The 56,989-nt window shown below is 71.5% G+C and carries 48 protein-coding genes (1 of these 48 cut by a window edge); 32 read left to right on the plus strand and 16 right to left on the minus strand.

Annotation, left to right across the window (positions count from 1 at the left end):
* The first annotated feature begins 62 nt into the window (after positions 1-62).
* Genes ABKW26_RS13340 through ABKW26_RS13355 form a run of 4 tightly spaced genes read left to right on the plus strand, consistent with a single transcriptional unit; the run spans position 63 to position 5,194 of the window.
* Positions 63-1,121, plus strand: coding sequence for an ABC transporter permease (locus ABKW26_RS13340; protein WP_348594259.1), 1,059 nt, complete (start codon positions 63-65; stop codon positions 1,119-1,121).
* Positions 1,121-2,128, plus strand: coding sequence for an ABC transporter permease (locus tag ABKW26_RS13345; protein WP_348594260.1), 1,008 nt, complete (start codon positions 1,121-1,123; stop codon positions 2,126-2,128). Before ABKW26_RS13340 ends, ABKW26_RS13345 begins: the two co-directional genes overlap by 1 nt.
* Positions 2,125-3,867, plus strand: coding sequence for an ABC transporter ATP-binding protein (locus ABKW26_RS13350; RefSeq protein WP_348594261.1), 1,743 nt, complete (start codon positions 2,125-2,127; stop codon positions 3,865-3,867). Before ABKW26_RS13345 ends, ABKW26_RS13350 begins: the two co-directional genes overlap by 4 nt.
* Before the next feature lie 40 nt (positions 3,868-3,907).
* Complete coding sequence (locus tag ABKW26_RS13355; protein WP_348594262.1) at positions 3,908-5,194, plus strand: hemolysin family protein; 1,287 nt, start codon at positions 3,908-3,910, stop codon at positions 5,192-5,194.
* Here the strand turns inward: ABKW26_RS13355 and ABKW26_RS13360 are convergent.
* The 3 genes from ABKW26_RS13360 to ABKW26_RS13370 all read right to left on the minus strand — a co-directional run bounded on the left by ABKW26_RS13360 (position 5,127) and on the right by ABKW26_RS13370 (position 10,269).
* Positions 5,127-6,578, minus strand: a complete 1,452-nt coding sequence (locus ABKW26_RS13360; protein WP_348594263.1) for a GGDEF domain-containing protein — start codon at positions 6,576-6,578, stop codon at positions 5,127-5,129. The two genes, ABKW26_RS13355 and ABKW26_RS13360, sit on opposite strands and share 68 nt — an antisense overlap.
* Positions 6,579-6,857: 279 nt before the next feature.
* Positions 6,858-8,528 carry a ribonuclease J gene (locus ABKW26_RS13365; RefSeq protein ID WP_348594314.1) on the minus strand — a complete coding sequence of 557 codons (1,671 nt, stop codon included), beginning with the start codon at positions 8,526-8,528 and terminating at the stop codon, positions 6,858-6,860.
* A 121-nt stretch (positions 8,529-8,649) separates the two neighbouring features.
* The gene (locus ABKW26_RS13370; protein WP_348594315.1) at positions 8,650-10,269 is read right to left on the minus strand and encodes a peptide chain release factor 3; all 1,620 of its coding nucleotides are present in this window, start codon (positions 10,267-10,269) and stop codon (positions 8,650-8,652) included.
* Between the two features lie 320 nt (positions 10,270-10,589).
* Here ABKW26_RS13370 and ABKW26_RS13375 point away from each other — a divergent pair, with 320 nt between their 5' ends.
* Complete coding sequence (locus tag ABKW26_RS13375) at positions 10,590-11,291, plus strand: class II aldolase/adducin family protein (RefSeq protein WP_348594264.1); 702 nt, start codon at positions 10,590-10,592, stop codon at positions 11,289-11,291.
* A 98-nt stretch (positions 11,292-11,389) separates the two neighbouring features.
* Here ABKW26_RS13375 and ABKW26_RS13380 read toward each other — a convergent pair whose 3' ends face one another.
* On the minus strand, positions 11,390-11,716 hold the full coding sequence (locus ABKW26_RS13380) for a DUF6223 family protein (protein ID WP_348594265.1): 327 nt from the start codon (positions 11,714-11,716) through the stop codon (positions 11,390-11,392).
* A gap of 114 nt (positions 11,717-11,830) precedes the next feature.
* Here ABKW26_RS13380 and ABKW26_RS13385 point away from each other — a divergent pair, with 114 nt between their 5' ends.
* Complete coding sequence (locus tag ABKW26_RS13385) at positions 11,831-12,466, plus strand: TetR/AcrR family transcriptional regulator (RefSeq protein WP_348594266.1); 636 nt, start codon at positions 11,831-11,833, stop codon at positions 12,464-12,466.
* Positions 12,467-12,481: 15 nt separating this feature from the next.
* Here ABKW26_RS13385 and ABKW26_RS13390 read toward each other — a convergent pair whose 3' ends face one another.
* The gene (locus ABKW26_RS13390; RefSeq protein ID WP_348594267.1) at positions 12,482-14,026 is read right to left on the minus strand and encodes a SpoIIE family protein phosphatase; all 1,545 of its coding nucleotides are present in this window, start codon (positions 14,024-14,026) and stop codon (positions 12,482-12,484) included.
* Positions 14,023-14,820 carry an alpha/beta hydrolase gene (locus ABKW26_RS13395; RefSeq protein WP_348594268.1) on the minus strand — a complete coding sequence of 266 codons (798 nt, stop codon included), beginning with the start codon at positions 14,818-14,820 and terminating at the stop codon, positions 14,023-14,025. Before ABKW26_RS13395 ends, ABKW26_RS13390 begins: the two co-directional genes overlap by 4 nt.
* Before the next feature lie 148 nt (positions 14,821-14,968).
* Here ABKW26_RS13395 and ABKW26_RS13400 point away from each other — a divergent pair, with 148 nt between their 5' ends.
* Together ABKW26_RS13400 and ABKW26_RS13405 are read left to right on the plus strand one after the other, a co-directional pair.
* Complete coding sequence (locus ABKW26_RS13400; RefSeq protein ID WP_348594316.1) at positions 14,969-15,982, plus strand: aldo/keto reductase; 1,014 nt, start codon at positions 14,969-14,971, stop codon at positions 15,980-15,982.
* A gap of 3 nt (positions 15,983-15,985) precedes the next feature.
* Entirely contained in the window at positions 15,986-16,699 is a 714-nt protein-coding gene (locus ABKW26_RS13405) for a ThuA domain-containing protein (RefSeq protein WP_348594269.1), read from the plus strand.
* Positions 16,700-16,773: 74 nt separating this feature from the next.
* Here ABKW26_RS13405 and ABKW26_RS13410 read toward each other — a convergent pair whose 3' ends face one another.
* Both ABKW26_RS13410 and ABKW26_RS13415 read right to left on the minus strand, forming a co-directional pair.
* Positions 16,774-18,093, minus strand: a complete 1,320-nt coding sequence (locus tag ABKW26_RS13410) for a diguanylate cyclase (protein ID WP_348594270.1) — start codon at positions 18,091-18,093, stop codon at positions 16,774-16,776.
* Between the two features lie 93 nt (positions 18,094-18,186).
* Positions 18,187-18,633: an ATP-binding protein gene (locus ABKW26_RS13415; RefSeq protein ID WP_348594271.1), complete on the minus strand. Its 447-nt coding sequence runs from the start codon at positions 18,631-18,633 to the stop codon at positions 18,187-18,189.
* Between the two features lie 227 nt (positions 18,634-18,860).
* Here ABKW26_RS13415 and ABKW26_RS13420 point away from each other — a divergent pair, with 227 nt between their 5' ends.
* Positions 18,861-19,190 carry an STAS domain-containing protein gene (locus tag ABKW26_RS13420; protein WP_348594272.1) on the plus strand — a complete coding sequence of 110 codons (330 nt, stop codon included), beginning with the start codon at positions 18,861-18,863 and terminating at the stop codon, positions 19,188-19,190.
* Positions 19,191-19,221: 31 nt separating this feature from the next.
* Here ABKW26_RS13420 and ABKW26_RS13425 read toward each other — a convergent pair whose 3' ends face one another.
* Entirely contained in the window at positions 19,222-21,483 is a 2,262-nt protein-coding gene (locus tag ABKW26_RS13425) for a SpoIIE family protein phosphatase (protein WP_348594273.1), read from the minus strand.
* A gap of 45 nt (positions 21,484-21,528) precedes the next feature.
* Positions 21,529-22,752: an ROK family protein gene (locus ABKW26_RS13430; protein WP_348594274.1), complete on the minus strand. Its 1,224-nt coding sequence runs from the start codon at positions 22,750-22,752 to the stop codon at positions 21,529-21,531.
* Between the two features lie 92 nt (positions 22,753-22,844).
* On the opposite strand from ABKW26_RS13430, the gene xylA reads away from it, so the two are divergent.
* Entirely contained in the window at positions 22,845-24,026 is a 1,182-nt protein-coding gene (xylA, locus tag ABKW26_RS13435; RefSeq protein ID WP_348594275.1) for a xylose isomerase, read from the plus strand.
* Positions 24,026-25,483 (plus strand): xylulokinase, encoded by a 1,458-nt coding sequence (gene xylB, locus ABKW26_RS13440; RefSeq protein ID WP_348594276.1) that lies wholly within the window; start codon positions 24,026-24,028, stop codon positions 25,481-25,483. The genes xylA and xylB overlap by 1 nt, the downstream gene beginning before the upstream one ends.
* A gap of 141 nt (positions 25,484-25,624) precedes the next feature.
* Here the strand turns inward: xylB and ABKW26_RS13445 are convergent, their stop codons facing one another.
* Complete coding sequence (locus ABKW26_RS13445) at positions 25,625-26,026, minus strand: helix-turn-helix domain-containing protein (RefSeq protein WP_348594278.1); 402 nt, start codon at positions 26,024-26,026, stop codon at positions 25,625-25,627.
* A 156-nt stretch (positions 26,027-26,182) separates the two neighbouring features.
* On the opposite strand from ABKW26_RS13445, the gene ABKW26_RS13450 reads away from it, so the two are divergent.
* Both ABKW26_RS13450 and ABKW26_RS13455 read left to right on the plus strand, forming a co-directional pair.
* Positions 26,183-27,106, plus strand: coding sequence for a zinc-binding dehydrogenase (locus tag ABKW26_RS13450; protein WP_348594280.1), 924 nt, complete (start codon positions 26,183-26,185; stop codon positions 27,104-27,106).
* Between the two features lie 79 nt (positions 27,107-27,185).
* Complete coding sequence (locus ABKW26_RS13455; RefSeq protein ID WP_348594281.1) at positions 27,186-28,517, plus strand: GNAT family N-acetyltransferase; 1,332 nt, start codon at positions 27,186-27,188, stop codon at positions 28,515-28,517.
* Here ABKW26_RS13455 and ABKW26_RS13460 read toward each other — a convergent pair.
* Together ABKW26_RS13460 and ABKW26_RS13465 are read right to left on the minus strand one after the other, a co-directional pair.
* Positions 28,504-29,715: a substrate-binding domain-containing protein gene (locus ABKW26_RS13460; RefSeq protein WP_348594282.1), complete on the minus strand. Its 1,212-nt coding sequence runs from the start codon at positions 29,713-29,715 to the stop codon at positions 28,504-28,506. The genes ABKW26_RS13455 and ABKW26_RS13460 overlap by 14 nt on opposite strands.
* Positions 29,716-29,728: 13 nt before the next feature.
* The gene (locus ABKW26_RS13465) at positions 29,729-31,711 is read right to left on the minus strand and encodes a heparinase II/III family protein (RefSeq protein WP_348594283.1); all 1,983 of its coding nucleotides are present in this window, start codon (positions 31,709-31,711) and stop codon (positions 29,729-29,731) included.
* Between the two features lie 146 nt (positions 31,712-31,857).
* Here ABKW26_RS13465 and ABKW26_RS13470 point away from each other — a divergent pair, with 146 nt between their 5' ends.
* From ABKW26_RS13470 to ABKW26_RS13555, 18 genes are all read left to right on the plus strand, one after another.
* Positions 31,858-32,949, plus strand: coding sequence for a hydroxyacid dehydrogenase (locus ABKW26_RS13470; protein ID WP_348594284.1), 1,092 nt, complete (start codon positions 31,858-31,860; stop codon positions 32,947-32,949).
* Positions 32,946-35,045: a DUF2264 domain-containing protein gene (locus ABKW26_RS13475; protein ID WP_348594285.1), complete on the plus strand. Its 2,100-nt coding sequence runs from the start codon at positions 32,946-32,948 to the stop codon at positions 35,043-35,045. The genes ABKW26_RS13470 and ABKW26_RS13475 overlap by 4 nt, the downstream gene beginning before the upstream one ends.
* On the plus strand, positions 35,042-36,349 hold the full coding sequence (locus ABKW26_RS13480; RefSeq protein WP_348594286.1) for a sugar ABC transporter substrate-binding protein: 1,308 nt from the start codon (positions 35,042-35,044) through the stop codon (positions 36,347-36,349). Before ABKW26_RS13475 ends, ABKW26_RS13480 begins: the two co-directional genes overlap by 4 nt.
* Positions 36,350-36,417: 68 nt before the next feature.
* On the plus strand, positions 36,418-37,323 hold the full coding sequence (locus tag ABKW26_RS13485; RefSeq protein ID WP_348594287.1) for a sugar ABC transporter permease: 906 nt from the start codon (positions 36,418-36,420) through the stop codon (positions 37,321-37,323).
* Positions 37,323-38,219, plus strand: coding sequence for a carbohydrate ABC transporter permease (locus tag ABKW26_RS13490; RefSeq protein WP_348594288.1), 897 nt, complete (start codon positions 37,323-37,325; stop codon positions 38,217-38,219). Before ABKW26_RS13485 ends, ABKW26_RS13490 begins: the two co-directional genes overlap by 1 nt.
* Positions 38,216-38,893 carry a ferredoxin-NADPH reductase gene (locus tag ABKW26_RS13495; protein ID WP_348594289.1) on the plus strand — a complete coding sequence of 226 codons (678 nt, stop codon included), beginning with the start codon at positions 38,216-38,218 and terminating at the stop codon, positions 38,891-38,893. Before ABKW26_RS13490 ends, ABKW26_RS13495 begins: the two co-directional genes overlap by 4 nt.
* Positions 38,894-38,979: 86 nt before the next feature.
* Positions 38,980-39,981, plus strand: coding sequence for a LacI family DNA-binding transcriptional regulator (locus ABKW26_RS13500; RefSeq protein WP_348594290.1), 1,002 nt, complete (start codon positions 38,980-38,982; stop codon positions 39,979-39,981).
* 238 nt (positions 39,982-40,219) lie between these two features.
* Positions 40,220-41,740 carry an ABC transporter substrate-binding protein gene (locus ABKW26_RS13505; protein ID WP_348594291.1) on the plus strand — a complete coding sequence of 507 codons (1,521 nt, stop codon included), beginning with the start codon at positions 40,220-40,222 and terminating at the stop codon, positions 41,738-41,740.
* 56 nt (positions 41,741-41,796) lie between these two features.
* Entirely contained in the window at positions 41,797-42,738 is a 942-nt protein-coding gene (locus tag ABKW26_RS13510; RefSeq protein WP_348594292.1) for an ABC transporter permease, read from the plus strand.
* Positions 42,735-44,549 (plus strand): dipeptide/oligopeptide/nickel ABC transporter permease/ATP-binding protein, encoded by a 1,815-nt coding sequence (locus tag ABKW26_RS13515; protein WP_348594293.1) that lies wholly within the window; start codon positions 42,735-42,737, stop codon positions 44,547-44,549. Before ABKW26_RS13510 ends, ABKW26_RS13515 begins: the two co-directional genes overlap by 4 nt.
* Positions 44,546-45,409, plus strand: coding sequence for an ATP-binding cassette domain-containing protein (locus ABKW26_RS13520; RefSeq protein ID WP_348594294.1), 864 nt, complete (start codon positions 44,546-44,548; stop codon positions 45,407-45,409). The genes ABKW26_RS13515 and ABKW26_RS13520 overlap by 4 nt, the downstream gene beginning before the upstream one ends.
* A gap of 76 nt (positions 45,410-45,485) precedes the next feature.
* Positions 45,486-47,987, plus strand: coding sequence for a glycoside hydrolase family 3 C-terminal domain-containing protein (locus ABKW26_RS13525; protein WP_348594295.1), 2,502 nt, complete (start codon positions 45,486-45,488; stop codon positions 47,985-47,987).
* A complete protein-coding gene (locus ABKW26_RS13530; protein WP_348594296.1) occupies positions 47,984-49,402 on the plus strand; it encodes a glycoside hydrolase family 30 beta sandwich domain-containing protein in 1,419 nt (472 codons plus the stop codon). The genes ABKW26_RS13525 and ABKW26_RS13530 overlap by 4 nt, the downstream gene beginning before the upstream one ends.
* A gap of 32 nt (positions 49,403-49,434) precedes the next feature.
* Positions 49,435-51,870: a glycoside hydrolase family 2 TIM barrel-domain containing protein gene (locus tag ABKW26_RS13535; protein WP_348594297.1), complete on the plus strand. Its 2,436-nt coding sequence runs from the start codon at positions 49,435-49,437 to the stop codon at positions 51,868-51,870.
* 22 nt (positions 51,871-51,892) lie between these two features.
* Positions 51,893-53,413 (plus strand): alpha-L-arabinofuranosidase C-terminal domain-containing protein, encoded by a 1,521-nt coding sequence (locus ABKW26_RS13540; protein ID WP_348594298.1) that lies wholly within the window; start codon positions 51,893-51,895, stop codon positions 53,411-53,413.
* Between the two features lie 58 nt (positions 53,414-53,471).
* Positions 53,472-54,134, plus strand: a complete 663-nt coding sequence (locus ABKW26_RS13545; RefSeq protein WP_348594299.1) for an SGNH/GDSL hydrolase family protein — start codon at positions 53,472-53,474, stop codon at positions 54,132-54,134.
* Positions 54,135-54,178: 44 nt separating this feature from the next.
* The gene (locus tag ABKW26_RS13550; RefSeq protein WP_348594300.1) at positions 54,179-54,439 is read left to right on the plus strand and encodes a ribbon-helix-helix protein, CopG family; all 261 of its coding nucleotides are present in this window, start codon (positions 54,179-54,181) and stop codon (positions 54,437-54,439) included.
* Complete coding sequence (locus ABKW26_RS13555) at positions 54,436-54,675, plus strand: toxin (protein ID WP_348594301.1); 240 nt, start codon at positions 54,436-54,438, stop codon at positions 54,673-54,675. The genes ABKW26_RS13550 and ABKW26_RS13555 overlap by 4 nt, the downstream gene beginning before the upstream one ends.
* Before the next feature lie 31 nt (positions 54,676-54,706).
* On the opposite strand, the gene ABKW26_RS13560 is transcribed toward ABKW26_RS13555, so the two are convergent.
* The 3 genes from ABKW26_RS13560 to ABKW26_RS13570 all read right to left on the minus strand — a co-directional run bounded on the left by ABKW26_RS13560 (position 54,707) and on the right by ABKW26_RS13570 (position 56,655).
* The gene (locus tag ABKW26_RS13560) at positions 54,707-54,949 is read right to left on the minus strand and encodes a hypothetical protein (RefSeq protein WP_348594302.1); all 243 of its coding nucleotides are present in this window, start codon (positions 54,947-54,949) and stop codon (positions 54,707-54,709) included.
* Positions 54,950-55,018: 69 nt separating this feature from the next.
* A complete protein-coding gene (locus ABKW26_RS13565; RefSeq protein ID WP_348594303.1) occupies positions 55,019-55,705 on the minus strand; it encodes a HEAT repeat domain-containing protein in 687 nt (228 codons plus the stop codon).
* A gap of 53 nt (positions 55,706-55,758) precedes the next feature.
* Positions 55,759-56,655, minus strand: a complete 897-nt coding sequence (locus ABKW26_RS13570) for a sugar phosphate isomerase/epimerase family protein (protein ID WP_348594304.1) — start codon at positions 56,653-56,655, stop codon at positions 55,759-55,761.
* Positions 56,656-56,819: 164 nt separating this feature from the next.
* On the opposite strand from ABKW26_RS13570, the gene ABKW26_RS13575 reads away from it, so the two are divergent.
* A protein-coding gene (locus ABKW26_RS13575) for a ferritin-like domain-containing protein (protein WP_348594305.1) crosses the window boundary here: on the plus strand, positions 56,820-56,989 show its 5' portion. It continues 658 nt past the right edge of the window; only the first 170 of its 828 coding nucleotides appear in the window; the start codon lies at positions 56,820-56,822; its stop codon lies beyond the right edge, outside the window.

Consider the following 56,989-nt stretch of genomic DNA (forward strand, 5'->3'; position numbering starts at 1 on the left):
CCCCCCCCCCCCCCCCCCCCCCCCCCCGCCACACGTCCTCGATCCCCTGACGAACGGACATCATGGCTGTCAGCGCCCTTCCACGCAGCGTCCTCCCACGCAGCCCGCTCGTGAGATACCTCCTCGTGCGGCTGCTCCTCATCATCCCGACCGTCCTCATCCTCGTCACGGTCGTGTTCTTCTTCATGCGGGTCATCGGTGACCCGATCACCGCCGCGCAGGGCGGGCGCCTGACGCCCGAGCAGCTCGACCTCCGCCGCGCCGCCTCCGGCTTCGACCGGCCGATCCTCACGCAGTACCTCGAGTACCTCGGGGGCCTCGTCCGCGGGGACTTCGGGACCGCGCTCACGGACCGCCGCGAGATCAGCGAGGTCCTCATCACGAACGGCGCCGCGACCCTCGAGCTGACCTTCTGGGCTCTGCTCGTCGCGTTCCTCGTCGGTGTGCCGCTCGGTCGCCTCGCAGCTCGCTACCGTGACCGCCTCCCGGACGTGTCGATCCGCCTCTTCGCGATCCTCGTCTACGCGGCACCGGTCTTCTTCATCGGCCTGCTGCTCAAGCTCCTCTTCTCCTCGACCCTCGGCTGGCTGCCGTCGTCGGGGCGTGCCGCGCCTGCCGTGTCGATCGCGCTGAACAACGTGCAGCCGAAGACGAACATCATGATCATCGACGCGATCCTCTACGGGGAGCCCGAGTACATCCTCGACGTGCTCGCGCACGCCGTCCTCCCGGCCGTCGCTCTCGGCCTGCTCACCGCCGGGGTGTTCATCCGTCTCATCCGCATCAACCTCCTCGAGACGATGCGCACCGACTACGTCACGGCCGCCCGTGCCCGCGGCGTCTCGGAGTCCGTCGTCGTGCGCAAGCACGCCTTCCGCAACGCGCTCGTCCCCATCGTCACCGTCATGGGGATGCAGATCGCGATGCTCCTCGGTGGGGCCATCCTCACCGAGACGACGTTCGAGTGGCAGGGCCTCGGGTACATCCTGTCCCGGTACCTGCTCGCCCGTGACTTCGTCGCCGTCCAGGGGATCGTCACCGCCATCGCGGTGGTCGTCGCGATCACGAGCTTCCTCATCGACCTGATCAACGCGCTCGTCGACCCGAGGGTGAGGTACTGATGTCTGCCATCGTCGCCACCGAGACCGACGGTCTCGTCCCACCCGAAGGCGGTCGCCGGGGCTTCCCCGGCGTCGCGCTCCTGCGCTCCACGCACGGCCTCCAACGAGGCATGCTCATCACGGGGCTCGTCATCATCGCGATCTTCGTGCTCGTCGCGATCTTCGCGCCGCTCCTCGCGCCGTACGGCTTCAACGACGACCGCGTCGACGGTGTCCCCTTCGGTACGCAGCAGGCGCCGTCCGCGGCGCACTGGTTCGGCACGACGGTCGGCGGCCAGGACGTGCTCTCACGCGTGCTCTTCGGAGCACGCACTGCACTCCAGGTCATCGTGCTCGCCGTAGCGATCTCGCTCGCCGTCGGCGTCCCGCTCGGTCTCGTCTCCGGCTACGTCGGCGGCAAGCTCGACCGTGCGCTCGTCCTCGTCACCGACGCCCTCTACGCGTTCCCGTCGCTGCTCCTCGCGATCATCGTCGCGATCATGATCACCGGCGGACGCTCCACCCCGGCCGGCGGCATCCTGGCAGCGGCGATCTCCATCACCGTCGTGTTCGTGCCCCAGTACTTCCGGGTGGTCCGCAACGCGACGGTGTCCGTCAAGCACGAGCCCTTCGTCGACGCGGCCCGCATCACCGGGGCCAAGCCGCGCCGGATCATGTTCAAGCACGTGCTGCCGAACGTCTCCCAGACCATCCCGGTCCTCGCGACGCTCAACGCCTCCGAGGCGATCCTCACGCTCGCCGGCCTCGGGTTCCTCGGTTTCGGCATCGAGCCGTCCGCGGCGGCCGAGTGGGGCTACGACCTCAACAAGGCGCTGTCCGACGCGACGAACGACATCTGGTGGACCGGGACCTTCCCTGGCCTCGCGATCGTCCTCGTCGTCACCGGTGTCACGCTCGTGGGCGAGAGCCTCAACGACGTGCTCAACCCGCTCCTGCGCACCCGCGGCAGCGGCGCGACGACGGCCGACGAGGCCGAGGTCGCCCTCCCAGAGAAGGACCTCTCATGACTGCAGAGCCCATCCTCCGGCTCGACCGGCTGAGCGTCGCGTTCGCTGCCGACGCGGGCGCCGTCCAGGCCGTCCGGGAGGCGAGCTTCGACGTCGGGCCCGGCGAGATCGTCGCCGTCGTCGGGGAGTCCGGATCCGGCAAGTCCGTCAGCTCGCGCGCCCTCCTCGGGCTGCTCCCGGGCTACGCCACGGTCACCGGCTCAGCCACGCTCGACGGTGCCGAGCTCACCACGCTCCGTGGGGAGTCGATGCGCAAGGTTCGTGGCCGGCGCATCGCGATGATCTTCCAGGAGCCGTCGACGTCGCTCGACCCCGTGCGGACCGTCGGCTGGCAGATCTGCGAGGCTCTGCGCGCGCACTCCCGGATGAGTCGGCGCGCCGCCACGGCGCGGGCCGTCGAGCTGCTCGAGCTCGTCGGGATCCCGGACCCGGCGCGTCGCGTGAAGTCCTACCCGCACCAGATGTCCGGCGGGCAGAAGCAGCGCGTCATGATCGCCATCGCGATCGCGTGCGACCCCGAGGTGATCATCGCCGACGAACCGACGACCGCCCTCGACGTCACCGTCCAGGCCCAGATCCTCGACCTCCTGCGAGACCTCCGGGACCGTCTCGGCACCGCGATCGTGCTCATCACCCACAACATGGGAGTCGTGGCGGACCTCGCGGACCGCGTCGTCGTCATGTACAAGGGCGAGGTCGTCGAGCAGGCGAGCGTCCACGACCTCTTCGAGGCACCGCAGCACCCGTACACGCAGCGGCTCCTCGCCGCCGTGCCGCACCTCGGCAAGGCGACCCACACCGAGCTCCCGGGGGCCGCGCCGCGCGCGGTCGTCGTCGAGCCCGACCTGCGGGGTGTGCCCACCACGGCCGACCCCGGCAGCACCGTGGAACCGGGCAAGAGCACGCGGGGGGTCTCCGCGCTCGCGGTGGAGAACCTCGTCGTCGACTTCCCCGGTCGGCTCGGGAGCCCGAGCGTCCGGGCCGTCGACGACGTCTCCTTCTCCATCGCACCGGGCGCCGTCCTCGGTCTCGTGGGGGAGTCCGGCTCGGGCAAGACGACGGTCGGCCGGTGCGCGGTGGGCCTCGTGCCGGCCTCGGGCGGGTCCGTCAAGGTGTTCGGCGACGACCTCGCACGGGCGTCCGCGAGGTCGCTGCGGGACCTGCGCCGTCGCTTCGGCTTCGTCTTCCAGGACCCGGCCGCCTCGCTCAACCCGCGGGCGAGCGTCGGTGCCTGCATCTCCGAGCCGCTCGTGGTCCACGACGAGGGCGACCACGCCTCGCGCCGCGCGCGGGTCCGCGAGCTGCTCGAGGCCGTCGAGCTGCCGGCGGCCTTCGCCGCCCGGTACCCCCACGAGCTCTCCGGCGGCCAGCGGCAGCGCGTGAGCCTCGCACGAGCGCTCGTCCTGAGCCCGGACCTCCTCGTGGCCGACGAGCCGACGAGCGCCCTCGACGTCAGCGTCCAGGCGACGGTGCTCGCCCTCTTCCGCACGCTCCAGGCGGAGATGGGCTTCGCGTGCCTGTTCATCAGCCACGACCTCGCGGTCGTCGACATCGTCGCGCACGACGTCGCGGTGATGAGCAACGGCCGGCTCGTCGAGGTCGGTGCGACCTCGGACGTGCTGCGGAACCCGCAGCAGGAGTACACCCGTGCGCTCCTCGCGGCCGTGCCCGTACCCGACCCGCGCGAGCAGGCGGTCCGGCGCCTCGCGCGCGCCGAGCTCCTCGACACCCTGGGGTGACGGTCGTGTTGTAGCGTTGTCGTGAGGAGGCTCACGGCAGATGGACGCGGGAACCGGGCTCAACGTGGCGCTGGTCGTGGTGTTCGTCCTCATCGGAGGAGTCTTCGCCGGGACCGAGCTCGCGCTCGTCGCTCTCCGGGACTCGCAGGTGGCACGGCTCGAGGAGCGCAGCCCGCGAGGTGCGCGCGTCGCAGCCGTGGCGAGGAACCCCAACCGGTTCCTCGCCGCGGTCCAGATCGGTGTCACGTTCGCCGGTTTCTTCTCGGCGGCCTACGGAGCCTCGACGCTCGCCCCGGACTTCGTCCCTGCGCTCGAGCGTGCCGGTCTCGCACCCGCTCTCGCCCCGACCGTCGCACTCGTCCTGCTGACTGTCGTCATCTCCTACCTCTCCCTGGTGCTCGGCGAGCTCGTGCCCAAGCGCCTCGCCCTGCAGCGACCGGAGCGGGTCGCGCTCGTGGTCGCGCCACCGCTCGACCGGTTCGCGAGCGCGATGCGGCCCGTCATCTGGCTGCTGTCCGTCTCGACCGACCTCGTCATCCGCATGGTCGGGGGCAACCCGGCCACCCGTGGTGAACCGATGACGTCCGAGGAGCTGCGCAGGCTCGTCGCAGCCCACGAAGGGTTCCCGGACGACCAGCGGGAGATGCTCGCAGGGGTGCTCGCGGCGGCCGACCGGTCCGTCGCCGAGACGATGCGACCACGCGCCGAGGTCGAGTTCCTCGCAGCCCACCTGCCCCTGGCGCAGGCCGCTGCGATCGCCCACTCCCTGCCGTACTCCCGGTACCCGGTCATCGGTGTCGACTTCGACGACGTCGTCGGCTTCATCCATGTTCGAGACCTGCTCGACCGGCTGGACGACAGCCCGCTCGAGGAGGGCCTGACCGTGCGGGACGTGGCACGGGAGGTCCTCGAGCTCCCCGGGACGAACAGGCTCCTGCCGTCGCTCGCGCTCATGCGCCGGGTCGGAGTCCACCTCGCGGTCGTCGTCGACGAGTACGGCGGGACGGACGGGATCGTCACGCTCGAGGACCTGGTCGAGGAGCTCGTCGGAGACATCCGCGACGAGCACGACCCGGCACCCGAGCCCTTCGCCGAGGGGGACTTCGACGGCGGCCTGACGATCGAGGCCTTCGCCGCAGCGAGCGGGATCGAGCTCGCCGACGGACCGTACGAGACGGTGGCCGGCTACGTCGTCGCGCGGCTCGGACGCCTCGCGGTGGTCGGCGACGCGGTCGACACGGACGGGCATCGCCTCACCGTCACGAGTGTCGAGGACCGTCGGGTTCGTCGGGTCCGCTCGACGACCGCACCAGGCTCACCGGACTGACGGTGCCGACCGGCGCACTGCGCGGGCTGGTGACGCGCTCGCGGCGCTTGTCGAGGTACATGCGCGCGTCGGCGAAGGACAGGAGCCGTTCGACGGTGACACCTTCGCCGCGCGTGACCGCTACGGAGCCGATGCTCACGTCGACGACGATCGTCGCCCCACTGATGTCCATCGGCGCGGAGACGGCGTCGCGCACCCGGTCGACCGTCAGCGTCTCGAGGTCGTCACCGTCGCACGGGAGCACGACGACGAACTCGTCACCGCCGAGCCGCGCCACGAAGTCTTCGTGCCTGACCGCGCCGGCCAGGCGCTCTGCCACCTGGACGAGGACCTGGTCTCCCGTGCCGTGACCGTGCTCGTCGTTGACGAGCTTGAAGTCGTCGAGGTCGAGGAAGCACACCCGTGCGCCGGCCAGGGTGCCGTCGTCGACCCCGCGCACGGTCTCCTCCAGGTGGGCGGTGGCGGCACGGCGGTTCGGCAGACCGGTGAGGTCGTCGTGGCGCGCCTGGCGGACGAGGTCGTCCTGGGCCTTCTCGAAGAGGCCGGCGATCTGCCACACCCGGACGAGGAAGAGCGGGACGACGACGAGCGAGCCGACGATGAGGAGGGCGGGGTCCGATCCTGTCCCGGTGAGCTCGAGGACGCCGGCGAGCAGGAGGTTGGAGCAGACCGCGACACCGAGGACGAGCAGGTGGGGAAGGGTGAGGGTCTGTGCGAGCGGGCGCCCTGGGGTGCGGAGCGCAGCTCGCGACGGGTGCGCTGCGGCGGCTCCGAGGGCGAGGTAGGCGATGATCCAGACGAAGTCCTTCAGGCCGCCGTCGGGGACGCCTGGGGTGGTCTCGGTCGTGGCCGAGACGACTGTGGCGACGAGCATCGCGACCGCCGCGAGCAGCAGGTAGCCGAGCGTGGGACGCGCCTCGCGGGCGGTGATCGCGGCGCGGGCGACCGCACCGGTCGTGCCGCACACGAGCAGCACGATGACGAGCGACAGGGCGCGTGTCCCGGCTCCGGCGCCCTGGGCGTCGAGCGCGGGGGCGAGGACGAGCGACCAGAGGAGACCTGCGACGCTCACGGAGACGATCGAGGAGTCGACGACGGCACCGCCGTCCCCGCGTGCGACGGGTATGACGACGAGGACTGCAGCGACGAGCAGGCCCACGTAGGCGAGCAGGAGCGTCATGGTCGACAGGAGGCCTGTGGACTGCGCCTGGCCCTGGATGGGCACCTGGACGAGCCAGACGATGTTGTGGACCGTCGACGAGAGCAGCGCACCGGTGATGAGGTACCAGGGAGCGGGGTGCGGTGGCCGTCGGACGACGAGCATGGTGGCGACTGCGGCGACCGGGACGAGGTTCGCTGCGAGGAACACGACACCGCTGGTCACTGCGTCTGTCAGGGCGCGGGAGGCCCCGAGCGTGACGAGGGCGAACGCAAAACCCACGTGCGTGGCGCCCGCAGCACGTGATGTGGTTCTCAGGGTGGTGATGGCGGCTCTATCGACCGCGCGGCGGCGATCTGAAGACACCTGGCGGGTGGTCTCACGCCCTGGGCGCCGGGAGGTGCCGTCGGTTCACAGTCGAGGAGAGCCGCGAGGAGCCCGCACGCGTCGCGTGCGGGCTCCTCGGGTGGTGCGGATCGTGCAGGTGCTGCGGTTCCTCAGGCGCTACGCGTCGACGACGATCGCGTTGACGAGCGGCTCGCGACGGTACGTGCGCTGGAGCCAGCGGGCGACCGACTTGGCGATGACGCCCTCGATCTTGTCGATGTCGCCGGCGTCGCGCTTGGGCAGCTGGGCGAGCGCCTTCTCGATCTCGACGACGGCCGCGTCGAACGTGTGCCCGTCGTGGACGAACCCGCGCGTGATGAACTCGGGCTTCTCGGCCATGACGCCGAGGTCGAGGTCGACGAGCGCGAGGACGGTGACGATGCCCTTGGACCCGAGGGCGCGGCGCTCGGCGAGGGTGTCCTCGGTCGCGGAGCCGACGGTCTGGCCGTCGACGTAGACGTACCCTGCCGGTACCTTGCCGACGATCGACAGCTTGCCGCGGACGAGGTCCATGACGACGCCGTCCTGCGCGACGATGACGTTGTTCGACGGCACACCGGTCTTCTCGGCGAGCGCGGCGTTGGCGCGCAGGTGGCGAGCCTCGCCGTGGATCGGGATGACGTTCTTCGGCTTGACGATGTTGTAGCAGTAGACGAGCTCGCCGGCGCTGGCGTGGCCGGAGACGTGCACCTTGGCGTTGCCCTTGTGGACGATGTTGGCGCCGAGGTCGGTGAGCGAGTTGATGACGCGGTAGATGGCGTTCTCGTTGCCCGGGATGAGCGAGCTCGCGAGGAGGACGGTGTCACCCTCTTCGACCTTGATGACGTGCTCGCCGTTGGACATGCGGGAGAGTGCGGCCATCGGCTCGCCTTGCGACCCGGTGCACACGAGGCAGATCTTGTCGGCGGGCATCGACTCGAGCTTCTTGAGGTCGACGACGAGGCCGCGGGGGATCTTGAGGTAGCCGAGCTCCTCGGCGATCCCCATGTTGCGGACCATGGAGCGGCCGACGAACGCGACCTTGCGACCGGACTCGTGGGCGGAGTCGAGGACCTGCTGGATGCGGTGGATGTGGCTGGCGAAGCTCGACACGATGACGCGCTTCGGTGCGGTGCGGAACACCTTCTCGATCGCGGGGGCGAGCTCCTCCTCCGACATCGTGAAGCCGGGGACTTCGGCGTTGGTCGAGTCCGTCATGAAGACGTCGACGCCCTCCGCGCCCAGGCGGGCGAAGTGGTTGAGGTCGGTGATCCGCTTGTCGAGCGGGAACTGGTCCATCTTGAAGTCGCCCGTGTTGAGGACGATGCCGGCACGGGTGCGGATCGCGACGGCCAGGCCGTCGGGGATGGAGTGGTTGACCGCGACGAACTCGAGGTCGAACGGGCCCTGCTTGGAGGTGCCGCCGGCCTCCACCTCGATGGTGCGGGGGCGGATGCGGTGCTCCTTGAGCTTCGCGGTGATGAACGCGAGCGTGAGCTTGGAGCCGATGACGGGGATGTCCGCGCGCTCCTTGAGGAGGTACGGGACACCGCCGATGTGGTCCTCGTGACCGTGGGTGAGCACGATCGCGACGATGTCCTTGAGACGGTCCCGGATGGAGGTGAAGTCGGCGAGGATGACGTCGACGCCGGGCTGGTGCTCCTCGGGGAAGAGCACGCCGCAGTCGACGATGAGGAGCTTGCCCTCGATCTCGTAGACGGTCATGTTGCGGCCGATCTCGCCGAGGCCGCCGAGGGGCGTGATGCGCAGGCCGCCGCGGGGGAGTGCGGGGGGCGCGGAGAGGTTCATCTTCGTGGAGCTGAGCAAGGTGTGACCTTCAGTCGTCAGGGGCCCTGGTGGGGCCGGGTTGACCGGTCCTGCGGAGCGACCGGTTCGCGGGTGTTCTTCGTGCTTCAAAGGTGTGGGCTCGTCAGGTGGCGACGAGCGGGTCGAGCACCGCGTCGGGGAGGCGGTTGCGGACCGAGGTGACACGCCAGCGGTCCGGGAAGAGCGCCAGGTACTCGCCGTCCTCGCGCTGGAGGACCTCGACACCGAGCTGTGCGTTGAGCGCCTCGACCCAGTCCGCCGTGGTGCGCAGCGCGATCTCGTACTGCAGGCGGTCGAGCGTGACCGGCGAGTTGAACTCCGTGCCCATGCGGTGCTGCGCGACCTCGAACTGCATCGGGCCGACAGCAGCCAGCACGGGCGCCTGGTCACCGCGCAGGTCCGAGCGCAGCACCTGCACGACGCCCTCGGCGCCGAGCTGCATCACGCCGCGCTGGAACTGCTTGTAACGGGACACGTCCTTGGCTCGCATGACGGCAAAGTGCTCAGGTGCAAACGTGGGCAACGGCGGGTACTCGACCGGCTTGTCGAGGTACAGCGTATCTCCCACACGGAGGTTTGCCGCATTGACGAGCCCGATGACGTCGCCGGGGTAGGCGGTGTCGACGATGGATCGCTCGCGTCCGAAGACCTGCTGGGCGTACTTCGTGGCGAACGGGCGCCCGGTGCGGCTCGAGGTGACGACCATCCCGCGCTCGAAGACGCCGGAGCAGATGCGGGCGAACGCGAGGCGGTCGCGGTGGGCGGTGTCCATGCCGGCCTGCATCTTGAAGACGAAGGCGGAGAACGGGGCCTCGACCGGTCGGGGTGTCCCGGCGACGGTCGGGCGCGGCGTCGGGGAGGGGGCGACGTCGACGAGGACGTCGAGCAGGGCGTGGACACCGAAGTTCTGGACGGCGGAGCCGAAGAGGACGGGGGTGGTCTCACCGGCGAGGAAGGTCTCGGCGTCGTGGTCGGCACCCGAGGCCTCGAGGAGCTCGGACTCCTCGACGGCGGTGGTCCAGGCGATGCCCTCGCGGGCGGAGGCCGCCTCGGGGTCCATGTGCTCCTCGGGGGCGATCGTCGTGCCGCCTGCCGTGCGCGTGAAGCGCGTGTACTCGCCGGTGCGGCGGTCGAGGACGCCGCGGAAGTCGCCGCCGATGCCGACGGGCCAGGTGAGCGGCGTGGGGACGAGCCCGGTGCGCTCCTCGATCTCGTCCATGAGCTCGAGGGCGTCCTTGCCCGGGCGGTCCCACTTGTTGATGACGGTGATGAGGGGGATGCCGCGGTGCTTGCAGACCGCGAAGAGCTTCATCGTCTGGACCTCGAGGCCCTTGGCGGCGTCGACGAGCATGACGGCGGCGTCGACCGCGGACAGGACGCGGTAGGTGTCCTCGGAGAAGTCGGCGTGGCCGGGGGTGTCGACGAGGTTGATGACGGTGTCGCGGTAGGTGAACTGGAGGGACGCGGAGGTGATGGAGATGCCTCGCGCCTGTTCCATGTCCATCCAGTCGGACACCGTGGTCCGGCCCGACTTGCCGTCGGCGCGGCCTGCCTCGCGGATGGCCTTGGCGTGCAGCGCGAGGGCCTCGGTGAGGGTCGACTTCCCGGCGTCGGGGTGGCTGATGACAGCGAAGGAGCGGCGGCGCGAGGCCTCGGCGAGGACGACGGACGGGTCGGTGCCGGGGGCCGGTGCGGTCGCGGGGGCGGTCTCGCTGTCTGGGATTGCCTGGGGCACTGCACATCCTGCACTGTCGGTGGTCGCTCGCGGGTCGTCCCACGGTCGTGGGCGCGCCGAGGGCGTCGGCCCAGCGTGTCGTGGACGGTTCATTGTCTCGCGGATCCGCAGTGCTGCGGACACCGTCCCCATTATCACCCGAGGTAGGTGCTCCCGGCCACGCGGGCTGCGCAGACCTGTGCGGGTGCCTCCCTGCACAGATGCTCACCCGTGCGGGACGTTCGTCCCTGGGCTCGCGTGGGGCAGACCGGCAGGATGAAGGTGTTGAAACGATTCATTCACGCGCGAGAGGACACATGATGACGACCATGACGCACGACGTGACGCATGACGCGACCCACCACGCCGTGGCCCCCGACAGCCTGGCGAGCCTCGCGCTGCGCGAGGAGATCCTCTACTACTGCCACGAGTCGGTGCGCACGGGCCTGAACTTCAACACCCAGGGCAACATCAGCGTCCGCCTCCCGGGTGTCCTCGACGGCGAGGACGCCATCGTCATCACGCCGTCCGACGTCCGGTACGACGTCATGCGACCGGAGGACATGCTCGTCGTCGCGATGGACGGCACCGTGATCGAGGGTGACCTCTTGCCCTCGACCGAGCTGCCCGTCCACCTCGCCCACTACGCGCGCCGGCCCGACGCCCAGGCCGTGGTCCACACCGAGTCGAGCTTCGTCAACGTCCTCGGCGCGCTCGGCCGACGCATCGACCCCGTGCTCCTCAACATGGTGCTCTACGCCAAGGGCCCGGTCGCGATCATGCCCTTCGAGTTCAGCACCAACGCCGACTTCGGCCGGCGCAGCGCCGAGCTCATGGGCGACGACGTCAATGCCGTCGTCTGGGCCAACCACGGCCTGCTCGCCGTCGGCACGTCCCTCAAGCTCGCGTTCAAGGTCGCCGTCGCCGTCGAGGAGAACGCCAAGGTCCTCCACCTCGCCAGCAGCGCCGGCGAACCGACCGTCCTCGTCTACGGCGACATCGACGTGCCGGAGGGTGCCCGGCTGCCCTGAGGCCGGATTCGGGTCCGAACGTAGCCGTCTTCGCCAGCGGCGTGCACGGTTCGGGTGTCGGCTTCCAGCGGTCAGGGCGGCGTCATGTCGGTCGGCGCTCACTCCGAGCGGCGCACCGCAGCGCGCCTCAGGGGGAGCCCGCCCAGCAGCGCTGCGATGATGCCCAGGATGACGGCGATCACGCCGCCTGCGAGGCCGTTGCCCGTGCCGAGGCCGCCCGCAGCGTTGGCGGCGTGGAGGCCACCCATGAGAACGGCGATGGTTCCCAGAGACAGGGCGAGGACGAGGACGCGGGGGTGAGGCGTGCTGGCGCGCGCCTGGGCCAGCACGCCTGCGACCACGCCGAGCAGCCCGACGACGGCTGCCGTGGTGGGGACGAGGCGTCCGGAGCCGAGCTCGTACGCGAGGATCTGTGAGGAGCTCATGGTCTTCCCTTCGTTGTGACGACGGATGGACGGGACCGGTCTGGCCGTGCGCCCCATCCGTTCATTTGGCGTACCATACATTCAATATATGCTCCGTAAACCGAAGAGGTCAACGTGGTCGAAGGTCAGTCGTCCCCCCGCCCGTACGCGTCGCTGCTCCGGACAGCCCAGGCCGACGAGACTCGCGGCCGAATCGCTGCCGCGGCACGTGCGGCCTTCGTGACGCACGGCTGGTCCGGGACGACGGTCCGGGAGGTCGCGCGTGCCGCCGGCGTGTCCGTCCCGACCGTCTACTCCGTGTACGGCAACAAGGTTGGTCTGGCTGCGGCCCTCATGGACGCGGCCGACCTCTCAGCCGACCCGCACAGGGTGGTCACCGAGCTCGAGGAAGCCTCCGGCGATCCTTCGCGCCAGGTCGCAGCGTCCGTCGCGTTCGACCGGCGCCTCTTCGAGCACTCGGGCGACCTGCTGATGGTCCTCCGCGACGCCGCGAGGACCGAGCCCGAGCTGGCCGCCACTCGCCGCGAGGGCCCCCGGCGAGGGGATGCGGCGCGACTGCGGGTGTTCTCGTCCTGGACACCGGGCACGCTGCGCAGCGGGCTCACTCCTCGGCGCGCCGTGGATGTCTATGCCGCGATCTGCAGCCCCGAGGGCTACCTGGAGCTGACGGCCGAGCGTGGATGGACCGGCGACGATGTCCAGGAGTGCTGGACGAGAGTCGTCACGAGGGAGCTTCTCGCTCCGGGCTGACCGAGCCCCCTCGGTTCAGCCGAGCCACGTGAGCAGGAGCAGGCACACGTCGTCGTGCCCCTCGCCCTCGCGGACGAGCCGCTCCATGAGCGTGGCCGTCGCGTCGCCCGGCGACCGGTTGTGCAGGTCACCTGCTGCCGTGACGAGGTCCTGGAGGCGGTCCGGGAGGGGGCGGTCGCGGCGCTCCACCAGGCCGTCGGTGTAGAGCAGCACCTGGTCCCCGGGCTGCAGCTGGACCTCGGCGTCGGTCCGCGGGCGGCCGGGACGTCCCAGGCCGAGCGGCATCGAGCGGCCCTCCCACAGGAGGCGCGCCGGTCCGTCGGCGGGGACGAGCACGGGAGGCAGGTGACCCGCGCAGGCATACCGCAGGCACCCGGTCCGGAGGTCGATCTCGCCGTAGGCGAGCGTCGTCGACGTCGCACCCGGGACCTGGCCGACGAAGTGGTCGAGCCGGGTCAGCAGGGCGGCCGGCCCCACGCCGGGACCGGCGACGGCCCGCACGGCGCTGCGCAGCTGGCCCATCCGGCTCGCGGCGCCGAGACCTTTGCCCACGACGTCGCCGACGACGACGGACAGGACACCGTCCTGCGGCAGGAACGAGTCGTACCAGTCGCCGCCGACCTCGAGCCCGACGACGCCGGGCCGGTACGTCGTGGTGACGACGAAGTGCTCGCCCTGCGGCGTCTCGGAGGACAGCAGGGACTGCTGGAGCTCGTGCGCGACGTTCGCGTTCCGCTCGTAGAGGGTCGCGCGGTCGAGCGCGAGGCCCGCCTGCTGGGCGACGCCCGAGAGCGCGTCGAGGTCGACCGGTTCCGCGGCGGCGTCCGTCCGGGGCGCGATCGAGAGCATGCCCTGGACGGAAGAGATCCCGTGGAGCGGGACGAGGACGCGACCCTGACGCGTCTGCGGAACGTTGCCCGAGAGGTCGAGGTCGAGGTCGGGCATCGGTGAGGTGGCCAGGTCCTCGGCGACCGAGGCGATCGCCCGCAGCCCGTGCTCGGCGTCGGGGACCCACACGGTGGCCGCGGCGGCGCCCAACGACTCGGTCGCGGCACGGAGCAGGGCGTCGGCGACGCTCCCCACGTCGGCGGCCCCGGACAGTGCGGCGGTCGCGCGCAGGAGCAGCCCGGCGCGGGCGGCCGAGGCGTCTGCGGCCGCCCGCGCGGCGAGCAGCTCGCGCTCGTACCTCGACCGCTCGCGCGCGCTGGAGATCGCGACCTGGACGACGGTGCCGGTGGCGGTCGTCACGACGACCGCGCTGATCAGCACGGGCAGGCGGCCGTCGGGGCCCTTGAGCTCGAGCGCCACCTCGTCGAAGCGTCCCTCGGCGTGCAGGAGGGGCGCCAGGTGCGTCTCCCAGTAGATGCGGCCGCCGACGGAGAAGAGCGACGGCAGGCGTACCCGACCGACGACGTCGGACCGGTCTCGGCCGAGCCAGCGCAGGAACGTGCCGTTCGCCTCGAGGACCGTGCCGTCCGGCTGCAGGCTCACGAGGCCGCTGGGGCTCTGCTCCCACCGCTCGTACGGGGCCGGGGTCGGGGCGGGCGCGGTGTCCGTCACGCGGCGAGGAACGTCGCGATCGCAGCGACGAGCTGGTCGGGGGCGCTGAGGTTGGGACAGTGGCCGACGGTGTCGAGCACGACGAGCCGGCTGTTCTCGAGCCGCTCGTGCACGTAGGCGCCGACCTCGGTCGGGGCGATGGCGTCCTGGCGGCACTGGACGACGAGCGCCGGCGTGGTCACGCCTGCGAGATCGGCGCGGTTGTCGGAGAGGAAGGTGGTGCGGGCGAAGTGCCGGGCGATCGCCGGATCCATGCGGCAGAAGCTCGCCGCGAGCTCCTCGCCCAGCTCCGGCCGATCGGGGCGGCCCATGATGACCGGGGCGATGTGCGCGGACCAGCCGAGGTAGTTGTCGTCCATCGTCTCGAGGAGCTCGTCGATCTCGTCCTGGCTGAAGCCGCCGCGGTAGCCGTCGTCGTCGATGTACCGGGGGCTGGGGCTCACGAGGACCAGCGTCTCCACGAGGTCCGGACGCGCGCGTGCGGCGAGGACCCCGATCATGGCGCTCACCGAGTGGCCGACGAACGTCACGGGGCCGAGGTCGAGGGCCTCGAGGATGTCGACGACGTCAGAGGCGTACCCCTCGAGGCGAGCGTGGTGCACGGGGTCGAACGCCGAGGCGTCGGACCCGCCCGCTCCCACGTGGTCGAACAGCACGATCCGGTGGGTGGCCTCGAACTGAGGGACGACGTAGCGCCACATCCCCTGGTCGCACCCGAAACCGTGCGCGAGGACCATCGGAGGCCCGTCCGGGGTACCGACGACCCGGACGTTGCTCCTCGCCAGCGCATCCATGCGACGAGGCTACTGGACGACGCTCGGTGGAGCACGGGCACCTCAGCGGATCTCGAAACGATTCGAGAAACGCTGTCGCCGCGGACGGCTCTCGTGGAATGATCGAGACGTGAACCACTTCCTCGCAGCCGATGACCGTTACTCGACGATGCCGTACCGCCGCAGCGGACGCAGCGGACTCGACCTCCCCGCACTGTCGCTGGGCCTCTGGCACAACTTCGGCGACACGACCGCGTTCGACACCCAGCGCGACGTGCTGCGCCGCGCGTTCGACCTCGGCATCACGCACTTCGACCTCGCCAACAACTACGGGCCGCCCTACGGCTCCGCCGAGGAGAACTTCGGACGCCACCTGGCCGCGGACTTCCGCCCCTACCGCGACGAGCTCGTCATCTCGAGCAAGGCCGGCTACGACATGTGGCCGGGCCCGTACGGCGACGGCGGCAGCCGCAAGTACCTCCTCGCGTCGCTCGACCAGTCGCTGACGCGCATGGGCCTCGACTACGTCGACATCTTCTACTCCCACCGCCCCGATCCCTCGGTCCCGATCGAGGAGACCATGGGTGCGCTGCACACCGCGGTCACGAGCGGTCGCGCGCTCTACGCGGGCGTCTCGAACTACTCCCCGGCGCAGACCCGCGTGGCGCAGCAGGTGCTCGCCGACCTCGGCACGCCGCTCGTCATCCACCAGCCGAGCTACTCGATGTTCAACCGCCACGTCGAGCTCCCCGACGCGGGCAGGACCGACGACGTCGACGCGACCGGCCAGTCGCTCCTCGACACCGTGGGCGACCTCGGTGTCGGCATGATCGTCTTCTCCCCGCTCGCGCAGGGCATGCTCACGGACCGCTACCTCTCCGGCTCCGTGCCGGCGGACTCCCGCGCCGCGGTCGGGCACTTCCTCAAGGCCGAGACGGCACTCAGCGAGACGTACCTCGAGCGGGCGCGCGGCCTCGACGCGATCGCGAAGGGTCGCGGACAGAGCCTCGCGCAGCTCGCTCTCACGTGGCTGCTGCGCGACGAGCGTGTCACGTCCGCGCTCATCGGCGCGAGCAGCGTCGCCCAGCTCGAGAACAACGTCCAGGCCGCGCACGCCGCGCCGCTGACGGCGGACGAGATCGCGGCCATCGAGGTCTTCGCCATCGACGGCACCAACCGCTGAGTCGTGGCGTCCCACGACGTGAAGAGGGTCCTCGTGCTGTCCGGTCGCGGACGGTACGAGGACCCGTGGCACGACATGGCGGCGATCTCGCACCGGGTCGCGACGATCCTCGCCGGAGGGGCGGGGGAGCGGGACGTCGTCGTGCGTGGCTGCTTCCCGGACGCAGCCCGTGACCTCACCGACGTCGACCTGCTCGTCGTCAACACCGCCTCAGGCCGACCCGATGCCGCGCACGACGGTGACGACGCGCGCTGGGCTCCCTTCCACGAGTCCGTCCGCGCGTGGGCCGATGCGGGGAGACCCGTCCTCGCCCTGCACCAGGCGGCCAACTCCTTCGCGGACAGCCCGCACTGGGAGCGGATCCTCGGCGGCCGGTGGGTCGACGGCACGTCCATGCACCCGGAGATCGGGGACGCGGACTTCGAGCTCCTGGCCGACGAGCACGGGCACCCCCTCGGTGCCACGCTCGCGACCGTGCTCGACGGGCAGCGCGTCTCGGCGTTCGACGAGCGCTACTCCTACCTGCGCGTCGCGGACGACGCCCAGGTGCTGCTCAGCCAGCGCCACGACGGGGTGGACCACCCGGTCGTGTGGGTCAACGAGGCGGACGGGCTCCGGGTCGTCTACGACGCCCTGGGCCACGACCTCCGCTCCTACGACTCACCGTCGCGGCGCGCCCTCCTGCTCGCCGAGGTGGACTGGCTCCTCGGGCGCTGACGCTCCCGGCGAACCGACGCTGCTCGGGATCGTCGCTGCCGCTGCCGCAGTCGCTGTCGCTGTCGCTGTCGCGGTCAGGCGAAGGCCTGGCCCGTCCCGGCGCGCTTCGAGCGGTACATCGCCGCGTCGGCGTCGGCGACGAGCGCGTCGGGCGACCCGTCGAGCTGATCGGTCCAGGCGACGCCGACGCTCGCGCTCGTCGTGATCGTCGCGCCCTGGTGCTCGACGGGCTCGCGGAGGAGGTCGGCGATGCGCTGCGCCGTCTGCAGTGCGCCGGCGGGGCTGCACACGTCCGGGCACACGACGAGGAACTCGTCTCCGCCCACGCGGCCGACGATGTCTCGCGACCGGCTCGCCGAGCGCAGCCGCCCGGCGGCTGCGGCGAGGACGCGGTCGCCGGCGGCGTGGCCGAGGCGGTCGTTGACGGACTTGAAGCGGTCGAGGTCGACGAAGATCACGGCGATGCCGCGCTGCTCGCTGGCGTCCTCACCGGCCATGGCGCCATGGAGCGTCGCCATGATCGAGGCACGGTTGTGGCACCCGGTCAGAGCGTCCACCGTGGCGCGCACGGCGAGCTCGTTGCGCAGCACGGTCGCCTGGGTGACGTCCGAGATGGAGCAGATCGCCCCCGTGACGTGGCCGGCGTCGGTGGTCAGCGAGCGCAGAGCGACGTGGCACACCCGGGTCGCGCGTCCCGGGACGTCGACCGTCACCTCGATGTCGCTGTCGTGGGCGAGGGCGAGCACGGCGTCGATGGACGCGGCGACGAGGGCGGAGTCGTCGGGCCCGCACCAGCCGAGCTGCTCCACGAGGGTGCTCGCCGACGGGTTGCCGACGAGGAGCGCGGTGCGGTCGTTCTTGTGGACGATGCGTCCGGCCCGGTCGATCTGGACGACGCCCGACGGGAGCGTCTCGGTCAGCCGGTGCAGGAGCTGCTCGCGGGTGCGGAGCTGCTCGTTGTCCGCGAGCATCTGGGCGAGCTCGGTGTCGACGTCCTCCTCGACGATGACGCCGAGGAGCACGCCGTGGCGGGGACGAGCGTCGACGAGGTGCACGGCTGCGGTGCTGCCGTCGACGAGACGGAGCGTGGTGTCCGCGATCCGCGCCTGCAGGACGGTGTCCCACGCGTCGGCGACCCGGTCCCGGTGCCGGGGCGCGACGAGGTCGAGCGGGGACGACGGCTCGGGTGCCGAGGTCTCGGTGCGCCACCGACGGGCGCGCAGCAGTCGCCTGGTCTCCAGCGCGCGGCGCGGGTCGAGGCGGAGCGAGGGCGGCGGGGGGACGAGCGAGCCGTCGGCACGGATGCCGGTGACCGCGGCCTCGGGATGGGTCCGCAGGAGACACGAGACCACGCGGTCCACGTCGGCGAGCTCGAGCGGTTGGCGGTTGACCATGCCTTCCTCATCGACACCTACCACGGGTACGTGAACCTTTGAGGACAGAAAGTGCAGGTGATCTGTCCGTTCGCTCCCGAGAACCGCCCGAGATCAGGCGGGGGCCGTCGCCTCGGTGAACGGGAACCGGGCCCAGATGTGCTTGGTGCGGTCGGACACGTACCAGCCGACATCGAAGGCGAGGCGCTGCGCGAGGACCAGCCCGAATCCACCGGCACCGAGCTCGCGCCCCTGGGCGACGGCCGGTTCCGTGGACACGTCGTGGTCCGCGACGTCGAGCAGGTGCTCCTCGGTGTTCTCCATGAGCGTGACGATCGTCGGGGGCTTTCCGTGGCGCAGCGCGTTCGTGGCGAGCTCGCTCACGACGAGCACCATCTTCTCGGGGATCGCGTCGAGCGCCGAGCTCTTGACGTACGCGTCACCCGTGAGCTCCTCGAACAAGGACCCCCTGAGCTGACCGAGCCCCTCGGTCGAGTCGAGCACCCACGTGCGCCTCACGGTGAAGTTCTCCGGGGGTCGCGCCGCTCTGATCTCGCTCAATCGATGAACCTCTTCTCCGGGTCGTGCTGCTCGGGTCCGCGTGGCAGGTCTTGAACTATGCCATCGTCGCGCAGGGCTCGCCGTGCGGCACGAGCGCGGGTGCGGGTGACTCCGCGAGGGTGGGTCGTTCCTGTGGAACGACCCACGGTGGTCTGCCATAGTTGGCTGTTGATCACGCAGCCCGTGCTGCGAGGACGTCAGACCGGGTAGACCGGGTGAAGGAGACCATGGGCAACGCTGAGGTCGGAGCTTTTGCGCTCGACGACGAGAACGAGAGCCGCTGGGTGCTCACCGGAGAGATCGACATCTCGGTGCACGAGAAGTTCCGGGAGGTCTGGCCGGTCGACCGTCGGTCGTCCGTCCCGGTCGAGGTCGACATGAGCGCGGTGACCTTCATCGACTCGAGCGGTCTGCGCATCCTCTACGACGCACGCCGGGCCACGCCCGAGGGCGAGGTGCCCACGCTGACCGACGTCCCTGAGCGGGTCCGGTGGATCATCGACGTGACAGGGCTCACCGACATGTTCCAGCTCCTCCCGGCCGCCCCGGAGGCCTGAGCCCCGGAGACCTGAGGTCAGGTCGGCCGGCTCAGTCGTCCCGGCAGAGCAGCAGCAGCGTCGCGTCGTCGACGGATCCGGGTGCGTGCGACAGCGCCATCGCGCCGTCCACCCCACGTCCCGCTGCCAGTGCGCGCTGCAGCCGGTCCACGCCCGTACCGAGCGACTCGGTCCGTCGCTCGACGAGACCGTCGGTGAAGAGGGCGATCCCGCCACCGACGGGGATGTCGAGGTACCCGGACCGCACGTCGCCGGAGAGCACGCCCAGCGGAGCGGAGCCCAGCGGCCGTGGCCACGACGACGTGTTGTCCGCCGCGAGCACGAGGGGAGCCGGGTGGCCCGCCGAGGCGTAGCGCGCCGTGCCGGCGGCGAGGTCGACGAGCGTCACGAGCACGGTCGCGTACTGGTCGGGGAGGATCCATCGGGCGATCCGGTCGAGCTCGGCCACGGCCCGCGCCGGGTCCTCGTCGCGGACGAGCACCGCACGCAGGGCGTTGCGCAGCTGACCCATCGCCGTCGCTGCCTCGTGGCCGTGCCCCGCGACGTCGCCGACGACCGCGACGAGCGCTCCGCTCGGCAGCAGGAGCGCGTCGTACCAGTCGCCTCCGACCCGCCCGCCGTCGGCCGGCTCGTAGCGGGCCTCGAGGCTCCAGCCCTGCGGGGCGGGGAGCGACGAGGGCAGCATCGAACGGTGCATCGCCTCTGCTGCGCGGTCGTCGCGACGCGCGCGCAGGTAGAGCGCCTCCACGAGGTGGCTCCGGATCGACGACGCGGCAGCGATGTCGTCGGGGCTCCACGGCTCGCTGTGCCCCCGGACGACCTCGCGCCAGAGGTCGAAGGACTTGCGCGGGCTCAGCCGCACGTCGCCGCCCTCGGTCCGGGAGAGGACCTTGTTGTGCGGGTCGCCGCCCCAGTCCACGTCGCGGCTCGTCTCGTGCCGCAGCCACAGCACCGTCTGGCCGTCCGGCAGCCGGGCGGCGAGGAGGCCAGTGGCCTCGGCGCTCCTCGGCAGCTCGGGAGCCGACTCCGTCAGCGAGTCGGTGACGACCAGCTCTGACTCCTGCGCGCACACCCAGTCGACGATCGTGCGGCAGGTCAGCCCGTCGGGCACATCGCCCGCCGTGGTGAGCGTGTCCTCCGTGAAGACGACGACCCCGTCGGCGTGGGTGAGCGAGCGGAGCGAGTCGCCGTCCGTGAGCGCCTCGCCGAGCGGACGGAGCTCGTCACGGCTCCGGGCGACGAGGTCGGCGAGGAGGTCTGAGGCGCGGCGGGACTCGGTGAGGCGGTTCTCCTCGACCTGCGCGACGAGCCGGAGCGACAGCGTCGAGCCGAGGAACTCGGCGGCCGCACGCACACCGAAGGACGGCTCGTGCGGTCCCGCATAGTGGTGGCAGGCGATGAGGCCCCACAGGCGGTCGTCGCGCATGAGCGAGATCGACATCGACGCCCGCACGCCCATGTTGCCGAGGTACTCGAGGTGCACGGGTGAGACGCTGCGCAAGGTCGCGTGCGTGAGGTCGAGCGGCGCACCGGTCGCCGGGTTGGCGGTCGGGACGATCTCCGCCGGTGTGTAGGCGACGTCCGAGATGAGGCGGATCCAGCTGCGCTCGTAGAGGGCGCGGGCCTGGGCCGGGATGTCGCTCGCGGGATAGCGGAGCCCGAGGAACGGGTTGAGGTCGTCCTGCTTCGCCTCGGCGACGACGGTGCCGTTGTAGTCCTCGTCGAACTGGTAGATCATCACGCGGTCGAAGCCCGTGAGCCGGCGGACATGGTGTGCGGCGTGCTCGAAGATCTCGTCGAGGGAGCCGGCGGTGTTGAGGTCGACGACCGCGTCGCGGACCGCCTCGTACGTGTTCGCGAAGGTGAGCGGCCGAGGACCCTCGGGCCGCTCGAGCTCGATGACGACGATCGTCTCGTCGGGCCCGCCGTCGGCAGCCGGTGGGCGGTGCATGATCGCGTCCATCTCGACCGTCCGGCCGTCCACCTCGACCTGGACGAGGAGCGGGTTGCGGCCTTGCAGGCGCAGCGCGGTCGTGAGGTGGCGGGTGACGAGCTGGGCCCCGGTCGTCCCGATCGCCGCAGCGAGCGGCCGGCCGAGCAGGGTGTCGGCGGGGCGTCCGAGCTGGTCGGCGACGTTCGTCGAGCACTGCAGGACGACGAGGTCGGTGGCCCGCACGGCGAGCAGGCAGCCGCGCGGCTGGATGCGACCGGGGATGTGGATGGGCTCACGTGCACAGTTGTCGAGGTCGACGGGCACGTCGGGCGAGAGCAACGCCTCGCGGGGGTCGGTCATCTCGTCCCGTGGGGCGTCGCGTCGGAAAGCATGCGAGAACGATACCTAGCCGGGCTGGTGAGCCGTCGCCAGCCAGGGTGTCGGGTCGCTCACGACCTCGTGGAGGCTCCGGCGGGCGCCACCGATCGTGGCGGCGCCGACGCCCACGGACGCGCGGTGCACGGCGAAGGTCGACCACGGTGCGGCGAGCACCCGCGTGGTGAGCTCGGCGAGGACGACGGGCTCGAGGAGGTCGGCGAGCGCGGAGTAGGCCCCGCCCAGGACGATGGTCGGGACGTCGATGAGGTTGACGAAGTCGGCGAGCGCCGCGCCGAGGGCGTGCCCCGCGCGGTCGAGCGCGGCGGTCGCCGCGGCGTCGTCCCGGTGAGCCGCCTCGAGGAGGTCGGCCACGGTGGAGCCGCGGGGCAGCCGTGCGGCGCGCAGGAGGGCGTCGGTACCGGCGTACTGCTCGAGGCAGCCGGTCGCGCCGCACGGGCAGGCGGGGCCGGCCGGGTCGACGACGACGTGGCCGAGCTCGCCGCTCCACCCGCGCCCGCCGAGGAACAGCTCGCGGTCGAGGACGATCGCGGCTCCGATCCCGACGTCGGCGGAGACGTAGAGGAACGAGTCGGGGGTGTCGTCGTGGGAGCGCAGGCGCGAGACCTGGGCGAGCGCGGCGAGGTTGGCCTCGTTGGCGAGGGTGATCGGTGCGCCGTCGACGTGGGCGGCGATCGCGCTCGTGTCCACGGGCGAGAGGTCGGCCCAGCCGAGGTTGGGGGCGATGCGCAGCGTCGAGGTCCGGCTCTCGACGAGCCCGGGGAGGGCGAGGCGGACGCCCGCGACGCGCGGGGTGGGGCCCTCGCGGCGGACCTGCGCGAGCAGGTCTGCCGTGAGGTCGCCGAGGAGCTGCAGCGTGCGGGCCGGGTCGCTCGCGTGGAAGTCGCCGTGGGCGGTGATGGAGGCGAGGGTGCTGCCCGTGAGGTCGAGGACGGTCCCGGCGAGGTAGTCGACGTTGACCTCGAGCCCGATCCCGACGATCGTGCGGGCGGCGGGGACGAGCGGGACGGCCGGGCGGCCGGCGCGGCGGGACACGGTGGGGGAGAGCTCGGTGACGATCTGGGACTCGATGAGGCGGTCGACCAGGGCGGACACGGTGGCGCGGGTGAGCCCGGTCGCGGCGGCGACCTCGGCGCGCGAGGGTGGGGTGTGGGCGGCGAAGATCTCCCGCGCGACGACCGCGAGGTTCTGCTCGCGCAGCGAGTGCTGCCCGACTGCCGGGATGGTGACCATGCTGTTGACCTTAGCCGCTCCCGGGGTTAAGTTCATCCATACAACTAATCGATGGCGCGCTGCGCCGACGACCGTCTCAACGAGGAGAACACGTGTCCACCACCTCCGGAATCAACTACTCCTTCGGCCTCTGGACCGTCGGGTGGAACGCGCAGGACCAGTTCGGGTCCGCGACGCGCCCCCACCTCGACCCGGCCCGCGCCGTGCGCAAGCTCGCCGAGCTCGGCGCCTGGGGCTTCACGTTCCACGACGACGACGTCGTCCCCTTCGGCTCGGACGACGCCACGCGCGACCACATCCTCGGCGAGCTGAAGACCGCCGCCGACGAGAGCAACATGACCATCGAGATGGTCACGACCAACCTCTTCAGCCACCCCGTCTTCAAGGACGGCGGCTTCACGTCGAACGACCGCTCCGTGCGCCGCTTCGCGCTGCGTAAGGTGCTCCGCAACATCGACCTCACCGCCGAGCTCGGCGCCAAGACCTTCGTCATGTGGGGCGGCCGCGAGGGCTCCGAGTACGACGGCGCCAAGGACCTGCACGCAGCGCTCGAGCGCTACCGCGAGGGTATCGACCTCGTCGCCGGCTACATCAAGGAGAAGGGCTACGACATGCGCATCGCGCTCGAGCCCAAGCCCAACGAGCCCCGCGGCGACATCTTCCTCCCGACGATCGGCCACGCGCTCGGCTTCATCGCCGAGCTCGAGCACGGCGACATCGTCGGCCTCAACCCCGAGACCGGCCACGAGCAGATGGCGGGCCTCAACTACACGCACGGGCTCGCCCAGGCGCTGTGGTCGGACAAGCTCTTCCACATCGACCTCAACGGCCAGCGCTCCATCAAGTTCGACCAGGACCTCGTGTTCGGTCACGGCGACCTGCTCTCGGCCTTCTTCACGGTCGACCTCGTCGAGAACGGCTTCCCGGGCACGCCCGACGGCCCCCGTTACACGGGCCCGCGCCACTTCGACTACAAGCCCTCGCGCACCGAGGTCGAGGCCGGCGTCTGGGACTCCGCGTCGGCCAACATGGCGATGTACGAGATGCTCGCGGCGAAGTCGAACGCGTACCGTGCCGACCCCGAGGTGCAGGAAGCCTTCAAGACGGCCGGCATCTTCGAGCTCGCGACCCCGACGCTCAACCCGGGCGAGAGCGTCGCCGACCTCCTCGCCGACCGGTCCGCGTTCGAGGACTTCGACCCCGAGGCCGCCGCACAGCGCGACTTCGGCTTCGTCCGCCTCAACCAGCTGGCCCTGCGCCACCTGATCGGCTGATGACAGCAGCCACCTCGACGACCGCCACCGGGTCCGCACGGACCCTGGTGGCGGGCGTCGACTCCTCGACCCAGTCGTGCAAAGTGGTCGTCCGCGACGCGGAGACCGGGGCGCTCGTGCGCTTCGGCTCCGCGTCCCACCCCGACGGCACCGAGGTGGACCCCGCCGCATGGTGGGACGCCTTCGGTGCCGCCGTCGCGGCCGCCGGTGGCCTCGACGACGTCTCGGCGCTGTCCGTCGGCGGGCAGCAGCACGGCATGGTCGTCCTCGACGCGCAGGGCGAGGTCATCCGTCCTGCGCTCCTGTGGAACGACACCCGCTCGTCCCAGGCCGCGCTCGACCTCACGGCCGAGCTCGGCGGACCCCAGGCGTGGGCCGACGCGATCGGCTCCGTGCCCGTCGCGTCGCTCACGGTGACCAAGCTGCGCTGGCTCGCCCAGAACGAGCCGGAGAACGCCGCCCGGATCGCCGCCGTGTGCCTGCCGCACGACTGGCTCACCTGGCAGATCTCGGGCGCCGGCGGCACGCCGGGTGCAGCGAGGGACCTCTCGGCGCTGACGACCGACCGGTCCGACGCGTCAGGCACCGGCTACTTCTCCGGTGCGACCGGCGAGTACCGGCTCGACCTGCTCGATCTCGCCCTCGGGGAGGGCGCGTCGGATCGGGTCGTGCTGCCGCGGGTCCTCGGGCCGGGGGAGAGCGTGCGGATGGACGACGGCTTCGTGCTCGGCGCCGGTGCAGGCGACAACGCCGGCGCTGCGCTCGGGCTCGGCATGGTGCCCGGGGACGTTGCGGTGTCCATCGGGACGTCCGGTGTCGTGTCGGCGATCGCCGCCGCTCCGACCGCTGACGGCTCCGGCATGGTCACGGGGTTCTCCGACGCGACCGGACAGTTCCTGCCGCTCGCGTGCACCCTCAACGCCAGCCGCGTGCTCGACGGTGCGGCCCGGATGCTCGGCGTCGACCACGCCGGGCTGTCCGAGCTCGCGCTCTCGGCCCCGGCCGGGGCCGACGGTCTCGTGCTCGTCCCCTACCTCGAGGGCGAGCGCACACCCAACCGGCCCGACGCGACCGGGACCCTCCACGGGCTCCGCCTCGCCACGACGACCCCGGCGCACCTCGCGCGCGCCGCGGTCGAGGGCATGCTCTGCGGCCTGGCCGACGGGCTCGACGCCCTGCGAGCCCAAGGGGTCGAGGTCCGGCGGCTGCTGCTCATCGGCGGCGGAGCGCGCTCCGAGGCCGTGCGCCAGATCGCCCCGCAGGTCTTCGGCCTTCCGGTCGAGGTCCCGCAACCCGGGGAGTACGTCGCCGACGGCGCTGCCCGACAAGCGGCCTGGGCGCTCTCCGGAGCGGCCGACGCCCCCGACTGGGGACCGCCGGCAGGCACGAAGGTGTTCGACGCAGCGGCCGAACCGGTCATCCGGTCCCAGTACGCGGCGGTCCGAGACCTGGTCTGAGGACGGGCCCAGCACAGCCTGGCCCGTCTGGCCGCCGCCCCGCTGGCGTCGAGCTCGGCCCTTCTGGTTCAGATCGGCACCACGGAATGCCGAACCGGACTCGGAGTGCCGAGCTCGGCGGCGGCCGGGTGGGGAGCGGCGTCAGGCGGCCGGGCGGTCGTCGTAGTGGGTGCGGGCGGCGCGGACGTCCTCGATGTTCGACTCGGACCAGGCCTTGATCGCGGCCATGACCGGGCGCAGGCTCTCGCCGAGAGGGGTGAGCGTGTAGTCCACGCGGACCGGGACGCTCGGCGTCACTGTCCGGACGACGATCCCGTCGCGCTCCATGCGCCGCAGCGTCTGCGTGAGCATCTTCTGGCTCACACCCGCCACCGTCCGGCCGATCTCGCTGAACCGGGACGCCCCGTCGGCGATCGCGTTGAGGACGAGTCCGTACCACTTCTCGCTGATCGTCATGAGGAGGTCACGGGTGGGGCAGTCGGCGAGGAACGCGTTGTACTCCTGCTGGGCGTCGAGGCGCCGCTGCTCTGCCGTCTTCGTCACGACGAGACCCCTGTCCTGGGCGCGATGAGACTCCTGGAGCACCTTCGGGAGAGTTACGCACTCTCAGGTGCCTACTTACCCGGAGAGAGTACAGCCGCCTAGCGTGCTCTGCACAGGCCCCCGCGACCGTGGGGCCACCACGCAGAGGAGACCATCATGCGCGCAGTCGTCGTCACCACCTTCGGCGGACCCGAGGCCGCACACGTCGCCGACGTGCCCGAGCCCGTCGCCGGACCCGGACAGGTCGCCGTCCGTGTCACCGCCGCCGCCGTCAACCCCGTCGACGTCGCCACACGCACCGGGTACCTCGCGAGCGTCGGGCTCCAGGCGCCGCAGGAGACCTACGCCCTCGGGTGGGACCTGGCCGGGACGGTCGTCGACGTCGCGACCGGCACCGACGGACGCCTCGAGGTCGGTGACCAGGTCATCGGGCTGACCCTCAACATGGCCGCGACCGCCGGTGCCCAGGCCGAGCTCGTCGTCCTCGATGCCGGTGCGGTCGCCGTCGCCCCCACCACGGTGGACGCGACCGCCGCCGCGACACTGCCGCTCGCCGGGTCGACAGCGCTGCAGGCGCTCGCGGCGGCCGACGGACCGCGCGGAGCGCTCCTCGTCACCGGCGCGGCCGGCGCCGTCGGGTCGGTCGCCGTCCAGGTCGCGGCGCACGACGGACGCGAGGTCGTCGCGCTCGCGCGCGCCGGCGACCGCGACGCCGTCCTCGCGTGGGGCGCGAAGCACTTCGTGGAGACCCTCGACGAGGTCGCCCGGCTGTTCCCCGGCGGGGTCGGCTCCGTCATCGACGCGGCACACCTCGGTGCGCCGGTCCTCGAGGTCCTGTCCGACGCCGGCACCTTCGTCGAGGTGATCCCGGGCACCGTCCCGCAACCCGTGCGCGGGATCACGGTCGCCTACGTCTCCGTCGCAGCGGAGGTGACGGACCTCGAGCGGCTCGTCGAGCTCACGGACGCCGGTGTGATCCGCCCGCGCGTCACCGCCGTCCACCCCTTCGAGGACGTCGCTCGCGCGCACGCCCGCTCGGAGTCGAGCGGTGTCCGGGGCAAGGTCGTCCTGACGCCGTGAGCGCTGCGCCGGTCCCCTGCCAGCGGCGCGACCGCCTCTGGGGCAGCGGGGGACCGGCATCCCCTCGTAGTCTGGACCGATGAGCACCCTCGACGACAGCTACGAGATCCGCCACTTCGCCCCCGCTCTCGACGGAGACCGGGCTGATGAGGCGACATCAGGCTGGTTGGCCTCGGTGCAGGTCGCCTTCCACGAGAAACGCTTCCAGGACCCGGGACGGGAAGCGGACGCGACACGCCACATCATCGCCGACGGCAGGGAGCTGACGGGCGTCTACCTGCGTGCCACCTCCGACCCTGCCGCGGGCCGCACGAGCGCCGACGTGCCGCAGAGCGCGCTGGGCGAGACCTACCCCGTCGGCACGTTCACCTCCTTCACCGCGTCGCTCGACGTCGGCGCAGGAGTGCTCGTCGACGCCCACCTCATCTCCGACGTCACGGTCCGCCCGAGCCACCGCCGCCGCGGCATCCTCCGCGCCATGATGGTCGACAACCTCTCCCGGGCAGCCGAGTCCGGCTTGTCGATCGCCGCGCTCACCGCCTCGGAGGCGACCATCTACCGGCGCTTCGGCTTCGGGGCAGCGACCCACGTGCGCGGCGTCCGGGTCCAGTCCGAGCGGCCCGTCCACCTCCTGAGCACTCCGGCAGGCAGCGTCGAGCTCGCCGACCCGGCGCAGCTCGAGCCCGTCGCGCGGCGGGTGTTCGAGCGTTTCCACACCTCGACCCCCGGATCCATCGACCGCCACTCCGGGGAGTGGACCCGCCTGCTCACCGGCGCCTCGGAGGACATGCAGCCCAACCTCGGGGTGCGGGCCGCGATCCACACCAGCCCCGACGGCGAGATCGACGGCTACGTCACCTACCTCGTCGAGGAGCGTGGCGACATCTACTCGCTGAAGATCGTCGACCTCGTCGCCGTGACGCCCGACGCGTACCTCGGCCTCTGGGAGCTGCTCCTGTCGATCGACCTCGCGAGCGAGATCACCTGGCGGACGGCTCCGCTCGACGACCCCCTGCACCACGCGCTCGCGGACAGCCGGCTGCGGAGGATCACGGAGGAGGCCGACCTCGTGTGGCTCCGCATCCTCGACCCGGTCGCGGCTCTCGAAGCCCGGCCGTACTCGGTCGAGGACACGCTCACCCTGCGGGTCACGGACAGCCTCCACCTCGCTGACGGGGTGTTCCGTGTCGAGACGCGCGCCGGATCGGCGACGGTCACGCGCGAGCCCGACGACGCGCACGCCGACATCGAGCTCGACGTCGCGGTGCTCGGATCCCTCTACCTCGGTGGCACCGACCCGGTGACGCTCGGCGCCGCCGGACTCCTCCAGGAGCGCACGGACCGCGCCCTCCTGCGGTTGCGGTCGCTCTTCATGCAGGACCGCCAGGTCTACGGCATCACGCGGTTCTAGTCGGCGGCCCCGAGGACTCCCGGAGGCGCAGGCTCGGGCTGATGACGACGCGGTGCGTCGGTCGGCCCGGGTCGCGCAGCCGGTCGGCCAGGAGGGAGATCGCGGCGCGCCCCACGGACGTGCGGGGTGGGCGCACCGCGGTGAGCGCCGGGGAGAAGAGGCCGGCGATCTCGTCGTCGTACGCGACGACCGAGAGGTCGCCCGGGACCGACAGGCCGCGCTCTTCACAGCGCTGGACGAGGGCCATGGCCTCCGGGTCGGAGTGGATGAGCAGGGCGGTCGTCCCCGAGGACAGGCAGTCGTCGAGGATCGCGTCGATGCGGCTGTCCCACTCGTCCGACTCGTACGCCTCGTCGACGACACCTTCGGTCGTCAGGCCGTCTGCGGACGTGGCCTGGAGGTAGCCCGCCCGCAGGTGCTTCGCGGTGGGGCTCTGCGTGCTCAGCACGAGGCCGATGCGCCGGTGGCCGAGGTCGGCCAGGTGCCGGACGGCGACAGCCGCACCGAGGGCGTGGTCCGTGACCACCGACTCCATGGCCTCGTGGTACGGCGCGACGGTCGCGGTGCGCTCGACGAGGACCACGGGCTGCTCGATCGACGCGAGCCACGCGACGAGCTCCGCCGAGCGTGGCGAGCTCATGTTCGGAGCGACGAGGAAGCCGTCGACCCCGCTCGTCTCGAGGAGCCGCTCGAGCTGGGGACGGTCGTCGACGCTCTCGTACGACGACCCGCGCAGGACGATCCGCATCCCGCGGTCGCGAGCCTCCTGCTCGGCACCTCGGACGACTCCCGGCCAGTAGTAGTCGAGCGACGGGACGAGCATCCCGATCGAGTGCGTGGGCCGGGAAGCACCCGCGCTGGTGCTGGGGACGACGGTCTCGATCGGCGTCTCCTCGACCGGGAAGGGCAGGTCGAGGTCGTCGTCGGTGGTGCCCGAGCCGCCCGAGCCGGCCGAGCCGGCCGGGGTCGTCGTGAGCGGCTCGACGAGCGTCGCGCCGCCGTGGACGCGCCGGACGAGCCCCTCCTCAGCCAGCTGCGCGATGTCCCGACGGACGGTCACGGCCGTGACGCCCAGGGCGTCGACGAGCTCGGAGACCCGGACGGTGCCGTGCTCCTGGAGGGCGTCGAGCACCTGTGCGCGGCGGGTCACGGGCAGGGCGCCGCGAGCGCCGGGCGTCACTGTCGTCCCCTCCGGCATGACCGCACCCCCCTCACCGTCGCACCTGGATCTGCACGAGCATCGTCCCTGTCGTCGCCTGGCCGGTGTCGTCGATCTCGAGCGTCAGCCGGGTGAGCCGTGCACCCCACACGTCGGCGAGCATCGGGTCGTCCAGCGGGCGTACCTCGAGCGTCGGGCGCGCGGTGGCCGGGCTCCACGTCAGGAGCGTAGCGTCCCCGCCGTCGGTCGGCCGGATCTCGACCACTCCCGGGGAGTGCACCCGCACGTCGCCCGCGAGGAGGTAGCGCAGCCGCAACGGCTGCGGGCTCGACGGCTGGGTGCTCGAGACCTGCGGGCCCGCCGGGTCGGACGTCGGGTCCGCCGTGAGGTCCCAGTCGTCCTCGATCTCGACGGTCTCGGTGCCCCGGTCGAGGGTCGCGGTGCGCGTCCAGCGCCGGACGTCGTCGCGCGGGTACGCCGCTGCGAGGTCCATCGTCATGCGGGTCCGAGCGTCGTCGGCCGAGGTGACGACGTCCCGGGCCGCGAAGGACTCCCCCTCGGACTGGCCTGTCCCACGGATCTCGGGGACGGAGTGCCAGGCGCTCTGCATGGGCCACAGGGCGTAGCGGTCGGGGCCGAAGGTCTGCGCGGTGTACGTGGGTCGTCCGGCGTCGACGAGGACGGGGACGCCGCCGACGGCGACGACGACGCTGCCGACGTCGTCGTGGTTGTGGTTCTCGCCGTTGTGCCCGCCCTTCGCGGCGAGCGTCAGGCCGCGGGGTGTGCCTGCGGTCGCGCGGGCGAGGAGCACCTGGGTCGAGGGCAACCAGACGTCGCGGACGAGCGGTGGCTGCTCGGGTCGCGCGTCGAGCCACACCGGGTCGGTGAGCGCGCGCACGAGCCGACCGAGGCCGTCCGCCTCGTTCGCGACGGGGGCCCCGGGCTCGCGGTAGGAGGCTGCGTGGCGGCGGGCGTCGTCGTCCCCGGCCCGCAGGGCCCAGCGGTGCAGGGCGTGCCACGGCTGGTCCCGCGGCGGCCGCGCCTGACCGTCGGCCACGTTGAGGTACCAGTCGCCGCCGAGGTGCATGCGGTGCGGGAACGCGACCGTCTCCCGCAGGGCGGGGACGCCGGAGGCGTCGAGCGCGCCTCCGGTCGCGTGCTCGAGCAGCTCGAGCGCCTCGAGCGTGCGGCACGCCCCGTTCCACCAGTAGGAGTAGCCCTCGTCGACCGCGCCGTCCTCCGGCAGGACGGCGACGTAGCGGTCGATCCCCTCGATCGCGAGGGAGACGATCTCGCTGCGCGCGACCGGGTCGTCGACGAGACGCAGCGCCGCAGCGAGCACGTTGCCGTGGATCCACGGGTTCCAGTTGTGGGCGTCGCCGTCGAGCCCGAGCCAGTGCCAGTCGCGGCGGCGGACGAAGGGGGCGAGGACCCGGGTGTGCACCTCGTGGCGGATGCGGGCCCGGACGCCAGGGAGGCGGGCGTCGAGGAGATCGCCGAGGAGGTGGTCGGCCCACGCGAGCTGGCCGGCGACCTCGCCCGCGCCGAGGTCGAGGTACGGATCGGTGACGGTGGGTACGACCGCGCCGTGGGCGGCGAACGTGTCGTCGTGCGCGGGCCAGCACCAGGTGCTCTGCTCGCAGAGCGCGACGATCCCGTCTGCAGCCTCGTCGAGCCGCTCGGGCGAGAGCGTGACCGCGGCGGCGACGACGGCCCGCGTGACCCGGTGCTGACGGGCGAAGACCGCTCCCTGGTACTCCTCGCGGTCGCCGTCGCGGAAGTAGCGCGCGTACTGCCGGGCCGTCGGGTGGGGCCACGGGGTGCCTGCCTCGGCGTCGGCGCGGGCAAGTATCGCGGCGAGCGTGGTCGTGTCGGCCTCCGGGCTGTCGAGGTCCCAGGACGCCCGGGCGCTCGCGGTCGGCGCGGGCAGCGCGCGGGTCGGGTCGACGAGCGAGTCGCGCAGCGCCAGGGCGCCGGCGGCGTCGTCCCAGGCTGCAGCGAGGGGGCCACGGAAGGGCGGTGGGGTCTGGGACATGTCTCCTCATCGAGATCCGTCGGCAGCGACGGTCGTCCCCGACCGTCATGATCGTTTGTGATCGTATCAGGAATCAATCGGGTCTTGACATGATCGACTTTCATCGGTTGTATGAGCGCATTGCCGGTAAACGATCAGAGATGATCGTGAGGCGATCGATTCAGGCCAAGGACGGTCGGAACGGCTTCGACGACGAAGGGGTGCGCGTGATCGCACGAGGACGCACCACCGATCGGCCGCACGCCCTCCTCGTCATGGACCCGGCGACGTTCGCGCTCCAGTTCCAGGCCGAACAGCTCACGAGGCTCAAGGCCCTCGTCGATCTCGGGGATCCCGTCGTCCTCCACGAGCTCGACACCCCCGAGGCGCACGCACGGCTCGCCGACGTCGAGGTGCTCCTCACCTCCTGGGGCGCCCCCGCGCTCGACGCGACACGGCTCGCCGCGGCCCCACGGCTGCGCGCCGTCCTCCACTGCGCCGGCAGCGTCCGGGGCCTCGTCGGCCCCGAGGCGTGGCGACGAGACCTCGTCGTGAGCAGCGCCGCGGAAGAGAATGCGGTCCCCGTCGCGGAGTACACGCTCGCCGCGATCATCATGGCCGGCAAGAAGGCGCCGTTCCTCGCCGCCACCGCACGCCTCGACCGCGACGGGTGGTCGCAGGCCGCGAGCCGCGGCACCCTCTCCAACCACGGCCGCACCATCGGCATCGTCGGCTTCTCCCGCATCGGCCGACGTGTCGTCGAGCTCCTGCGGATGCTCGACACGGCCGACGTGCTCGTGAGCGACCCGTACGCCGACCCTGCCGCGGTCACCGCCGCCGGCGGAACGCTCGTCCCGCTCGACGAGGTCCTGCGCCGCAGCGAGATCCTCTCCCTCCACGCCCCGGCGCTCGCCGAGACGCACCACATGATCGGGGCCCGCGAGCTCGCGCTCCTGCCCGCCGGAGCGACCCTCGTCAACACCGCCCGGGGCGCTCTCGTCGACCATGACGCCCTGCTCGTCGAGTGCGCCGCAGGGAGGATCGACGCGATCCTCGACGTCACCGAGCCCGAGCCCCTGCCCCAGGGCTCGCGGCTCTACGAGCTGCCGAACGTCATGATCACCCCGCACATCGCCGGCTCCCTCGGCTCCGAGACGCGCCGCATGAGCAACCACGCCCTCGACGAGCTGGAGCGCCTGCTCGACGGCCGCCCGCTGACGACCCCCGTCACGCGCGACGAGCTCACGGTGAGCGCATGAGCCCCGACCGCGCGCCGATCACCGGCTGGAGCCGTGACCGCTGGGCGTCGCTCGCCGACGACATGCTCGCCGCGGTCCGTCCCTTCGCGTCGCCCGGGCACGCCCAGGTGCTGCTCCCGGGCGGCCCAGGCGGCTACGGCGCGGCGGTCGACGGTCTCGAGGGCTTCGCACGGACGTTCCTCCTCGCGGGCTTCCGGCTCGCGGGGGAGCGCGGCCACGACCCCGCCAACCTCGCCGAGTGGTTCGCCGCCGGCATCGCAGCGGGCACCGACCCGTCGAGCCCCGACCGCTGGGTGCGGCTCGAGGAGCACGCCCAGGCGAAGGTCGAGGCGGCGTCGCTCGCGCTCGTCCTCGACCTCACGCGCCCGTGGTTGTGGGACCGGCTCGACCCGCAGGTGCAGGAGCGCGTCGTCGACTACCTCGCGGCCGCCGTGGGGGACGACACGTACCCGCGGATCAACTGGGTGTGGTTCCGCCTCGTCGTGCAGACGTTCCTGCGGTCCGTGGGCGGCCCGCACTCGCTCGACGAGATGGCCGCCGACCTCGCGACGCACGACACCTTCGTCCGCGCCGACGGCTGGCTCGCCGACGGTGCCGAGCGCTCCTACGACCACTACGCCGGGTGGGCGCTGCACCTCTACCCGACGCTCTGGGCGCGGATGGCCGGCGCGACCGACCTGGCCGCCGCCCGCGGAGACACCGATCTCCAGCGCCTCGACCGCTTCCTCCAGGACGCTGTCGAGCTCGTCGGTGCGGACGGTTCGCCGCTCGTCCAGGGCCGCAGCCTCGTCTATCGTTTCGCGGCCGCCGCCCCGTACTGGGTCGGTGCGATCGCGGGTGTCCCGTCGGTGTCGCCGGGCGTCCTGCGCCGAGCGGCGTCCGGTGTCCTCGGGCACTTCGTCGACCACGGCGCTCCCGACGCCGACGGTCTCCTCACGCAGGGCTGGCACCACGCGTGGCCGCGACTGTCGCAGTCCTACTCCGGCCCCGGCTCCCCGTACTGGGCGAGCAAGGGCATGATCGGCCTCGCGCTGCCCGCCGACCACCCCGTGTGGACGGCGACCGAGGAACCGTTGCCGCTCGAGACGGCCGACCGTCTGCGGATCGTGCGTGCTCCCGGCTGGATCGTCTCCGGCACGCGAGCCGACGGGATCGTCCGCGTGGTCAACCACGGGACCGACCACGCGACCGAGGGCGCCCAGGGCGGCGACTCACCCCTCTACGCGCGCATCGGCTACTCGACCGCGACCTCGCCCCTGCTCGACGACGCCGCGTGGCGCGCGCCGCTCGACCAGTCCGTCGTCCTCCTCGACGCCGACGGGAACGCGAGCCACCGCACCGGCATGGTGGTGCTCGGCCTCGCGATCGACGGCGAGACCGCGGACGACCCCGAGGGCGAGGGCGAGACCGCGCCGGACGCGCGGGTCGCCGTCGCCGCCTCGCGCGCCCGGGCGCACTGGCTCGCTCCCGACCCCGACCAGCAGCGCCACGGCTCCGGCCTCCACGGCGAGGCGACGCACGCGGGGACCGTCACGACCGTGTCGCTCGTCCGCGGCGCGTGGGAGGTCCGCCTCGTCCGCGTGGACGACGCCGACCCCGCGGCCACCACCCTCCGGGTGTCGGGCTGGCCCGTGGCAGGGGACGTCGAGCCGACCGCGGTCGTCGACCCCGCGCGCCCCGACGCCCGCGTCACCGGGCCACGGGTGCGGTCCGTGCTCGTCGGGCTCCCGGGGCCGGGGGGCTCCGGACCCGCGACCGCAGGCACGACGACCTCAGCCGACGCGTCCCCGCTCGGACCCGCCGCGCGCACCCCCTGGCTCGCCGGACCCGTCCTCCCCGGCACGTGGTGGGCCGTCGGCGTGGGCCTCCTCGGTCCGGACCGCGACGCCGCACCCCAGCCGGACGACACCACCCAGCTCCAGGTCGACGCGACCGGAGACCACTTCTCCCACGTGCACGTCACGTGGCCCGACGGGGTGCGCACCCGAGTGCGCGTGCCCGTCGGTGACCAGGACGGCGGACACCCCACCGACCTGTACCCGCACACCCCGGCGAGGCACGACGACGTTCCCCGCCACCGAGAGGAGACGCAATGAAGCGCATCGTGACCAAGGGTCAGGCCATGAGGGGAGTCGGCGTCAGCCTGGCGGCCGCTCTGCTCCTGACCGGGTGCGGCGGTGAGTCGGAGAGCCGCGCGGACGGCAAGACGGAGCTGACCATCTCCGTGTGGAACCTCGAGGGCACCCCGGAGTTCAACGCCCTCTTCGACGCCTACGAGGCGGCGAACCCCGACATCGACATCAAGCCGGTCGACATCCTCGCGGACGACTACGCGGAGAAGGTCACCGCGATGCTCGCCGGTGGCGACACCACGGACGTCCTGACGATGAAGAACGTCACCGACTACTCGCGCTACGCCACCCGTGGCCAGCTCGCGGACATCACCGACCTCGCCGAGGCCACGGACCAGGAGGCGCTCGCGGGCCTGGAGAGCTTCGACCAGGACGGCACGTACTTCGCGCTGCCGTACCGGCAGGACTTCTGGGCGCTCTACTACAACAAGACGGTGTTCGACGAGCTCGGCCTCGAGTACCCGGCCGACCTCACGTGGGACGAGTACGTCGACCTCGCCGAGAAGATCACGACCGACGCGGCGGCCGCAGGTCTCACGCCCAGCACGGGCCCGACCGTCTACGGCACCTACCACCACGTGTGGCGCTCGGTCGTCCAGGCGATCTCGGCCGCGCAGACGGGCGACGACCTCGTCGGCGGCGAGTACGAGTTCTTCGAGCCGTACTACGAGCGTGCTCTCGGCCTCCAGGACGCGGGCGCGACGCTCGACTTCTCCAGCGCCAAGTCCCAGCAGGTGACGTACCAGACGATGTTCTCCACCGGTCAGGCAGCGATGCTCCCGATGGGTTCCTGGTACATCAGCTCGCTCCTCGCGAGCGCCGCGAAGGGCGAGACGACCTTCGAGTGGGGCATCGCCCAGATGCCGCAGGAGGACGGGGCCGACTCCGTGACGACCTTCGGTTCACCGACGGCGTTCGCCGTCAACGCGAAGGCCAAGAACACGGACGCCGCGAAGGACTTCGTCGCCTGGGCCGCCGGCCCCGAGGGTGCCAAGGCCGCCGCCTCGATCGGCACCGTGCCCGCGCTGCAGTCCGACGAGATCACCACCGCGTACTTCGCCCTCGAGGGCATGCCGCAGGACGACCTCTCGAAGGCCGCGTTCGAGCCCGACGAGATCGTGCTCGAGATGCCGGTGAGCGAGGTGACGTCCGACGTGGACCAGGTCCTCATGGAGCAGCACGACCTCATCATGACCGGCAGCGTCTCCCTCGAGGACGGCATCGCCGAGATGGGCGAGCGCGTCCGCAACGAGGCGCTGCAGAACTAGCAGCCCGTCCGACGGGACCGGGGGCCACGCCCCCGGTCCCCCCGCAGACCGGTCCGGTCGGAGGAACGATGTCCAAGTCCGCAACCGTCACCTACGCCAACAAGGCGCAGGTGCGGCGCAACACCCTCATCGGCTGGAGCTTCCTCCTGCCGAACTTCATCGGCTTCGCGCTGCTGACGCTCGTGCCCGTCGCGGCGACGTTCTTCATCGCGTTCACCGACTGGGACTCCTACAGCACCCCGGAGCTCGTCGGTCTCGACAACTTCCAGCGCCTGCTCACGGACAAGAACTTCCACGTGGCGCTCTTCAACACGGCGTACTACGCGATCGGCCACATCCCGCTGACGCTCGTCGTCTCCCTGCTCCTCGCGCTCGCGCTCAACCGCAAGATGCGGGGCGTGAACTTCTTCCGCACCGCGGCGTTCTTCCCGTACATCACGTCGATCGTCGCCGTCGCCGTCGTGTGGAACATGCTTCTCAACCCGACGCAGGGGCCGGTCAACCAGTTCCTCATGACGCTCGGCATGGACAACCCGCCGGGATGGACGTCGAGCCCGCAGTGGGCGATGCCCGCCGTCATCATCACGAGCGTGTGGCGGGACATGGGCTACTACATGATCCTCTTCCTCGCCGGGCTCCAGACGATCCCGCCCGAGCTCTACGAGGCCGCGAAGATGGACGGCGCGAGCGCGTGGCAGCGGTTCCGCAACGTGACGATCCCGTCGCTGCGGCCCACGACGTTCTTCGTCCTCATGATGCTCACCATCGGCAGCTTCAAGATCTTCGACCTCGTCGTCGTCATGACCGACGGCGGGCCCGGGCGCAGCACGCTCGTGCTGTCCCAGCTCATCTACCGCGAGGGCATCACCAACGGCCGCTTCGGCTACTCCTCCGCACTCTCCCTGGTGCTGTTCGTGATCGTCCTGTCGATCACCGTCCTCCAGTACCGCCGCAACCAGAAGATGGAGGCGTGATGACCACCGAGCTCGCCGCCGCGCGCGACACGGTCCCCGCACCCCTCGACCCACCGACGAAGTCCGCCGCGAGGCCGGTCCACGGCCTTGCGAAGGTGGGCGGCTACATCGTCCTCGTCGGCATCGCCCTGCTCGTCATGGTGCCGTTCTTCTGGATGATCTCGTCGTCCCTGAAGAACAACAACCAGGTCTTCACCGTGCCCACGCAGTGGATCCCGACCGAGTTCCGGTTCAGCAACTACGCCGACATCTGGACGCGGATCCCGCTCGCCAAGTACCTCGGGAACTCGCTGTTCCTCGCGGTGACCATCACGTTCCTGCAGGTGTTCACGGGGAGCTTCGCGGCCTACGGCTTCTCGAAGGTCCGGTTCCCGGGCCGCGACGGCCTCTTCATCGCCTACATCGCGACGATCGCCGTGCCGTGGCAGGCGTACATGATCCCGCAGTACATCATGATGCAGAAGGCCGGGCTGACGAACACCCACCTGTCGCTCATCCTCCTCCAGGCGTTCGGCGCCTTCGGGGTGTTCCTCATGCGGCAGTACTACCAGTCCATCCCGGACGAGATCGTCGAGGCTGCACGCATCGACGGGCTGAGCGAGTGGGCCATCTACCGGCGCATCATGCTGCCGCTCTCGGTGCCTGCCATCGCGAGCCTCTCGCTCCTGACGTTCGTCGCGACGTGGAACGACTACATGGGTCCGTTCATCTACCTCACCGACAACGACCTGTGGACCATCCAGCTCGGTCTGCGCTCCTTCATCGGCCAGTACGACGCCGAGTACGCCATGATCATGACGGGTTCCGTCCTGTCCGTGCTGCCGATCCTCGTGATCTTCCTCTTCGGCCAGCGCTACTTCATCCAGGGCATCGCGACGAGCGGGCTCAAGGGATGAGCGCCGGCCACGCGCGGGGGAGGGCCGTCGTCGCGCGGGTCTCGCACGAGACGTACGGGCAGGCGTTCGGCACGGTCTACGTGCTCGTCGCGACGAACCTCCTCCTCGTCGCGGCGTGCCTTCCGCTGCTGGTGCCGCTCCTCGTGGTCGCCGACCCTGCCGGCTCGTGGCCGTTCTTCGTGGTCATGAGCACCGTGGTGGCCCCCGCGTTCGCCGCCGCGTGCGCGGTGTTCGCGGAGCTCTCCGCCAACGGGTCCGCCCGTGTGGTGCGCACCTTCACGTCCGCGTGGGTGCGCACCGCCCGCAAGGCGTTCGCGGTCGGGGGCGTCGCGGCGCTCGCGCTGGCCGTCCTCGGCACCGACCTCGTCGCGGCGCGGAGCCATCCGCTCGGCGCGCTCACCGCCCCGGTCTTCGTCGTGCTCGGGGTGCTCGTCGTCGCCGCGTCGATGCTTGCGCTCGTCGCGCTCGCGGAGGATCCCGGCGCCTCGTTGCGGGGCCTGGCGCTGCCGAGCGCGTACCTCGCCGTGCGACGCTGGTACCTCGCGCTCGTCTCGCTCCTGGCGGTCGCGCTGCTCGTCGTCCTCGTCGTCGCGAAGCCTGCGCTCGGCCTCGGACTGCTCTCGGCGCCGATGCTCTACGTCGTGTGGGCGAACTCCCGGTACTGCTGGGCCTGACGGGGAGTCCGCGGGTGGCGCCGGCCCGCGCGCGCCCGTCCGACCGCGCGGAGCGTTATGGTGATGCCCGATCGAGGGGACGACGCATGGCAGCACGACGGGTGACCGCACGGGACGTGGCCCGGCACGCAGGGGTGTCGCAGAGCACGGTGAGCTACGTGCTCAACGACGCCCCGAACCAGACCTTCCCGGAGACCACGCGCGCCAAGGTGCGACAGGCCGCGAAGGAGCTCGGGTACACGCCGTCCGCGGCCGCGCGGGCGCTGCGGCGGGGGACGAGCGAGTCGGTCCTCGTCGTCCTGCCGGACGCCCCGATCGGGGAGAACCTCGCCCGGGCGATCGAAACCATCACCGAGATCGTCGAGCCGCACGGGTACACCGTGGTCTACCGGCGTCAGCAGGACGCCCGGTCGTTGTCGTCGCTGTGGCACGAGCTCATGCCGGCGGCGATCGCCAACCTCGCCGCGTTCCCCGTCGAGGAGCGGGAGCGCATCGAGCAGGCGGGCATCCCCGTCGTCGCGTCGGGCCTCGACTTCGGTGACTCGCAGGTGCTCGGCATGCCCCAGTCCGTCGTGGGCCGGTTGCACGTGCAGCACCTCGTCGATCGTGGTCACCGGCGGATCGCGTTCGCCGCGTCGACGGACCCGAAGGTCGGGGAGTTCCTCACCCGGCGGCTGGAGGGTGTGCGGTCGGAGTGCGCGGAACGCGGACTTCCGGCCCCGGTCGTCGTCGCCGTCCCGCTCGACGAGGACGCTGCCGCCCGCGCGGTCGCCGAGCTCCTCGCCGGACCCGAGCCGGTGACGGCCGTCTCGGCGTACAACGACGAGATCGCCTTCGCGGTCCTCGCGGGGATGCGTCGTCACGGCCTCACCGCTCCCGACGACCTCGCGGTGATCGGCGTGGACAACATCCCGCTGGCGCAGTTCGCCGTCCCTCCGCTGACGACGGTCGACATCCACCCGGACGTCATCGGTCGCAGGATGGGGCGGTTGCTCCTGGAGCGCCTCAAGCCGGAGCTCGTCCTCCCGGCGGCGGCGTCCGAGGCGTCGGCGATGGCTGCGGAGCTCGTGCTCCGACGCAGCACCTGAGTCGTCGGGGGCGCCCACGAATCGCCCGAACCGGGCCGTTCTGCCGCCCTCGGGCGGTGTCGATATCACCTTCTGGTAACGAGCCTTGCCGTGACGTGGGTCACCGCGTATGGTCGCTCATACGTCACACTGATACGTCACAGTAGATCGGTGGCCCAGAACCGTTCGCGGGTGGCGTGCAGGGACGACACCCCGGTCCGCGGGGTCCACATCAAGGGAGATGACCATGCGACGAGGCATGACTGCGTTCGGAGTGGCAGGCCTGCTGCTCCTCACCACCACCACCGCCTGCGGCGGCGGCAGCGACGACGCCGGGAGCGGCTCGGCCGGCGGGACGGGCTCGCTGGTCCTCGGACAGTCGGGCATCCCGATCTCGTACGACGTCCAGGGCTACGCCTCCGGACAGCAGACCCAGTACTTCACCGCCGTGTTCGACACGCTGCTCCGCCAGGACGGCGAGGGCGAGATCGTCCCCGGCATCGCGACCGAGTGGTCCTACGACGACACCCGGACGGTCCTCACGCTCACCCTCACCGAGGGGATCACCTTCACCGACGGGGTCGCGCTCGACGCCGACGCGGTCGTCGCGAACATCGAGCACTTCCGCTCGTCCAGCACGCCCGACCTCTCCAACGCCGCGTTCGTCGCCGGCGTCGCGGCCACCGACCCCACGCACGTCGTCATCACGCTCTCCCAGCCCGACCCGATGATGCTCAACTGGCTCACCCAGCCCCTCGGCTACATGTCGTCGCCCGACTCGTGGGACAACCCCGACGTCGCGACCAACCCCGTCGGCAGCGGCCCGTACGTCCTCGACGCCGAGGCCACCGTCGTCGGCTCCACGTACGAGTTCGACAAGAACCCCGACTACTGGGACGAGTCGTTCGAGCGCTACGACACCCTCACCATGAACTACTACGCCGACCAGTCGGCCCTCCTCAACGCCCTCCAGGGCGGACAGGTGGACGCAGCCTCGTTCAGCAACTTCTCCTCGCTCGAGCAGGTCGAGTCCGCCGGGTACGACGTCAACACCGCGCAGCTCGACTGGGAAGGCCTCATGCTGCTCGACCGCGACGGCTCCGTCGCCCCCGAGCTGGCCGACGTGCGCGTCCGGCAGGCCATCAACTACGCGATCGACAAGGAAGGCATCCTCTCCGCCATCCTCCTCGACCACGGCTCACCGACGAGCCAGATCTTCGGCCCCGCGACCGACGGGTACGTCGAAGAGCTCGACAGCGCCTACGCGTTCGACCCCGACAAGGCCCGCGACCTCCTCGCCGAGGCCGGGTACGCCGACGGCATCGAGCTGAGCATGCCCACAGCAGCCGGGATCGACTCCAGCATGCTCACGCAGGTCCAGCAGCAGCTCGCCGACGTCGGCATCACCGTGAGCTACACGGACGTCGGCACCAACCTCATCTCGGACATCATGGGCGCCAAGTACCCCGCCACCTGGTTCCGCCTCGCGTCGGCGAGCGACTGGCAGACCGCCACGTTCGCCATCACGCCCGACGCCCTCTTCAACTCCTTCAAGACGACGACCCCCGAGGTCGCGGAGCTGCTCGTCACCCTGCAGACCGGCACCGAGGACGAGGCCGCCACCGCAGCCCAGGACCTCAACCGCTACATCGTCGAGGAGGCGTGGTTCGCGCCGTTCTACTTCGTCGACAACATCTACGTCAGCAAGCCGACGGTCGACGTGACCATGGCCGCCGACATGGTGGTCCCGTACATCTACCTCATCCAGCCCGCAGCCTGACGCGGCCGGGGGGCAGGCCTCGCAGCCTGCCCCCCACAGCGCTCGGAGGAGCTCCCATGGTCACCTTCCTCGCCCGACGCCTGCTGACCGGCATCGCCATGCTCCTGGTCATCAGCGCCCTGGCATTCGTCCTTCTCTACCTCACCGGCACGGACATCGCCCGCAGCCTGCTCGGGGACAACGCCTCCGAGGCGGCCGTCGCCCTCCGAGCCCAGCAGCTCGGCCTCGACGACCCGCTCCTCTCGCGCTACGCCGACTGGCTCGGAGGCGCCGTCCAGGGCGACCTCGGGACGTCATGGTTCAGCGGTGCGCCCGTGATCGACGTCCTCGGCTCGCGGCTCGGGGTGACGCTCTCCCTCGTCGTGATCTCCACGCTCATCTCGGCCGTCGTCGCCACCACGCTCGGCGTGTGGGCCGCAGTGCGACGGGGCTGGGTCGACCGCGTCGTCCAGTTCGTCTCCCTCGGCGGCGCCGCCGTCCCCAACTACCTCATCGCCCTCGGTCTCGTCACCCTCTTCGCGATCAACCTCGGATGGTTCGCGCCCACCGGGTACACGCGTCCCGAGGACTCGATCGGGAAGTGGGCCGCCTCGATCACGCTGCCCGTCCTCGCCCTGACCATCGGCTGCATCGCCGGCACCGCCCAGCAGGTCCGGTCCGCCATGATCGACGCGCTGCGCCAGGACTACGTCCGCACGCTCCGCAGCCGCGGCCTCTCCCAGCGCTCCGTCATCTACAAGCACGTGCTGCGCAACGCCGCCGGCCCCGGGCTGTCCGTCCTCGCCCTGCAGTTCGTCGGGCTCCTCGGCGGCGCCGTGATCATCGAGCAGATGTTCGCCGTCCCCGGCCTCGGCTCGCTGTCCGTCTCCAGCACCGTCCAGGGCGACATCCCCGTGATCATGGGCGTCGTCGTGGTCGTGGCCATCATCGTCATCGTCGTCAACGTGATCATCGACATCGCTCACGGCTGGCTCAACCCGAAGGCGCGTGTCTCATGAGCGACCTGCCCCCCATCGCCCTCCCGCCCGACACCCGGTCCCCGGACGCCTCCCTCGCCCAGCGGCTGCTGCGCGACCCGCTCGGTCTCGTCTCGCTCGTGTTCCTCGGGGTCGTCGTGCTCGCAGCGGTCTTCGCGCCCCTGCTCACGTCGCACGACCCGGGCGTCGCCGTGCTGCAGGACGTGCTCGGCGACCCCGGCGACGGCCACCTCCTCGGCGGGGACAGCGCCGGCCGCGACGTCTTCGCACGACTGCTCTACGGCAGCCGCTTCAGCCTCCTCGGCGCCGCGCTCGCGCTCGCCGTCGCGGTGCTCGTCGGTGGCGTGAGCGGCCTCGTCGCCGGCTACTTCGGCAAGTGGTTCGACACCCTCGCGTCCGGTGCCGCCGCCGTCCTCATGGCCCTGCCCGGCATGGTCGTCCTGCTCGCCGCCCGGTCCGTCATCGGCAGCTCGGCCTGGTGGGCGATGGCGATCTTCGGCATCCTCCTCTCGGCGTCGGTCTTCCGGCTCGTGCGCCAGACCGTCCAGTCCGTCCGCAACGAGCTCTACGTCGACGCCGCGCGCGTCGCCGGGCTGTCCGACCTGCGGATCATCTTCCGGCACGTGCTGCGCGTCGTCCGGGCGCCCATCATCATCCAGGCCGGGTTCATCGCCTCCGTCGCCATCGCGATCCAGGCCGGCCTCGAGTTCCTCGGCCTCGGCGACATGTCGATCCCCACGTGGGGCAGCATGCTCAACGACGGCTTCTCCCGCATCTACCAGCAGCCGCTGCTCATCCTCTGGCCCAGCCTGACGATCGCGCTCGTGTGCCTCGCGCTGACCCTCGTCGCCAACGCCCTCCGGGACGCCCTCGAGAGCACCTCGAGCCGGCGGCGCGCCGTGACCCTGGCCGTCCCGGTCGACACGGTCGACGAGACGAGCCCCGCAGCCGGGACCGCGCCGACAGCGGACGACGACCGGACGGTCCTGCGCGTCGAGGGCCTGCGCGTCGGGTACGCCATGCCGGACGGTTCCACGAAGGAGATCGTCCACGGCATCGACCTCGACGTCCGGCGCGGCGAGGTCGTCGGCCTCATCGGCGAGTCGGGCTCGGGCAAGACCCAGTCCGCCTTCGCCGTCATGAAGCTCCTCCCCGAGGGCGGCGGCATCCTCGGCGGCCGCGTCCTGTGGAAGGGGCGCGACCTGGCCCGGCTCTCGGAGCGCGACATGACGCGGATCCGCGGCAAGGAGATCGCCTACGTCCCGCAGGAGCCGATGAGCAACCTCGACCCGTCGTTCACCATCGGCACCCAGCTCGTCGAGCCGATGCGGATCCACCTCGGGCTGAACAGGGCGCAGGCCCGCACCCGGGCCATCGAGCTCCTCGGCCGCGTCGGCATCCAGAACCCGGAACGCGTGTTCCGGTCCCACCCGCACCAGGTGTCCGGCGGCATGGCGCAGCGCGTCCTCATCGCCGGGGCGATCAGCTGCGAGCCCGAGCTGCTCATCGCGGACGAGCCGACCACCGCCCTCGACGTCACCGTCCAGGCCGACATCCTCGACCTGCTGCGCGACCTCCAGGACGACTTCGACATGGGCGTCCTGCTCGTCACGCACAACTTCGGCGTGGTCGCCGACCTCTGCGACCGGGTCGCCGTCATGCGCGAGGGCCACATCGTCGAGCGCGGGTCCACGCGGGACATCTTCGTCGCGCACGAGCACCCGTACACGACCCAGCTCTTCGACGCGATCCTCACGCCGGAGAACACCCGGCACCCCTACCAGGCGCCCTACCTCCCGACAGCCCCGCGCACGGAAGCGAGCACGTCATGACCGAGCCACTCCTGCAGATGCGGGACGTCGTCGTGGAGTACCCGAGCAAGGGCCTCCGCTCCAAGCCGTTCCGGGCGCTCAAGGGCGTCAGCCTCGACATCCGACCGGGCGAGTGCGTCGGCCTGGTGGGCGAGTCCGGTTCCGGGAAGACGACCCTCGGGCGGGCCGTCCTCGGCCTCGCCCCGGTCACCGGCGGCTCCATCCGCTTCGACGGCCGCGAGCTCACCGCGATGAGCTCCCGCGAGCGCCGGGGCATGGGCAGCGACATCCAGGTCGTGTTCCAGGACCCGTACACGTCGCTCAACCCGTCCATGACGATCGGCGACATCCTCGCCGAGCCCCTCACGGCCCGGGACGTGGGCCGCAAGGCCGCGCAGTCGCGCGTCGCCGAGCTGCTCGAACAGGTGCGCCTGCCGGCCGACGCCGCGCGCCGGCTCCCGCGGGAGTTCAGCGGCGGGCAGCGCCAGCGCGTCGCCATCGCACGGGCGCTCGCGCTCGACCCGCGCCTCATCATCTGCGACGAGCCCGTCTCGGCGCTCGACCTGTCGACCCAGGCGCGCGTCCTCGACCTCTTCGTCGAGATCCAGGAGCGCACCGGCGTCGCGTACCTCTTCGTCACGCACGACCTCGAGGTGGTGCGCAACGTCAGCCACCGCGTGGCCGTCATGTACCAGGGCGAGATCGTCGAGCGCGGCGAGACGGCGGACGTCACGTCGGCGCCCGAGCACCCGTACACGCAGCGCCTGTGGATGGCGTCGCCCGTCCCCGACCCGGTCGCGCAGGAGCGGCGGCGCGCCGAGCGCCAGCGCCTGCTCGCCGTGCAGGCAGAGCAGGACCAGCAAGCCGGCGCGGTCGCCTAGACCAGCGCGGACGGTGCCGTCCGCGACCCGCCTGCTCCCCACGATCGACACGTTCCCGTCCCCGAAAGGCCTCACCATGCCCGACGACAGCTCGCCCCGCCCGACCTCCGACGACCTCTCCCTCGGCTCACCCAGGCTCGCCGAGCTGCTGGCCCGCCTCACCCTCGAGGAGAAGGTGCAGCTCCTCACCGGGCGCGACTTCTGGACCACGTGGCCGATCGAGAAGATCGGGCTGCGCCGGCTCCTCGTGTCCGACGGGCCGTCCGGGGTGCGCGGCGAGGTGTGGGACGAGCGCTCGCCGTCGCTCAACCTGCCGTCGGCCTCGGCGCTGTCCTCCTCGTGGGACCCGGCGGTCGCGCGTCGCTACGGCAACGTCTCCGCGCAGGAGGCCCGCCGCAAGGGCGTCGACGTCGTCCTCGGACCGACGATCAACCTCCACCGCTCGCCGCTCGGCGGGCGTCACTTCGAGGCGTTCAGCGAGGACCCGGTGCTCACCGCCGACCTCGCCGCGGCCTATGTGGAGGGCGTGCAGGAGAAGGGCGTCGGGGCCACCCCCAAGCACTACATCGCCAACGACTACGAGACGGACCGCTTCACGGCGAGCACCGAGGTCTCGGAGCGCGCGCTGCGGGAGCTCTACCTGCTCGCGTTCGAGAAGCCGGTCGTCGATGCCGGCGCGTGGCTCGTCATGTCGTCGTACAACGCGGTCAACGGTGTCACCGTGACGGAGCACGAGCTCCTGCGCACTCCGTTGAAGGACGAGTGGGGCTTCGACGGCGTCGTCATCAGCGACTGGACCGCCGTCCGCAGCGTCGAGTCGGCCGCGGCCGCGCAGGACCTCGTCATGCCCGGACCGGACGGTCCGTGGGGGCAGGCCCTCGTCGACGCCGTCCGGGACGGCCGCATCGCTGAGTCGGCGATCGACGAGAAGGTGCTGCGGATCCTCCTGCTCGCGGCCCGCGTCGGTGCGCTCGAGGGCTTCGAGCCGAGCCTGACCAGCGACGCCGCGCCCCTGGACGGGATCGCGTTCGCGCGCGAGGCCGCCGCCGAGGGCACCGTCCTGCTCACCAACGACGGGATCCTCCCGCTCGACCCGGCGGCGCTCTCGCGCGTCGCGGTCATCGGGCACAACGCCCAGCACGCGCGCACCCAGGGTGGCGGCTCGGCCACCGTCCTCCCCGAGGCGGTCGTCACCCCGCTCGACGGTCTGCGGTCCGCGCTGCCCGGCGTCGAGGTCACGTACGCCGTGGGGGCCGTGGTCCAGCAGGGCATCGCCGAGCTGCCGCTCGCGCAGGTGACCAACCCCGCCACCGCGCAGCACGGCATGCTCGTCCGCTTCCTCGACGCTGCCGGCGACGAGGTGTTCCGCGAGGACCGCCTGGCCACGTCGCTCGTCTACTTCGGCGGCGACGCCCCCGTGAGCACCGCGAGCACGGTCGAGCTCTCGCTCACGTGGACGCCCGACGTCACGGGCGAGGTGCTCCTCGGCTTCTCGACCGTCGGCCACGGGCGGATCTACGTCGGCGACGAGCTGCTGCTCGAGGACAGCGCCGAGGCCGTCGGCACGGACCTCGGGGCGAGCTTCCTCTCGCCGCCGTCCATCTCCGCGCCGGTCGCGGTGGCCGCGGGCGTGCCCGTCGACGTGCGCGTCGAGTACGACCTCGCCTCGCGTGACTCGGTGCTCGCCGGAGTCTTCACCATCACCCTCGGGCTCGAGCCGGACACCAGCTCACCCGAGGCGCTGCTCGCCGAGGCGGTCGCTGCGGCGTCGGCGGCCGACGTCGCCGTCGTCGTCGTGGGCACGAACTCCCAGGTCGAGTCCGAAGGCTTCGACCGGACCGACCTCGCGCTCCCGGGCCGCCAGGACGAGCTCGTGCGGGCCGTCCTCGCGACGGGCACACCGGTCGTCGTCGTGGTGAACGCCGGCTCTCCGGTGCTGCTGCCCTGGCGGGACGACGTCGCGGCCGTGGTCCTGCCGTACTTCGGCGGACAGGAGATGGGCGACGCTCTTGCCGACGTCCTGCTCGGGCTCGTGGAGCCCGGCGGTCGCCTGCCCACCACGTGGCCCCGGGCGCAGGCCGACGTCCCGGTGCTCGACGTCACCCCGGTGGACGGCCTCGTCACGTACGACGAGGGCATCCACATCGGCTACCGCGCCTGGCTCAAGGCAGGGACCGAGCCCGCATACGCGTTCGGTCACGGGCTCGGGTACACCACGTGGGAGCTCGCCGACCTCCGGGTCGAGGGCGCACTGACGCCGGGGTCCGGAGCCGCCGTCCACCTCACCGTGACGAACACGGGTGACCGGGCCGGCAAGCAGGTCGTCCAGGTGTACCTCTCCCGTGCGGAGACCGCAGTCGACCGTCCCGTGCGCTGGCTCGCCGCCCACACGGTGGTGCGCGCGGCGCCGGGCGAGACGGTCGCGGTGTCCGTGCCGGTCCACGCCCGGGCGGCCGCACACTGGCAGGACGGCGCATGGCAGCACGAGCCGGGCACCTTCCGTGTCGAGGTCGGGACCTCCGTGCTCGACCTGCCGCTGCAGGCCGACGTGGAGCTGGACGAGGAGGACGCAGCATGAGCACCGCAGGACGCACGACCGCACCGCGCCCGACGACTGCGCAGTGGGTCGTCACGACGGAGTCCGAGCCCTGGCAGTCCCGCGAGGTCCCGGCGGCAGGACCGGTGACGGCCATGCCGGACGTCTTCGTCGAGATCGGCTCCCCGGCACAGACGATCGAGGGCTTCGGGGCGTCCTTCAACGAGCTCGGGTGGACCGCGCTCCAGGCGCTCGACGCCGAGCAGCGTGCGGAGATCCTCGACGAGCTCTTCACGCCGGGGGTCGGCGCGAACCTCACGCTGTGTCGCATGCCCGTCGGTGCGAACGACTTCTCGCGGGACTGGTACTCCTACGACGAGGTCGCCGGTGACCTCGAGCTCGAGCACTTCAGCATCGCCAACGACCTCGAGACGCTCGTCCCGTTCATCCGCGCGGCCCAGGAGCGCCAGCCGAGCCTTCGGCTGTGGGCGTCCCCGTGGAGCCCTCCGACCTGGATGAAGACGACCGGGCACTACGCCGGCGCGCTGCCGATGCCCGGTCTCCAGGATGTCGAGAACGGCCTCGAGCCCCACCAGGTGGGGCGCGAGGGCACGGACATGTTCTGCACGGAGGAGCCGTACCTCAGCGCCTACGCCGCGTACTTCGGCCGGTTCGTCGACGCGTACCGGGAGCTGGGCATCGGGGTCGAGATGGTCATGCCCCAGAACGAGTTCAACTCGCCCCAGGTGTTCCCCAGCTGCACGTGGACCCCCGAAGGGCTCGCCCTCTTCATCGCCCGCCTCGGCCCCGAGATGGAGCGGCGCGGCGTCCAGGTGTTCCTCGGCACGCTCGAGCGCGGCGACGACAGCCTCGTCCAGCGCGTCCTCGACGACCCCGTGGCAGCGAGGTACGTGCGCGGCGTCGGGATCCAGTGGGCGGGCAAGCGTGCTCTGCCGCACGTGCACCACGACCACCCGGACCTCACGATCTACCAGACCGAGCAGGAGTGCGGGGACGGCCTCAACGACTGGCGGTACTGCCGGTACGCGTGGACGCTCATGAAGCAGTTCTTCGCCCACGGTGCCAGCGCCTACATGTACTGGAACATCGCCCTCGAACGCGGCGGGCTGAGCCGGTGGGGCTGGGCGCAGAACTCGTTCGTCACCGTCGACACCGCTGCGGCGACGTACACTTTCAACCACGAGTACTACCTCTTCAAGCACGTCAGCCACTTCCTCGACGCAGGCGCCCGCGTCGTCCCCACGTCCAGCTACACCGGATTCGAGAACCAGGTCGCCTTCGTCAACCCGGACGGGACGCTCGTCGTCATCGTCCAGAACGACACCCGCGAGGACCGGGCCGTCCGCTTCCTCGTCGACGGGCAGCTCTTCACGCCGACGCTGCCGGCCGACTCCTTCAGCACGTTCGTGCTGCCCTCGGCACCGCCCGCGGCCTGACGACCAGCACCCTCGACGATCGGAGACACCTCGTGACAGGTACGTCCTTCAACGACAGCTGGTCCTACCGGGCGCCGCTCGGCCCGTTCGCGGCCGCGAACGGCGAGGGCGCGACGCTCACGCCCGCGCGCCTGCCGCACGACGCGCTGCGCGACGCCGAGCGGACCCCCACCGCCCCCTCGAAGGGCGGCGGGGCGTACTACCCGGCCGGCGCGTACACCTACCTCAAGACCTTCGACGTCCCCGCGGGCTGGGCGGGCAAGGTCGTGCGCCTGGAGGTCCAGGGGGCGTACCGCCACGCGATGGTCTTCCTCAACGACGAGCACGCGGGCAACCGCGCCGACGGCTACACCCGCTTCTTCGTCGACCTCACGCCCTACCTGCGGTTCGGCGAGGAGAACACGCTGCGCATCGAGGTGCGCTCGGGAGAGGACTCCCGCTGGTACTCCGGTGCCGGGCTGCACCGACCGGTCGTGCTGCACGTCGACGAGCCGGTGCACGTGGTCCCCGACGGCGTCCGCGTCACGACGGTGCGGATCGAGGACGACCAGGCTGTCGTCGAGGTGGCCGCGACGGTGGTCAACCGGGGGATGACGACCGCCGCGCTCACCGTGACGACCGACGTCACGGACCCCGCCGGGGAACGCGTCGAGGGAGATGCCAGCCCGCTGACCCTCGCGCCCGGGCGGACCGCCGTGGTCCGGCACCGCCTGTACCTCGCGGACGCTGCGCTGTGGAGCGTCGACTCCCCGTCGCTCTACTCGGTGCGCACCAGCCTCGGGCAGCCTGCCGAGGACGTGATGACGACCTTCGGCGTCCGCACCGTGACCGTGGACCCCCGCAAGGGGCTGCGGATCAACGGCGAGAGCGTCCTGCTGCGCGGCGCGTGCATCCACAGCGACAACGGCCCCCTCGGCGCCGCGTCGATCGCGCGCGCCGAAGAGCGTCGCGTCGAGCTGCTCAAGGCGGCGGGGTTCAACGCGATCCGCTCCGCCCACAACCCCGCGTCGCCGTCGCTGCTCGATGCGTGCGACCGGCTCGGCATGCTCGTCATGGACGAGGCCTTCGACATGTGGACCCGCGGCAAGACCCCGAACGACTATGCGCTGGACTTCCCGCAGTGGTGGGCAGCCGACCTCGGGTCCATGGTCGCCAAGGACTACAACCACCCGAGCGTCATCCTCTACTCGATCGGCAACGAGATCGTCGAGGTCGGCACCCCGCACGGCTCCGCCCTGGCCCGCGACATGGCCGAGCACGTCCGCACGCTGGACCCCACGCGCCCGGTCACCAACGGCATCAACGCCGCGCTGGCCGTCATGGACGAGCTCTCCGACATCCTCGCAGCCGACCAAGGGCTCAACGAGATGATGAGCGACATGGGCGAGGGCATGAGCGCCATCGGCTCCTCCGACGCGGTGACGCGCCGCACGGCCGAGTCGAGCTCGGTGCTCGACGTCCTCGGTCTCAACTACGCCGACGGGCGCTACGCCCAGGACGCGGAGCTCTTCCCGCACCGCGTGATCGTGGGCTCCGAGACGTTCCCGTCGCAGATCGGCGCCCTGTGGCCCAAGGTGCTCGCCCACCCCAACGTCATCGGGGACTTCACCTGGACCGGCTGGGACTACCTCGGCGAGGTCGGCATCGGTGCGACCGCGTACGCGCAGGACACCGGCGCCGTCGCCGCGCTCGAGCGCGAGTACCCGTACCTCACGGCGTGGTGCGGCGACCTCGACATCACCGGCTGGCGCCGACCCGTGTCCTACTACCGCGAGATCGTCTTCGGGCTGCGTACGCAGCCGGCGATCGCGGTCGTCCGGCCCGAGCGCCACGGGCAGACGGTGACCATGCAGTCGCCGTGGGCGTGGAGCGACTCGGTCTCCTCGTGGACCTGGCCGGGGTACGAGGGCAGCCCCGTCACCGTCGAGGTCGCCGCGGACGCGGACGAGGTCGCACTGCTCCTCGACGGCGCGGAGGTCGCCCGGGGACCCGTGGGCGGTGCGCGGCCGATGCTCGTGACGTTCGAGACCGTCTACCGGCCCGGTGAGCTCATGGCGGTCGCCTACCGCAGGGGCGCCGAGACCGGGCGGACCTCGATCCTCTCGGCGCAGGGCCCGACGACGCTGGTCGCGACCGCGGACCGCACCACCCTGCGCGGCGACGACACCGATCTCGCCTACGTCGCGATCGAGCTGCGCGACGCCGCTGGCGTCCTCGTGACCGGCGCCGACGTCACGGTCACCGTCGACGTCACGGGTGCCGGGATCCTCGCCGGGCTCGCGAGCGGCAACCCCACGACGACCGAACGCTTCGACGCCGTCACCCGCACGACCTTTGACGGCCGGGCGCTCGCCGTGGTCCGCCCCACCGGCGAGGGGGCGATCGAGGTGACCGTGACCGCGGAGGGCACGGCGCCGGCGACCGTCCTGTTGTGGGCCGGCGCGAGCGCCGCCGGCCCGAGAACCTGATCCTGTCCACGAAAGGCACGCCATGTCACTCCACATCGACCCGTCAGCGACGATCGGTCGCATCAACCCGGCCCTGCACGGGCAGTTCATCGAGTTCCTCGGCGCGTGCATCGACGACGGGCTCTGGGTCGGCACGGACTCGACGATCCCGCACACCGGGGGCGTGCGGCAGGGCGTCCTCGACGCGCTCGTCGAGCTCCGGCCGCCCGTGCTGCGCTGGCCCGGCGGCTGCTACGCGGACACCTACCACTGGCGCGACGGGATCGGCGACCCGGCTGCGCGGCCGACGACGTTCAACGAGACCTTCGGCACGGGCGAGCTCGACGACCACGCGTTCGGCACCGACGAGTACCTCCGGCTGTGCGAGACGATCGGCGCCGAGCCGTGGATCAACGTCAACATGATGAGCGGCAGCGTCGCCGAGATGCGCGACTGGATGGAGTACTGCAACCGCGACTCCGGGACCGACCTCTCCGAGCTCCGTGCCGAGAACGGGCACCCGGCCCCGTACGGGGTCCGCCTGTGGGGGATCGGCAACGAGTCGTGGGCCGGCGGCGGCATGATGACGCCCACGAGCTACCTCGACGAGTACCGGCGCTACTCCGCCGCGCTCCCGCGCTTCACGCAGAGCGTGCTCGACGCCCCGGCGGCGTACCCCATCGCCGTGGGGCCGGACGGCAACAAGCCGCTCGAGCGGGTCGCGTGGACGCGCGACCTCTTCCGGGCGCTCGCGACCTACCGCCAGCCGCCGATCTCCGGCTACGACCTCCACTTCTACAACTGGAACATCGACCACGAGACCGACTCCCCGACGAGCTTCGACGAGGCGGGCTGGGACCGCGTCATCCAGGGGAGCCTCGAGCTCGAAGAGGTCCTCGTCGAGCAGTGGGACCTCATGCAGGAGGGGCTCGCGCTCGTCCCCGAGCCCGAGTTCAGCCTCGACACGCGACTCACGCACGTCGACCTCATCGTCGGCGAGTGGGGCAACTGGCACCGCGACGCGTTCTACGCGCGCCCTGCGCTCTACCAGCAGGTGACGATGCGCGACGCGATCACGACAGCGCTCACCCTCGACATCCTCCAGCGCCACTGCGACAAGGTGTCCATGGCGTGCAACGCGCAGACCGTCAACGTGCTCAACTCGCTCATCCTCACCGAGGGGGAGTCGACGATCCTCACGCCCAACTTCGACGTCTTCATGATGTACAAGGCGCACCGCGGAGCCACGGCGCTCGCCGTCGACCCCGTCGACGCCGCGACCGGGGTGCACGCCTTCGCCTCGGTCGGCGCGGACGGCATCCTCGTCAACCTCACGAACGTCCACATGACCGACGACGTCGAGGTCGAGCTGACCTTCCCGACCCCCGTGCGCCTCGAGTCCATCGAGACCCTGAGGTCCGACGAGCCGACCCGGTTCAACTCCGTCGAGCACCCCGACGCCGTCCGCCGGGTGACCACGCCTCTCCAGACCGGTGAGGCGTCCTCCCACGTCGTGCGCCTGCCGGCGGGCTCGGTGAACGTCGTGCAGGTCCGCACCGCGTGACTTCCTCGGGGGAGTCGTGGTCCGCTAGCCTGCGACAACCCTGACTCGAGGACGTGACATGACGCTGCGCATCGCCGCCGGCTCCACCCTGCTGTTCATCGGAGACTCCATCACCGAGTGGGGGCGCGACGACGCGACCGGCTCGATCGGGCACGGGTACGTCCGGATGGCCGCCGACGCGTGGGCCGCCGCGCACCCCGAGCACCCTGTGACCGTGGTGAACAAGGGCATCGGCGGCGACCGCGCGACGGACCTGCGCGACCGATGGACACGCGACGCCGTCGACGTGCGACCCGACGTCGTGACGCTCATGGTCGGCATCAACGAGACCTGGCGCCGCTTCGACATCGGCGACCTCACGCCCACGCAGGCGTACGAGTCCACCTACCGCCACCTCCTCGAGCGCCTGCGCGACGAGACCGACGCCCAGGTGCTCCTCATCGAGCCGTTCGTGCTGCCCGTCCGGCGCGACCAGTGGGAGTGGCGCGAGGACCTCGACCCCCGCATCGCCGTGGTGCGCCGGCTCGCCGTCGAGTTCGGCACCACGTTGTTGGCGGCGGACGGGCTCCTCCACGGACTCGCCGCCGAGGCGAGCCTCGCCCTCGGGTCAGGTGCAGGCGCTGCCGGCTTCGCCCGCTACGCCGACGACGGCGTCCACCTCACCGACGCGGGAAACGTGGCGCTCGCGGGCGCTTGGCTGGGGCTGACCGAGGCGGTGTAGTGCGCGGCTGCATGCGCCGACGATTTTCGTATACGATAAATGGCATGAGCGAGCAGACAGTCGGCGGACGCCCGGTGACCGAGGGAGAGATTCAGGCGTGGGCTGACGAGGCCGAGGTGGGCTATGACGTGACCGAGCTTCGCCGGCGCGGACGCCCGACCGCAGGGAAGGGCCCGGGAACGCCCGTGCCCGTCCGTATGGATGACGAGCTGTTGGCCGCGTTGGTCGCGCAGGCCGCACGCCAGCACATGACCAGGTCCGAAGCGATCCGAGCCGCGGTGCGCGCTTGGGTGCGCGCGGCGTGAAGGTCCATCCTTCTGCACGAAAGCACAAGATCTCCGAGGCGGACGCCCTCCATGCTGCCATCCATACCGTCTACGTCGCATACCTGGACGACGACAGTCCGGCGCGCCAGCTGCGGCTGGGCTTCAACACGGCAGGCCTCCTGCTTGAGCTCGTCGTCCTCCAGTTCGACTCCGGTGACGAGATGATCATCCATGCGATGAAGGCACGCCAGCAGTACCTCGACCTGCTCGCCTGAGGCCGCGGGTCGTGCCGCACCGTCCTCGCAGTCACCTGCGTGCCCGGACGGTCGGTCGGCGGCGCCCGTGCGATCCGGACCGCGCCGTGGAGCGCCGTCTGCGGCGCCGCCGTCGCGGCTCAGGTCCGGGAAGGAAGGCGGCCGCGAGGCCGACGAGCACGATCCCCACGGCGGGCACCCAGGCCCAGTCGTCGAACACGCCGCCGGCGAGGGTGACGGCGAGCAGCGCGACGAGCGCGAAGGGCCACGCGCGGAGCAGCCGCGAGCCGTGCATGAGGGATCCTCCCAGGTCAGGACATTGTGCCCGAACCGTATCCCACCCCTGTGACACCGGACCGCAGCGTCACAGCAGGCTGGCCAGGCGCTTCTTGCTCCGGTTCTGCTTGACGATCCACGCGACGTCGGGATCGGTCGTGTCGAGTGCGCGGAACGCGACGAGGCCCGGGCCGGGATCGGCAGCGACGGCGACGCTCCAGCAGTAGCCGAGCGCCTGTCGGAGGGTCCGCACTCCGGAGTCCCTGCGACGCTCGCTCGGCAGCGCGACGAGGTGCGCGGTGCTTCGTCGGCAGACCTCCACCGCGACCGCGGCTGCCTCCGGGGTGCGCAGCAGCCGCGGCTCGCAGATCGCGGCGGCCGCTGCCCGCTGCACGAGCGGGTCCGGGTCGCCGGCCCAACGCGTGACGACCGACGTCAGCGCGGCCGGTGCGGCGTCTCCGAGCTGCTGGAGACCGATCGCCACGCCTTCTCGCACCCGCCAGCGGTCGTCGGCGGCGAGGGTGCGGGCCCGAGCCTCGGACGCGGGATCCGCGGACAGGCGGCCGAGGGCCGCGCCCGCGCACATCGCCGGGAACTCCTCGCCGTCCTCGAGCAACGCGGCGATCTGGGCCTCGTCGGCGACGGTGGCTGCGGCTTCGAGGAGCTGGAGGTTCGCCCGGGGGCCGGGCAGGCCGGAGTGTGCGGTGAGGTACGCAGGCCACTCGGAAGGCGCCAGGGGCTGCAGCTCGGCACCCCAGGTCTCGACAGCAGTCATGGCTCCGAACGTACGCCTGTCGGGAGCCGGTCGTGCGCAGCGCTCCGGAGCGCCTAGAGGTGCGGCAGCACGAGCTCCGCATATCGCTCGGCGACCGTCGCCACGACAGTGTCGCCGTCGGTGTCCCAGATGGCCTGGTTGAAGATCTCGACCTCGATGTCCCCGGTGTAGCCGGCGGCGGTGACCCACTGCGTGATGGCGCGGAAGTCGACGTAGCCGTCACCCATGTAGCCGCGGGAGAGCAGGGGGTCGGCGGCGAGCGGGAGGACCCAGTCGCACACCTGGTAGGACGCGATGCGCCCCTCGGCGCCGGCGCGCGCGATCTGCGCCTGGAGCTCGGGATCCCACCACACGTGGTACGTGTCGACCACGACGCCGACGACGTCCGCAGGGTGCGGCGCCGCGAGGTCGAGCGCCTGGCCGAGCGTCGAGATGACGGCGCGGTCGGCGGCGAAGATCGGGTGGAGCGCCTCGAGGACGATCCGCACGCCGTGCTCGGCGGCGAAGGGTGCGAGATCGGCGATGCGGTCGGCGACGCGCTGTCGCGTGGCGACGATGTCGCGGTCGGCGTGCCGCTCGGCGTCGTTCGACGGGACGCGCGCCGGGGCTCCCGCGACCGGCGAGCCGGGCAGCCCGCCGACGACGAACACGAGCTCGCTCGTCCCGACCGTCGCGGCCTCGACGATCGCCGCCTTGTTGTCGGCCAGCGCGCTGGCGATCCCGGCCTCGTCGCCTGCGGTGAGGAAACCTCCCCGGCAGAGGGACGAGACGCGCAGGCCTGCGTCGGCGACGATCTTCGCGGCGCGCTCGGCCCCGGTCTCCTGGACGCGGTCGCGCCACAGCCCGACGGCGCCGTACCCGGCGCGGGCGGCCGCGTCGACCGCCTCCGGGAGCGTGAGGAGCTTCGTCGTCGCGGTGTTGAGGGAGAGGCGGGAGAGGTCAGGCGTCATGAGAGATCTTTCGTCCGGGGTGCGTGCACGGGTGGGGCGATGCCCTCACGGCGTGCGGAAGGCGCTTTCCCGCGAGCATAGGGTCGGTGTCGAGAGGGCGTCAACGCTGTGGGGGTGCTGTGAGGACGGCCCCGGCCGGTAACGTCCAGATCTACGATCTCGCCATGAACCAGCCTCAGGCTCCCACCGGCCCCATCCCGCGCGGGCGCCTCGGCGCCGACCACCGGGACGGAGTCGGGCCGTTCGGTCGGTGGCTCACCCACTTCGAGGCCAACGCGGCCCGCCATCAGGAGATCGAGTCCACCGTCGACTGGGACGCCGAACCCGTCGCGGA

The sequence above is a fragment of the Sanguibacter sp. 25GB23B1 genome (assembly GCF_040012415.1).
Taxonomy (GTDB): Bacteria; Actinomycetota; Actinomycetes; order Actinomycetales; family Cellulomonadaceae; genus Sanguibacter.

What these genes read in the sequence shown, in the direction of transcription:
- ABKW26_RS13340 (WP_348594259.1), top strand. Translation starts at nt 63, where the DNA reads ATGGCTGTCAGCGCCCTTCCACGCAGCGTCCTCCCACGCAGCCCGCTC.
- ABKW26_RS13345 (WP_348594260.1), top strand. Translation starts at nt 1,121, where the DNA reads ATGTCTGCCATCGTCGCCACCGAGACCGACGGTCTCGTCCCACCCGAA.
- ABKW26_RS13350 (WP_348594261.1), top strand. Translation starts at nt 2,125, where the DNA reads ATGACTGCAGAGCCCATCCTCCGGCTCGACCGGCTGAGCGTCGCGTTC.
- ABKW26_RS13355 (WP_348594262.1), top strand. Translation starts at nt 3,908, where the DNA reads ATGGACGCGGGAACCGGGCTCAACGTGGCGCTGGTCGTGGTGTTCGTC.
- ABKW26_RS13365 (WP_348594314.1), bottom strand. Translation starts at nt 8,528, where the DNA reads ATGAACCTCTCCGCGCCCCCCGCACTCCCCCGCGGCGGCCTGCGCATC.
- ABKW26_RS13375 (WP_348594264.1), top strand. Translation starts at nt 10,590, where the DNA reads ATGACGCACGACGTGACGCATGACGCGACCCACCACGCCGTGGCCCCC.
- ABKW26_RS13380 (WP_348594265.1), bottom strand. Translation starts at nt 11,716, where the DNA reads ATGAGCTCCTCACAGATCCTCGCGTACGAGCTCGGCTCCGGACGCCTC.
- ABKW26_RS13395 (WP_348594268.1), bottom strand. Translation starts at nt 14,820, where the DNA reads ATGGATGCGCTGGCGAGGAGCAACGTCCGGGTCGTCGGTACCCCGGAC.
- ABKW26_RS13400 (WP_348594316.1), top strand. Translation starts at nt 14,969, where the DNA reads ATGCCGTACCGCCGCAGCGGACGCAGCGGACTCGACCTCCCCGCACTG.
- ABKW26_RS13410 (WP_348594270.1), bottom strand. Translation starts at nt 18,093, where the DNA reads ATGGTCAACCGCCAACCGCTCGAGCTCGCCGACGTGGACCGCGTGGTC.
- ABKW26_RS13420 (WP_348594272.1), top strand. Translation starts at nt 18,861, where the DNA reads ATGGGCAACGCTGAGGTCGGAGCTTTTGCGCTCGACGACGAGAACGAG.
- ABKW26_RS13425 (WP_348594273.1), bottom strand. Translation starts at nt 21,483, where the DNA reads ATGACCGACCCCCGCGAGGCGTTGCTCTCGCCCGACGTGCCCGTCGAC.
- ABKW26_RS13430 (WP_348594274.1), bottom strand. Translation starts at nt 22,752, where the DNA reads ATGGTCACCATCCCGGCAGTCGGGCAGCACTCGCTGCGCGAGCAGAAC.
- xylB (WP_348594276.1), top strand. Translation starts at nt 24,026, where the DNA reads ATGACAGCAGCCACCTCGACGACCGCCACCGGGTCCGCACGGACCCTG.
- ABKW26_RS13450 (WP_348594280.1), top strand. Translation starts at nt 26,183, where the DNA reads ATGCGCGCAGTCGTCGTCACCACCTTCGGCGGACCCGAGGCCGCACAC.
- ABKW26_RS13455 (WP_348594281.1), top strand. Translation starts at nt 27,186, where the DNA reads ATGAGCACCCTCGACGACAGCTACGAGATCCGCCACTTCGCCCCCGCT.
- ABKW26_RS13460 (WP_348594282.1), bottom strand. Translation starts at nt 29,715, where the DNA reads ATGCCGGAGGGGACGACAGTGACGCCCGGCGCTCGCGGCGCCCTGCCC.
- ABKW26_RS13465 (WP_348594283.1), bottom strand. Translation starts at nt 31,711, where the DNA reads ATGTCCCAGACCCCACCGCCCTTCCGTGGCCCCCTCGCTGCAGCCTGG.
- ABKW26_RS13475 (WP_348594285.1), top strand. Translation starts at nt 32,946, where the DNA reads ATGAGCCCCGACCGCGCGCCGATCACCGGCTGGAGCCGTGACCGCTGG.
- ABKW26_RS13480 (WP_348594286.1), top strand. Translation starts at nt 35,042, where the DNA reads ATGAAGCGCATCGTGACCAAGGGTCAGGCCATGAGGGGAGTCGGCGTC.
- ABKW26_RS13485 (WP_348594287.1), top strand. Translation starts at nt 36,418, where the DNA reads ATGTCCAAGTCCGCAACCGTCACCTACGCCAACAAGGCGCAGGTGCGG.
- ABKW26_RS13490 (WP_348594288.1), top strand. Translation starts at nt 37,323, where the DNA reads ATGACCACCGAGCTCGCCGCCGCGCGCGACACGGTCCCCGCACCCCTC.
- ABKW26_RS13495 (WP_348594289.1), top strand. Translation starts at nt 38,216, where the DNA reads ATGAGCGCCGGCCACGCGCGGGGGAGGGCCGTCGTCGCGCGGGTCTCG.
- ABKW26_RS13500 (WP_348594290.1), top strand. Translation starts at nt 38,980, where the DNA reads ATGGCAGCACGACGGGTGACCGCACGGGACGTGGCCCGGCACGCAGGG.
- ABKW26_RS13505 (WP_348594291.1), top strand. Translation starts at nt 40,220, where the DNA reads ATGACTGCGTTCGGAGTGGCAGGCCTGCTGCTCCTCACCACCACCACC.
- ABKW26_RS13510 (WP_348594292.1), top strand. Translation starts at nt 41,797, where the DNA reads ATGGTCACCTTCCTCGCCCGACGCCTGCTGACCGGCATCGCCATGCTC.
- ABKW26_RS13515 (WP_348594293.1), top strand. Translation starts at nt 42,735, where the DNA reads ATGAGCGACCTGCCCCCCATCGCCCTCCCGCCCGACACCCGGTCCCCG.
- ABKW26_RS13520 (WP_348594294.1), top strand. Translation starts at nt 44,546, where the DNA reads ATGACCGAGCCACTCCTGCAGATGCGGGACGTCGTCGTGGAGTACCCG.
- ABKW26_RS13525 (WP_348594295.1), top strand. Translation starts at nt 45,486, where the DNA reads ATGCCCGACGACAGCTCGCCCCGCCCGACCTCCGACGACCTCTCCCTC.
- ABKW26_RS13530 (WP_348594296.1), top strand. Translation starts at nt 47,984, where the DNA reads ATGAGCACCGCAGGACGCACGACCGCACCGCGCCCGACGACTGCGCAG.
- ABKW26_RS13540 (WP_348594298.1), top strand. Translation starts at nt 51,893, where the DNA reads ATGTCACTCCACATCGACCCGTCAGCGACGATCGGTCGCATCAACCCG.
- ABKW26_RS13545 (WP_348594299.1), top strand. Translation starts at nt 53,472, where the DNA reads ATGACGCTGCGCATCGCCGCCGGCTCCACCCTGCTGTTCATCGGAGAC.
- ABKW26_RS13550 (WP_348594300.1), top strand. Translation starts at nt 54,179, where the DNA reads ATGAGCGAGCAGACAGTCGGCGGACGCCCGGTGACCGAGGGAGAGATT.
- ABKW26_RS13560 (WP_348594302.1), bottom strand. Translation starts at nt 54,949, where the DNA reads ATGCACGGCTCGCGGCTGCTCCGCGCGTGGCCCTTCGCGCTCGTCGCG.
- ABKW26_RS13565 (WP_348594303.1), bottom strand. Translation starts at nt 55,705, where the DNA reads ATGACTGCTGTCGAGACCTGGGGTGCCGAGCTGCAGCCCCTGGCGCCT.
- ABKW26_RS13570 (WP_348594304.1), bottom strand. Translation starts at nt 56,655, where the DNA reads ATGACGCCTGACCTCTCCCGCCTCTCCCTCAACACCGCGACGACGAAG.